Raw genomic sequence first — 55,073 nt, forward strand, 5'->3', positions numbered from 1 at the left:
CCGCTGTGGCCCACGCCGCCGAAGGGCAGGTTGGGGTTCACGTTGTGCAGCACCACCGTGTTGATGCACGCGCCCCCCGAGCGCGTCTCCCGCAAGAGCCGCTCCACGGTGGGCTCGTGCTGGCTGAACACGTAGAGCGCCAGCGGCTTGCCGCCCTCGCGCACCTGCGCCACCACGTCGTCGAGGGACTCGAAGCGCAGCACCGGCAGCACCGGTCCGAAAATCTCCTCGTCCATGATGGGGGCGTCCGGCGACACGTCCGCGAGAAGCGTGGGCGCGATGAAGCGCGAGTCCGCGTCCACGCCGCCGCCGGCCACCACCCGCGCCCCGGCCTCCACGGTACGGTCCAGCAGCCGGCGCACGCGCTGGAAGGCCGCGTCATCCACCATGCGGCACAGGTCCGTGTTCGCGCGGCGCGCCTCCTCGGTGCGCCCGTAGAAGCGCTCCAGGGCCGCCTTCATCGCCTCCAGCAGGGCCTCTTCCCTCGAGGCGTGAACCCACACGTGGTCCGGGGCCACGCACGTCTGGCCGCCGTTGAGGAACTTGCCCCACACCACGCGCTCGGCGACGGCCTCCACGTCCGCCGTCTCGTCGACGATGACGGGGGACTTGCCGCCCAGCTCCAGCGTCACGCTGGCCAGGTGCCTCGCCGCGGCCTCCATCACCCGCCGGCCCACGCGGGGCCCGCCCGTGTAGAAGAAGTGGTCGAAGGGCAGCCGCAGCAGCGCCTCGCCCACCTCCGGGCCGCCCTCCACCAGCGCCACCTCCTCCGGTGGAAAGACGTCCTTCAGCAGCTCCGCCATGAAGCGCGCCGTGTTCGGCGTCTTCTCGCTGGGCTTGCACAGGACGGTGTTGCCCGCGGCGACGGCGGCCACCAGCGGCGACATCAGCAGGTGGAAGGGGTAGTTCCACGGCGCCAGCACCAGCACCACGCCCCGGGGCTCGTACTGCACCAGGCTGGAGGTGCCCGTGAGCAGCAGGGGCGTGGAGGCCTTCCGCGGCTTCATCCACGTCTTGAGGTGCTTCTGGATGTAGGCCAGCTCCATCAGCACGGGGAGGACCTCGGTGGCCTCCACCTCGGCGCGCGGCTTGCGGAAGTCGGCGTAGAGCGCGTCCGCCAGGGCCTCGCGACGGGCGATGAGCTGCGTCTTGAGCGTCTCCAGCCGGGCCAGCCGCTCCTTCACGCCGCGGCGCGCCACGTCCCAGCGGCTCGCGTGGAGGCGGTCGAACGCCTCCTGCACGCCGTCTGGCATCCGCTCTTCTTCCAGCCTCACCACGCGCATCGACCGGCTCCTTCCGGAGGTGTCCCGCTTCGAGAACACCTCCTGCCCCGGCTTTTTGCCTACTCCATCATCCGGGTCGCGCGGGAGGCGATTTCCTGTAACTTCCCGCGGTACGGCGGGAAGAACACCGAAGCCATCGACTTCATCCACTGGACCATCACCGCCCGTTCGTGACTGAAGGTCTTGAAGCCGAAGTGGCCGTGGTAATTCCCCAGGCCGCTGGTGCCCACGCCGCCAAAGGGCAGGTTGGGGTTCGCGAGGTGGACCAGCACGTTGTTCACCACCGTCCCGCCGGACGTGGTGTTCTGGAGGATGTCCTCCACCGTGCGCTTGTCCTGGCTGAACACGTAGAGGGCCAACGGCTTCCCACCCGCGCGGATGTGCGCGTAGACCTCCTCGCGCGACTGGTAGGTCAGCACCGGCAGCACGGGGCCGAAAATCTCGCTCTCCATCACCGGGTTGTGAATGGTCACGCCCGAGAGCACGGTGGGCGCGATGTAGCGCGAGGGCCCGTCCGCCTCTCCGCCCACCTCCAGCTTCGCGCCCGCGGCTACCGAGCGGTCGACCAGGTCCTTCACCCGCTGCCACGCCACCGGGTCCACCAGCCGCGTGAAGTCAGGGCTCGCCTGCCGCTCCTGCTCCGAGCCGCCGTAGAAGCGGGTGATGGCCGCCTTCAGCGCGTCGACGAAGGCCCGCTCCCTGGACGCGTGCACGAACACGTGGTCCGGGGCCACGCACGTCTGGCCGCCGTTGATGAACTTGCCCCAGCACACGCGCTCCGCCGCGGCGTCGATGTCCGCCGTCTCGTCGATGATGACGGGGGACTTGCCGCCCAGCTCCAGCGTCACGCTGGCCAGGTGCTTCGCCGCGGCCTCCATCACCTTGCGGCCGATGCGCGTGTTGCCGGTGAAGAAGATGTGGTCGAAGGGCAGCTCCAGCAGCGCCTCCGCCGTCTCGGCGCCGCCCTCGAACAGTGCCACCTCGTTCTCCGGGAACACGTCCTTCATGAGCTGGGCGAGGAAGCGCGAGGTGTTCGGCGTCTTCTCGCTGGGCTTGACCATGACGGTGTTGCCCGCGGCGATGGCGGCCACCAGCGGCGACACCACCAGGTTGAAGGGGTAGTTCCACGGCGCCAGCAGCAGCACGTTGCCGCGCGCCTCGTAGCGCACGTAGCTGGACGAGCCCGCCAGCAGCATCGGCGTACCCACGCGCGTGGGCTTCATCCACGACTTGAGGTGGCGCACCGTGTGGTTCAGCTCCTCCAGCGTGGGGTGCAGCTCCGTCAGCTCCACCTCCACGGCGGGCTTGCGGAAGTCCGCATGGATGGCCTCCGCCAGCTCCGCGCGGCGGGCGATGATGGCCTCGCGCAGGCGCTTCAGCCGGGCGATTCGCTCGGCGGCGGTGGTGCGGGACATCGTCCAGCGGTGCGCGCGCTGGGCCTCGAACACCGCGCGGATGCGCTCGGTGTCGGCGGTGGGGGGCGACGCGACGGCGGTGGTGGCTTCGAGCATGGGACTCTCCTGGGGTGTGGCAGGACGCTCAGCGGGTTTCGAGCCCGCGGAGAAGGGTGGTGAGGGCGGCGGTCAGCTCGGTGGTGAAGTCCACGCGCAGCGGGGCCAGGTGGGGCACCTGCTCCAACACCTCGCGCGCCACGGGCGCCAGGTCCGCCAGGTGCCGCAGGCCCGTCACCAGGGCGTGCAGGTGGAGGAAGAAGCGAGGGCCGTCCCCTTCCTTCAGGAAGGGCAGCCGCTGCTCCACCAGGGTGCCGGCGCGGACCAGCGCCGCCAGCAGCCGCTCCTTGAAGGGGCGGAGCTGCTCGGCCGTGACGTTCTGCTCCAGCACCGTCTGGAGCAACGCCAACAGCCGCGTCAGGGCTTCCTCGCCCTCGAGCGACTCGGCCACGGTGCGCGCCAGCCGGGGCCCCGTCCAGTCGGGCTCGCCCTGCGCCAGCAGGCCCTCCAGGCGGCTGAACCAGGCGAAGAGCAGGTCCTCCAGCAACGCGAGGAACAGCGCCTCCTTGGTGGGGAAGTAGAGGAACACCGTCCCCTTCGCCAGCAGCGCCCGCCCGGCCACGTCCGCCATCTTCACCTCGGCATAGGACGTGGCCTGGTACAGCGCGAGCGCCTCATCCAGGATGAGCCGCCGCCGCGCCTCCTTGTCCTCGTCCTTGCGGGCCCGCTGGGGCAGGACCCGCTTCGCCTTCGCCGCCGGGTTGCTGACCATGACGCATCGGTAGGTGACCCGAGGTCAGTCGTCAAGTGACTCAAGGTCATTTGTTGAGTGGCTGGCTGGGTGGGGTGATGTGTGGTGGAGTGGGCTCATGCGTCCCATCGAGGCGGAGCTCCTGTCGGGCAGCGCGCTGTACCGGGAGGTGGTGCTGGAGAAGCTGCTCCACGCCCGCGAGTCGGTGTGGATGGCCACCGCCAACGTGAAGGCGATGTTCGTGGAGCACGGCGGCCGCTTCGTCCCGCTGGTGGAGGTGCTGGACGGGCTGGCCTCGCGCGGGGTGGCGCTGCGGCTGCTTCACGCGGAGCTGCCCAGCCGTCCCTTCCGCGCCGCGTTCGATGCGCGGGCGCGGCTGGTGGCCGGAGGCCTGGCGCTCAAGGTCTGCCCGCGCGTGCACTTCAAGGCGGTGGTGGTGGATGGGGCCTGGGCCTATCTGGGCAGCGCGAACCTCACCGGAGCGGGGCTGGGAGCGAAGGGCGAGTCGGCGCGCAACTTCGAGCTGGGCTTCGTCACCGAGGACTTCGACGTCATCGACCGGGTGACGGCGCTCTACGAGGCGGTGTGGAGCGGCGCGGAGTGCAGGGCGTGCAAGCTCCGCGCGGAATGCCCCGACCCCATCCTGCCGGCGGGCAGGCGAGCGCCGGAGCCACGGCGAAAGCGCGGCGACGCCACGCGCCTGGGCAAGGCCCGGCGGCTCCCGCGTGGCACGGGGAACGCCAGGCGGTAGGCGCCTCGTGGGGGTGGGGGAGGCCGCACGCACCGTGCGCTGAAATCAGCGCCCTTCCGCTGTAGCGTGCCGCCTTCGAACGCGCGCTTTTCGTCTCGCATCAGGAAGCCCCCGTGCGCCCGGCCACTCTCTCCGCGACCTCGCCTCCCGAGCTGGAGGCTCAACTCAAGCTGCGGCGCCGCAACTTCTTCCTGGTGGCGCTGGGGCTCGCGTTGTCGCTCGTCATGCAGCCGCTGACGCTCGGCCGCATCGTCACGGAGATGTACTGGGTCCACCTGGCCTGGTGCGCCGGCTTCGTCTTCCTGGGCGTGGCGGTGGGCGCGCGTTGGTTCTCCACCCGGAACATCGGCATCGCCTCCGCCGTCGTGAGCCTGGCCGGCCTCACGCTGGACATCCACTACACCGGCGGCATCCAGAGCCCCTTCTTCCCCTCGTTGTACGCGGTGCCGCTCATCATCTGCGTCTTCACGCCCGGGCACCGGCGGCCCACGCTGCTGGCCTGCGCGCTGACGCTGCTGTGCCTGCTGGTGACGTGCTGGGCGTCCGGCGCGTCGGTGCAGGTGGCGGTGTCGCAGGGGCTGTCCTTCGCGTTCGTGGCGTGGGTGTCCGTGTTCGGCTCGCAGACGTTCCGCCGGCTGCGGGACGCGGAGCGCGCCGCGGACCAGGAGCGGCTGGTGGCGCTGGAGCGGCTGGCGGAGAGCGAGCGGCTGCGCGCCCAGGCCGACCTCCACCGCGCGGAGATGGAGCGGCTGGCCCTGGTGGGGCAGCTCGCCGCGGGCGTGGCGCACCAGGTGAACAACCCGCTGTCCTACGTGAAGTCCAACCTGGGCTACCTCGACGAGGAGCTGCGCGAGCCGGCGCCGGACCTGGAGGACCTGCGGCGCGTGGTGGACGAGACGCAGCAGGGTGTGCTGCGCATCCAGCACATCGTCACCGAGCTGCGTCACTTCTCGCGCGCCAACGCGCAGGACGAGGAGGCCTGCGCGGTGGCGGAGGCCCTGGCGAAGGCGCGCTGGCTGGCGTCCGCGGAGCTGCGCGGGCTGAGCGAGGTGGTGGAGGAGGTGGCGCCGGACCTGCCGCGCGTGCGCATGGGCCTGGGGCGGCTGGTGGAGGTGCTGGTGAAGCTGCTCGTCAACGCGGCCCAGGCCGTGGACGCCGCGCAGCCGCGCCGCCCGGGCCGCATCGTCCTGCGCGCCCACGCGTCGGACACCGGTGTGCGGCTGGAGGTGGAGGACAACGGCCCGGACATCCCCGAGTCCGTGCTGCCGCGCCTCTTCGAGCCCTTCTTCACGTTCCCCCGCGCCAGGTCCGCGGGGCTGGCGCTGTCGGTGTGCCGCGACCAGGTGGAGAGCGCGGGCGGCACCTTGTCGGCGGAGAACCACCCCGACGGCGGCGTCCGCTTCGTGCTCGACCTGATGGCGGCCTCGCGGCCCGCGACCGCCTGACCCGGGCCGGCCCGCGTCCGCCGGGGCCGGTGTGCGGTCAGCCGGTGCGCCGCCGGAGGCCGGATGCGGCGGGCTCGTCGAAGAAGTCCCGGGGCGAGGCCTCGTCCACGAGGACGCCGTCGTCGATGAGCAGCACGTGGTCGGCCACCATCCGCGCCAGCGGGAGGTGCTGCGTGACGAGCACCACGGTGCGCTCGGCGCGAAGCAGCAGCAGCCGGCGCGCCAGCCAGCGGACCCCGTCCCCCGTCAGGCCCACCTCTGGCTCGTCCAGCAGCACCAGCGGCGCGCGGCCGGCGATGGCGACGGTGAGCAGCGCCAGCCGCCACAGGCCCTCGGGCAGCAGCGTCACGGGCCGCTCGCGCAGGCGGTCCAGCCGCGCGGCCGCCGCGGGGGCGCAGGCCCAGACGGACGCCAGCGTCTGGCGTGCCGCGGGGCCGAGCAGCTCACCCAGGCTGCGAGGCTCCGTGGGCCGCGACTGGGGCACCACCGCCTGGGCCGTCACGGGCAGGGAGAGCTGACCCCGCACCCAGAAGTCGGCGCCGTCTCCGCTCCGTCCGTTGACCAGGGCGCGCAGCAGGGTGCTCTTGCCGCCGCCGCCCGGACCCAGCACCACGCTGGCGCGCCGCCAGGGCAGGTCGAAGGACAGCTTCGCCAGCACCGCGCGTGGGCCATAGCCGGCGCTCAGGTTCCTGGCTTGAATCACGGCGCTGCACTCCTTTCGAGGCCTGGGGGACGGCGCTCAGAGGTCTGGTGCGAAAGCGTCCTGCTCGGGTGGGGGCGGGCCGGCGCTTGCTCCCAGGAGGCTCGACGCCAGCCGCTCCAGCGTCTCCCGCCACTCCGTGCGCTCCACGGCGGTGGGGTTCTCGATGCAGTCGTCGAGCACGTCGTCCACGCCCAGCAGCGGCCGCGCGAGCTCGGCGAGCCGCTCCACGCTCAGCGTGGCCTCCCGCTCCAGGCTCCGCAGGAGCGAGCCCAGCAGCGCCTGGTCATGCTCGCGCAGCTCGGGGCGGAGGTTCACCTGCGTCAGCAGCTCGGCGAACACCGCGACGTCCTGCCACAGCCGGCGGCCGGACTCGAAGGCGTGGCCGTCCTCTCCATTCAGCCACCCGAGCACCGCCGCCTGGAGCCGCCGCAGCTCCGTGCGGTCCTCGATGCGGAGGTCCTCGTAGATGTCCCGCCCCGTCAGCTCGGAGAAGCACACCGCCGCCCGGCGCAGCACGGGCAGCAGCCACGGCGCGGTGGGCTCCGCCCGCGTGAGCAGCCCACGTCGGAACAACACGTACGCCTGGCGGACCTTCAGCGAGCGCTCCAGTTCCTGGGTGAGCAGTCCCTCCAGTCGCGGGGCCAGGCCCTCGTGCTCGCACAGGGCGCGCTCCACCGCGGCCGCGCACTTGAACAGGCGGCGCCGCGCGCTCCCACACGTGGCGATGACGCTCCAGGGGGCCTCGGACACCGTCATCGCGCCCAGTCGCTCCAGCCGCTCGCCCAGGTCCAGCCGCGCGACGAAGGCCAGGTCCGCGATGCGCTGCCGCCCTGCGTCGGCATGGGTGGCGGCGTCCTGCTCCTCCGGCTCGTAGTGGGCGTGAACCGAGCCCAGCGCCCGGGCTCCCGCGAGGACGGCGCCGCGCAGCGCGGGCACGGGTTCCTGCAGCAGGCGCCGCGTCTCCAACTGCTCGCACCGGCGCAGGTCCACCTGCCTCGCCAGCTGGATGGCGTCCGTCAGCGCTGTCTGTAATTGACCGGGCGTCAAGGGAGGCAGCTCCGAGGCCACCGGGAAGGGCCGGTTGCGGTGGACGTCGTGTCTGAGATTTGTAGTGTCGCTGGATAATTATTGTCAAATCGGGTCGATGTGCCGCTTCGATGCCGCACGGCGGCTGGATGTCTGTCTGGAAACTGCCTGAGAACAGAAAGCCTGGGACTCCCGCGAGCGGCGAACCGCGGGCCCCGGCGTGTCAGGGGGTTGGAGGGCGCCGCCCGGCGCGCGACCTCGGGCTAGGCCCTCTACGGAAGGGTTGAGCGGCTGTGCAGTCTGGCTTGGATTGCGGGACCCGGCTTCTTCCAGGCGCCTGTCCCACGCTGGGACGGCGGGGCTACTCGGGCACCTCGGGCGTGGCGGCGACCGGCGCGGAGGCGCCGGCGGGTGCCGGGGCCGCCTCCGCCGTGGGCTCCTCACGGGGCGTGGGCGTCCCACTCCCCCGTTGCTGACGCTCCCGCCACGCGCTGGGGGACTCACCCACCAGCTTGCGGAAGAGGCTGCTGAAGTGCTGGAGCGAGGCGCAGCCCACCTCCACCGCCACCGCGGTGAGCTTCATGTTCGACTCGCGAAGCAGCGACTGCGCCATGCGCACCTGCACCGCGTTCAGCTCCGCCTGGAAGGACGTGCTGGCCTCCTTCAGGCGCCGCTGCAGCGTCCGCTCGGACATGCCCATCTCCCGGGCCACGTCCGACAGATTCACCTCTGGCAGTCGCGCCCGCATCACCTGGTGCAGCTCGCGCAGCAGCGGGGACTGCCCGGTGGCCTCGGCCACCAGCCCGTTGAGCTCCTCCAGCAGCGCCGCCGCCACGGCCTCCGGCTGCCCCAGCCACTGCAGGGCCTCGTCGGGCGCCGTGAAGGCGCGGCTGGGGTAGGCCCCGGACAGCAGCGTGTAGAATCCGCCCACCACCGCGCCCACCACGCCCTCGGGCCGCACCAGCGCCTGCTTCAGCACGGAGGTGCTGAAGACCTTCTCGCGGGGCTGCATGTATTTGACCAGGGCGGCAAAGGCCATGGGGTCGGCGGCCTCCAGCCGGCGTGCGTCCACCAGCGAGGCATGGGGCTTGGCGGGAGACAGCTCCACGTCCAGCACCTGGACGAGCCGGCGCACCTGGGCCTCACCGGGACGTCCCCAGAGGACGAAGCCGCACAGGTCCTCCGAGGCGTACCAGTGGAGGAAGCTCTCCCCGACTAGATAACGGCCGTGGGGGTCCCGGAGGTAATCTTCGACTCCGTCTGCGGATCGCACGGCTTGGCAGAATAGCGCTTCGCCACCCGGGCCACCCAGAACGGATTGATGGGAGAAAGCCCGGTTGTCAGTTCGGGCCGGACCATGGCCTTGCTGGCGAGCTCTTCGGTGAGGGCCGGCAGCTCGTACCAGGGCACCTGGGGCTTGAGGTGGTGGGCCTGGTGATAGCCCGCGTTGAAGAACCACCGGTTGTAGAAGGCGGAGTAGGACGTCGTCCCCAGGGCGTCCTTGTGCTCCGAGTCCGTCTCGAAGTGGGCCGCCAGGTTGAGCCAGTGGATGCAGACCTGCGTCGCCAGCAGCACCGCCCACCAGGCCAACCCCAGCGCGGGCTTCCACACGACGAGCGCCAGCAGCGTGCCGTCCACCACCAGGAAGTCCAGGGCGAGCTCCAGCCGCTGGTTCTTCTTCCGGGCCCACCGCCACACGTGGCCCAGCGTCTCGTAGGGCCACAGCCAGGGCGTCAGCGCCGAGCGCAGGCAGTAGTGCAGCACGCGCTCCCCCGGCCGGCGGCGCCCCCAGTCCCCCGGCCCGTCATCGAAGCGGTGATGGTTGAGGTGGTGGATGTAATAGCCCCGGTAGGGGAAGCCGCAGGCCATGCCCAGCGTCCGGGACACCACCCAGTGCATGAGCGGGGGCCGGGCGATGGAGACATGCATGTGGTTGTGGAGGACGGCGTAGTTCCAGAAGCAAATCGCCCAGCCCAGCAGGCACATCCCCAGCCGCCCCAACCCCGGCAGCGCGTCCCAGCTCAGGATGAAGGCCGGGAACCAGCCCCACCACAGCGCATGCACCGCGAGCTGTGGCAGGTCGGCGGAAGGGGGCGGGGGGCGGGCGGGGGTCATGAAGCTTTCAGTACGCCCCCCTCATCGTGGCTGCTTCACTCCACGCGCCAAGCGCTTGCGCCAGGGCGCAATCCGTCCGCCCCTCACCACCCTTCACGTCCCGGCCAGGGTCTCCACTGCCCCCGGGCCGGGTCACTTCGACTCGCTACGTCTCGAGCGCGTGCGCCACCTGTCCCAGCAGGCGCAGCCGCGGTGCGTCGAGCTTTCGCACCGTGCGCAGCAGCCGGCGGACCTCGGGGCGCTCGCGATACTCCGGCGGGTCCTCGGCCAGCGCGGGCGCGCCTTCGACGCCGGCGCCCGCCATGCCGAGCAGCACATCCGATGAGCAGTTGAGCACCAGGCACAGCTTGCGCAGCGTGCGGACGCTGGGGAGCATGTGGCCGCGCTCCAGGCGGCCATACACCTCGGTGGCGATGCCAACGCGCTCGGCCACGTCGGCCTGGGTCAGCTCCAGCCGTTGTCGCGCCGCGCGGACCGCGTTTCCAATGAGGGTTGCCAGTCGTTGTTCCATGGCGTGCGGGAAACCTGTCGAAAAGAGGGCTTCGTCCCCCCGCATCCAGGCGGAGAGGCACCGGGGAGAAGTGACGGCCGTTGGCTGCCTCGTGGAACACAGATTACGAGTGGGGTCTGACATTCCTGGGCTCCCGGGAGGGCCTGCTGGAGCGTCCGGAATCGAGCGCTTCAACCCCCCGTGTCGCATGTGTCGCGGGCGGCCGCCGGATGCGCGCGGAAGCCGAAAATTCGGCCTGCGCGGCGTTGTCAATGGTGGCTCGGGATGGCCCGGAAAAAGCCTTGCTGTTTCCGTGGTTTACGAAGTGAGGACGTCTGACGTAGGGTGAGCGCCCCGGTAGGTACCGGGAATCCGGTGCAAACCCCCGGTGACTCGGATCCGCAGGCCGCTCCGCGCGCCTGGCGGGGAGGCTGTTGAGGTCGTGAGCGACGAGCGTCCGGACGCGCTGCTCAAGAGCGCACTCGAGAAGATCGTCTACTTCGAGGCGCGTGCCCAGCAGCTCCACAGCGAGCTGGATTCGACGCGCGAGGAGATGGAGCACCTCAAGCGCGAGGTGGCGGAGGCGCACCAGCGCGAGCTGGACCTGCGCCGCGAGGTGGCCGAGCTGGAAGTCCGCGTGGGCCGCCTGCAGGCCGAGCGCGAGGAGCTCAACCGGCTCAACCAGGCCCTGCGCGCCGAGCGGAACCAGATGATGGACAAGCTGCTGGACGTGGGCCGCATCCGCGCCACCGCCCAGGAGCGCGACGACGAGGACGACGACCTGGGGCTGGACCTGGCCTCGTTCATCTCCCAATTGCGCAGCGAGGTCATCCTGCGCGGCGAGAACGGGCCGGTGGCGCGCGGGCTGGTGGTCCCCACGCGCGGCTCGTCGGTGGCGCTGCGGGATACGGCCAGCACCCTGGCGCCGGCGACGGTGAGCGAGCCGCCCGTGGCCGCGGCGCCCGAGGATGACAGCCTGTCGCCCGTGGCGCGCGAGGCGCAGCGGTTCCTCCATGCGGGGCGGCTGAGCGTGAGCCCGGCACAGCACGCGGAGCTGTCCTCGCACGCGGGCTTTGGTGGCACGTCGGACGAGACGCTCTTCGGGTTCTCCATCCGCGAGCTGTCCGCGCCGGACTGCGCGGCCCGCGTTCGCGCCGCGGAGCGGTTGAAGGCGCTGTCGCAGCCGGCCGCCGCGCCCGCGCTGGCGTCGGCGCTGCACGCGGAGACGGACCCCACGGCGCAGGTGGCGTTGCTCCAGGCGTTCGCGTCGCTGTGCCAGGAGGAGGGCGCCTCGGTGGTGTCGCCGCTGCTGGCGTCGCCGGTGCCGGAGGTGCGCATCGCGGCGCTCAAGGCGCTGCTGACGCTGGCGCCGAAGGACGCGGCGCCGCACCTGGCGCAGGCGATGAAGGACCCGGACCGCTCGGTGCGCCGTCGCGCGTCGCTGCTGGCGCTGGGCCTGGAAGGCGAGACGGCGCGGCGGCTGGGCGAAGAGGCCATCCACGACGCGGACCCCGAGGCGCGCGCGCTGGCCGCGCTGGCGCTCGGCGCGGGCAGTGGTGAGAACGCGCGCACGTTGCTGCTGGGGGCGCTGGGGGATCGGGAGCTGCGCGTGCGCAAGGCCGCCGCGCAGAGCCTGTCCCGCATCCTGGGGCAGGACGTGTCGGCGGTGGTGAACCTGGATGACACGCACCGGCGGCGGGAGATTCGCCGGCTGGCGACGCTGCCCGTGAAGCCCGTGCGGGCGCGGCTGGAGGAGCCTCGCCCGGTGGTGGCGCCCGCGGCGGTGGCCTCCGCGAGCGCGGTGGCCATGGCGCCGGTTCAGGTCCATGCGGTGGCCGAGCAGCCCGCGTATGCCGTCGCGGTCGTGGGCGGCGCGCAGCTGGGGGCCCCGCAGGCGCGTGTGGCCCCGGGCAGCGCGGCGCAGGGCGCTGGGGCCGTGCCGATGATGGGTGTGGCCCCGGGCAGCGCGGCGCAGGGCGCTGGGGCCGTGCCGATGGGTGTCGCCCCGAGCAGCATGGCGCAGGGCGCTGGGGCCGTGCCGAGGGGTGTCGCCCCGAGCAGCATGGTGCAGGGCGCTGGGGCCGTGCCGAGGGGTGTGCCCCAGGCGCGTTCGGCGCAGGGCGCTGGCGCCGGGCCGATGGGGACGCCGCAGGCGCGGATTTCTCCAGCGGCGTCGGCGCAGGGTGGGGCTACTGCCACTGGGGTCTCGCCCATGGCTCCCGGGGCCGTGCCACCAGGGGCACCTCAGGCGAAGGCGACTTCGGGCAGCGGTGCCCAGGGGGGGGCTTCGGCGCCATCCGTCGCGCACGGGGGAGCTGGCGCCCAGGGCGCCATGAATCCAGCCGCGGGTGTTCGTGGCGGTGCCGCGGCTGCCGGGTCGCCAAGGGCCGCCGGCGCTCATGCCGCGCCGGCCGCCGCGCCTCGGGCGGGAGTTCCCGGCACCCCGGCGTCCACTGGCACGCACACCGCGCCTGCCGCCGCGCCTCGGGCGGCGGCTCCCGGCACCCCGGTGTCCACAGGCGCGCACACCGCGCCTGCCGCGTCCGCGCAGCGTGCCCCGGCCGCCGGAACACCAGGTCCCACGCAGGCACCTCGCGCCCCCGCCACCCCGCCGCCCGCCCGTCTGTCCCCCGTCCAGGCCGCCCTGGTGGCGATGGGCGCCGTGGCCGGCCAGGCCGCGCCGGCTCCCGCCGCGCGCGCTCCGGTCGCCGAGCCCGCTCGCCCGGCGCCCGCGCGCCCCAGTGCCTCCCCCGTGGAAGCACTCTGCACCCAGATGTTGGCCGAGGTCCGCGCGGCGGTGCGTGGCCGCTCGCTCGTCGAGCTGGCGGTCGCGCTCTCGGCGCCTTCGGAGCTCGCCCAGGAGGCGCTCACCCTGTTATCCGCTCGGGGAGCGGTGATTCGAAGGGGGCACAAATACTTCGCCGCTTGAGGCAAGGTAGCCGTCCCGCACGTCTTTCGAAGGGTCGTCCATGGAAGCGCCGACGTACAGCTCCAAGCAGGTCGCCGAGATGCTCGGCGTGTCCCCGAAGCAGATTCCGGAGGAATCGCGGAAGGACGCCTACACGCCGGACGACATCTGGGAGCTGCGCACCACGCTCGACCGTTTCCCGGAGCGTCTGGGCCACCGTCGCCAGCTCTTCCTCAACTTCAAGGGCGGCACCGGCAAGACGTCGCTGTCCACGTCCTACGCCTGGCGCCTGGCGGAGCTGGGCTACGCGGTGCTCCTCATCGACCTCGACAGCCAGGGCCACGCCACCAAGTGCCTGGGCTACGAGGGCGAGGACTTCGAGAAGACGCTGCTGGACGTCCTGGTCCGCAAGACGCCCCTGGCCAAGGTCATCCAGAAGTCCTCGCTGCCCAACCTGGACTTCGTCCCGTCCAATCTGACGATGTCCACGGTGGACCTCGCGCTGATGCCCATGGCCGGCCGCGAGTTCAAGCTGCGCAACGCCCTCAAGGAAGTGGAGGCCCAGTACGACGTCGTCGTCTTCGACGCGCCGCCGTCCTTCGGCCTGCTCAACCTCAACGCGCTGATGGCGGCGAACGACCTGTTCGTCCCCGTGCTCGCGGACTTCCTGTCCTTCCACGGCCTCAAGCTGCTGTTCGAAACGGTGCAGAGCCTGGAGGAGGACCTGAACCACGTGCTCGACCACGTCTTCATCGTGGTCAACTCCTTCAACGCCACCTTCAAGCTGGCGAAGGAGGCCCTGGAGGCGCTCCAGACGCACTATCCGGAGTTCCTGCTGCCCACCATCATCCGGCAGTGCACCAAGTTCGCGCAGGCCTCCAGTGAGGGCCGGCCGGTGTTCGTCGCGGACCCCTCGTCCAAGGGGGCCAACGACATCCAGGCCATGATTGACAACATCCTGCCCCGGCTGGTGGCCGCGGCAGCCGCTGCCCAGACGAAGGGCACCCAGCAGGCCGGCTGAGAACCATGAAGAAAGCCTTCGAACAGAACGTGTCCCGAGCCAAGCCGCGCCTCCGCCTGGGCGCGCTGACCGGGCTCGTCGACCCCGTCGAGCCCACGCCTCCCGAGCCGGAGGCCGCCGAGGCCCCCGCGCCCGAGGCGACCGCCGAGGCTCCCGACCTCTCCTCCGAGGTGCGCGCCCGCATCGAGCGCGCCCGGGCCCCGCGTCCCACCGCCGCCCAGGCCATGGACGCCGCCCTGCGCACGCACGAGCCCGCCGCCGACGTGTCCGCCTACGACGCCCCCGTGCCGGACGAGGCGCCCGTCGACGAGGCGCCCGCGCAGGAGCCGGAGGCCTACGCCGCGGAGCCCGTCACGTTCGGCTCTCCGCCGCCAGACGTCGAGGCCCTGCTCGACGCCGCGCCGCCCGCGGAGCCCGTGACGTTCGCCGCGCCGCCCCAGGCGCTGCACTTCGACGGCCCGATGGCCGCCGTCAGTCCTCCTCCGGAGGCGCACCCCATGACGCAGGCCTCGGCTCCCGGCTCCTCCATGCCGTATGGCACCACCACCGTCGCGGAGCCGGTGGCCCGTGTCGAAGCGCCCCCCACCGAGGTGGAGGTCCAGCGGCCAGCCCCGCCGCGCGAGGACTCGCAGGACGCCGCGTCCCGCCGCGAGCGGCTGAAGGCCCGGCTCAAGGCGGTGCGGGAGAACCCGCGCCCGGAGCCGCTGCCCGCCACCGTGGCGGAGGCGGGCCAGCGCGCGGTGGAGCGCATCACCCACCTCCAGGCGGAGCTGGTGAAGGTGAAGGCGCTCAACCTCTCCCTCACGCAGGACCTCGAGGTGGCGCGCCGCCAGGCGGAGAAGGCCACCGAGGAGGCCCGGCTGCGCATGGACGAGGCGCGCCGCTTGTCCGCGGAGATGGAAGGCCGCGTGAAGCTGCTGGCCGACCTGGAGCGCGAGCTGGCCGCGCTGGAAGGCGAGCGCGACGAGGCGCTGCTGTCGCTCCAGGAGACGCGTCAGGCGCTCCAGGCCGCGGCCAAGGAGCGCGAGGCCCTGGAGGAAGAGGTCGCCCGCGGCAAGCAGTCCCTGGTGGACAGCCTCGCCGAGGAGGAGCGGCTCGCCGGCGAGCTGGAGTCCGCCAAGGACGAGTCCGCGTCCCTGCGCCGCGCGGTGGAGGCGCTCCAGGGCGAGCGCGACGTGCTGGCCCAGCAGGTGGCCTCGCTCACCGCCGAGCGCGCCGAGCTGCTGGAGGCGCGCAAGGCCCTGGAGTCGGTGCACCGGGCCCTGAGCCAGGCCACGGTGCGCTGAAGCCGCGCTAGTTCGCGTCCTTCGCCACGCCGCGGGTGCTGCTTCCTCCGCGCACCGCGGCGAAGGACGGACCGAGCGGCGGCGAGCGGAGCCCCGTGGTGGCCAGTCCGCTGAAGTCGCCGTCGGGCTTCTTCAGCGTCTGGAGGTGGGCGACGATGCGCGCCTTGCGGTCGTCCTTGCCCGGGTGGTTGGCGAAGAAGCCCCCTTCGTCCTGCGTCTTGGCGAGCAGGGCCAGGTAGTCCTCCGGCTTGTAACCCGCGGACAGCATCAGCTCGACGGCGACCCGGTCCGCCTCGAACTCCTGCTCCCGGGCGTTGCCCTTGTCGAGGAGCCCGATGGTCTTCTCGCTCAGGTAGCCGAGCAGGTCGGGCTTCTTGTCCAGGTCCAGCGTCCCGTCTCCCGCCATGCTCGCGTTCAGCATGGCCAACCAGTCGTCGGGGATGCCGGCCTCCCCGAGGGTGACGAGCTTGCACGTGCCGACCTTCACCTCGCCGTAGTGGCGGATGGCGTGCTTGAGCGTGATGTGGGCGATTTCATGTGCCAGCACGCCGGCCAGTTGCCCTTCGTTCTCCAGGCCCTGGAGCAGCTTCCGGGTGACGAAGACATAGCCACCGGGCGCGGACAGGGCGTTGAACTGGGACGTGTCCTCGAGCGCGCCGAAGGTCCACTCGAGCGTGGGGCGCGCGGACTGGGCCGCGAGGTTCTTTCCGACGGTGTTGAGGTAGCGGTGCAGCGCCTGGCCCTGGCCCTCCAGCATCAGCCCGCCGCCGCGCTGCACGAAGTGGATCGCCAGCGCACCTCCGAGGGCGTACTCCTCCTGGACGCTCGGGTTCGCATGCAGCTTCTCGCAGCGGTTCGCGTCCTGAACCGCGGCGACCGCCGTGTTGGCGGTCTCCACGAGGTTCTCGGGCCGCATGAGCTCCCGCGGGTTGAAGCTCCGGCAGGATGCGTTCAGCGCGCCCAGTCCCACCAGCGCGAGCACCTTCAGTCCCGTTCGCATCATCGGTTGCCACTCCGCTTCTTCGTCGCCGACTTCGTCGAGGTCGCAGCCACCTTGGCGCTGGCCCCCACCACGGGGAAGAGCCCGGCCGCGGCCACGTGCGCGGCGATGTCCTCGGTCGACACGCCCTTCGCCAGCGTCTCGAGCGCCTTGATGTCGTCGACGGCCTGGCCGTGGTCCCCGCCCTTGTCCTTGCCGTAGCGCTCGGCGCCCGGGCTGAGCGCCTTCACCGCGGCCCCGCTGGCGACGAACTTCTTCGGGTCCACCCGTTGTTGGCTTCCGCCGTCGGTCACCAGCTCCATGTTGGGTGGTGTGGTGGACAGGTTCGTCTGGAACACGAAGCCCTCCTTCCCGGTGGCCGTGGTCACCCGGTGCCATTGCTTGTGCTTCGCGTGCGCGCCGCCCCACGTCACCTGCTCGCCGGGCTGGAGCACCGCCACCGCGTTGTCCGAGCCGGACGGGCTCGCCAGCACGCGCGTGTTCTTCGCCTTCACGTACAGCGGCTCACCGACCTTCACGGCCGAGGCCACGGCCGGAATGCCCAACGTCAGCACGGCGGTGGCCCACGCGGCCCGTGTCTTCATCCCCATGTCTCCCCGGCTCCTTTCAGCACCGCTCACTTGTCCAGGTTCGCCACGCCGTCGAAGTCCGGCGGCGGGGCCTTCGCATACCGTTGGCAGCGCGCGAGCAGCGCCTGGGTGGGCCCGTCGTCCGGGTCCTCGGCGTAACGCGCCTCCAGCACCGCCGCTGCCTCGTCGAATCGCGCCTCGCGGTAGAGCGCCAGCGCCTCGTGGTAGCGCGCCACCGTCTCCCGCGTGCGCGCATCCACGCCGCCCTTGAGCGCGAGCAGCTCGTACACCGTGACGGCCTCCGTCTTGCCCGCCACGCGCACCCGGTCCAGCTCCCGCGCCTCGATGTACTCGCGCGCCAGCTCGTACGTGCGTGGCCCTATCATGATGACGGTGCCATACGCCTTGTTCGCGCCCTCCAGCCGCGCGGCCAGGTTCATCCCGTCTCCAATGGCCGTGTAGCTGAAGAGCTGCTCGCTGCCGAAGTTGCCCACGAAGTTCACCGCGCTGTTGAGGCCGATGCGCGTGTACATGTCCGGCAGGCCCTGGGCCCGGAACTCCTCGCGCAGCCGGTCCACCGCCGCCTTCGCCGCGAGCGCCCCCTTGCAGGCGCGCAGCGCATGGTCCGCCTGCCGCATCGGGGCACCGAAGAGGCACACCACGGCGTCGCCGATGTACTTGTCCAGGCACCCACCTTCCTTCAGCAGCGCCGCGCTCACCCGCGTCAGATACGTGTTGAGGAGGCGCACCAGGTTGCGCGGGTCGTCCTTGAAGCGCTCGCTGAAGGTGGAGAAGCCCCGGATGTCACTGAAGAAGGCGGTGATTTCGACATTCTCGCCGTCCAGCCGGGGCAGCTCGCGCTGGGCAATCATCTGCTCCACGAGCTTCGGCTCCATGAAGCGGCTGAAGGCCTGGCGGATGAACGCCGCCTCCTTGTTGGCCACCAGGTGGTTGAAGGCCACCGCGCTCACGCTGGCCAGCACGCCCGCCAGCGCGGGCAGGGCGGTGAGTACGTAGGTGTTCGTCATCCCCAGGAGGGGACCCGTCACCCAGCTCATGCCCACGTAGAGCCCCAGGGGCCACGCAATCTCCAGCGGCGTCCAGCGGGTCGTCATCAACAGCACCGCCGACACCAGCGCCACCCCGAAGACGAGCGCCAGGCTCACCGGAAGCGGTGCCCGGGTGATGAAGCGGCCATCCCCCAGCAGCGTGTCCAGCACCGCTGCCTGCTTCACCACGCCCGGCTCATGCGCGGAGAAGGACGTGGCCTTGACGTCGTTGAGCCCCACCGCGTTGCCACCGATGATGACCACCTTGCCCCGGAACACGTCCGGCGGCAGCCCCGTGGGCTGGCCCTGTCTCCGGTGCACCCAGGCGTCGAGGACGGTGATGAGCGAGACGCTCGTGAAGCGGTCGTGTAGCTGCCCGCCAAAGTCGATGCCCGCGCCGCCGTCCGCGTCCACGGCGTAGGTGCGTGAGCCCAGGCGCAGGGTCCGCTCGGAGAGCTCGACGGCGCTGGCGCCCAGCAGGCTCGCGGCCACGCGCACCGGCAGCGTGGCGAAGGCGTTGGGCCCGTCCGAGTACACGAAGCGCGTGCGGCGCATGAACCCGTCGGCGTCCGCTTCCGGGTCCACCAGCCCGAAGCCATCCACCGCGTCCACCAGCACGGGGATGGGCGGGACCGGGTGGCTGGGCAGCCGTTCCCCCGAGGACGTCTCATAGTGGAGCGTGGGCAGCGCCCGGCCCGTCACGCGCACGGGGAACGCCACCGCGCGGGCCACCTGCGCGGGCGTGACGGACGGCAGGGTCGCCTCCAGGAACGTCTCCGCGCCCGCCTCCTCCGGGAAGGTCTCCTCGCCCGCCGCGGGGGCGTCCACCGCCACGACGGGGACCTGGGGCGCCTGGGGTGGCGACGCCGCCTGGAAGTCGGCCTGGGGGAGCGGCGCCGCGTCCGCGTGGGTGGATACGCCCAGGAAGAAGGGCGTGGACGTGTCCCGGAGCACCTGGGCGAAGGCCAGGTCCATGGACTCGTCGGAGCCGCGCTCGTCCATCACCGCGTCGAACACGATGGCCCGCGCGCCCTCGGCCTCGAGCTGCTCCACCACGCGCGCCCAGAGGTTCCGGCTGTAGGGCCAGCTTCCGAAGTTGAGGGCGTACTGTGGGTTGGCGCGGATGCGCTCCAGGCTCGGCTGGTCGATGGTGACCAGCACCACCTGCGTGGACGCCTCACGCCGCTCGGTGAAGCGGGTGACGGCGGCGTCGTACGCGGAGCGCTCGGCCTCCTCCAGCAAGCCGCCCAGCTGCGCGTCGAACCGCTGCCACGCCGCGGCCAGCGTCGTGGCCAGCACCGCCACGCCGAGCATCAACCGCCAGTGGTCCCGCCACCGTGAACGGACCGTCTTCCAGCGCTCGCCTGCCACAGCCCCCTCTTGCGAAGCGTGCTGGAGGGCACACTACCCCAGTGGCCGGAGGCTGGGCAGTCACCTGTCGCGCGTGGGGCCTCGCCGCGGGGGCCCGGCGGCCGTGATGCCTCGCCCCGCCGCGAAGCAGCAGCCGTCCGGGCGAGCCTCTGGCATCTCCTGCGTCGCCCATGCGGAAGCACATGCGGGGTTTGCCGGGCGTCTCCCCCATCCGGACCTTTGCCTTCGGTTCGACCCGCTCATTCGCAAGTCCACACGCAGCAAAGGAGTCAGACGTGGCACTGGATATCTTCCAAGAAAAAGGCGTTCCGCTCGACCGACAGGTCTTTACCTGGAAGGACCTGGTCCGGCGTCCCTACAGCAAGCTGGACGATGACGCCTTCACCCGGGTGTGCGTCATCTACATGAACGGCATCATGTCGGACGCGCTGCGGACGAAGCACGCCTTTGCCCGCATCAACCGCGACCTCCGGGAGCCGCTGGCGCTGATTCGCCGCGTGGAGCAGTACGAGCAGACGCTCATCAACTGGCTCAACCCTCCGGACCAGACACCGCTGGAGACGACCCTGGGCTTCGAGCAGGTCGCCATCGAGGTGACGGCCAGCGTGGCCATGCGTGAGCCAGACCCCTACCTGGCCCAGACGTACCGGTTCGGTCTGCTCGAGGACTTCGACCACCTCTACCGCTACTCCGCGCTGTACGACCGGCTGGAGGGGCTGGACCCCAACAACATCACCCAGTCCTACACGGACATCATTCCGGGCCGGCCCACCTCGGTGGAGCATCGCTATCCGCTGGATGACCTGCGCCGTCCCTACGACAAGGCCTCCGCCCACCCGCTGACGAAGCTCCACGCGATGAGCATCACCGCGTCGGAGAACCAGACGCACGACTACTACATGACCGTCGGTCCCTTCTTCACCGACCCGGTCGCCCGCCAGCTCTACGCGGAGATTGCGTCCATCGAGGAGCAGCACACCTCCATGTACGAGTCGCTGCTCGACCCGGGCGAGTCGCTGCTGGAGAAGTGGCTGCTGCACGAGGCCTGTGAGGTCTACAACTTCTACTCGTGCGTGGCCTTCGAGAAGAACCCACGCATCAAGGAAATCTGGCAGCGCTTCCTGGACTACGAGCTGGGGCAGCTCCACTACGTGAAGGAAATCTTCCAGCGCGTGGAGAAGCGTGACGCGGCCGAGGTGCTCCCGGCCACGCTGCCGGAGCCCATCGGCTTCAAGGAGCACCGCGACTTCGTCCGCAAGACGCTGAACCAGGAGGAGGACCTCATGTCCAACGGACCGGACTATGTGCGCAGCGCGGAGCTGCCGCGCGACCACCGCTCGTTCGTCTGGCGCGACCAGCTCAACTCCGATGGCTCACCGTCCGAGACGGTGGCCGCTGGCTACAAATGGATTCCGGGCACCGAGCTCGCCGCGCGCACCCCGCGCATGGGCTCGACGTTCGAGGGAAAGAAGGTTCACTGACATGAAGACGACCACCAGCGACATGGGACGCAACCGGACGGGCGTGGCGACTTCGCCCATTGACAGCGCGGACATCACCGAGGAGGCGCAGAAGCGCCAGCCCAGCCACCTGGGAGACGGCTCGCTCATCCTCAAGGTGCGGCAAATCTACGCGCAGGAATCCGAGGGCATCGGGAGCGTGCCGCCCCCCGCCAGTCTCAAGGGCGTGGCGAAGACGGCCATGGACGCCATCAAGGGCGCCAAGCCCACGGTCTTCATCGACAAGCTCGGTGCGCGGCTGGCCTTCGAGCGCACCGGCACCCGGCTCTACGAGGGCGCGCTCGCGAAGCTCGAGGTCTACGGCAGCTGGGAGGGAGGCCCCACGCGTGAGGGCCTGGAGAAAATCTACAACGACGAGCTGTCCCACTTCCTCATGCTCACCGACGCCATGAAGACGCTGGGCGCCGACCCCACGGCGATGACCCCCAGCGCGGACGTGACGTATGTGATTTCCCAGGGGATTCCCTCCCTCATGGCGGACCCGAGGGCCAACCTGCGCCAGTCGCTGGAAGGGCTGCTGGTGGCGGAGCTGACGGACAACGCCTCCTGGGAGATGCTCATCGACCTGGCGCGCAGCCTGGGGCACGACACGCTCGCGGACCGCTTCCAGCTCGCGCTGGACTCGGAGGTGCAGCACCTCCAGTGGGTGCGCGGCTGGCTGTCCGCGGGTGTCAGCGTGGAGGCGCGCAGGGGGGACATGGGCGAGGAGCGCGCGGGCGCGCAGCCGCCGGCGTAGCGCTCAGAACGCCGAGCCCGGCTCCTGGAGGAAGTCGGACTCCTCCGGGGTCGTCGGGCGCCCCAGCGTCACGTTGCGATGGGGGAAGCGGCGGAAGCGCTGGATGACGTCCCGGTGCTGCCGGGCGTAGTCCAGCGCTTCGCGGCTGTCCGCGTGGTACAGCGCGAGCACCTCGAACAGTGCCACCGAGAGCCGCTGGTCATTGACGGACTCGCTGTGCTCGAAGGGCAGGTACATGAACCACCGCCACAGCGGCGGCAGGGTCATGTCCAGGCCCCGGGCCAGCGCGTGCCGGGCCACCTCGCGTGCTCGCGCGTCCGAGGCGAAGGCCCGGGGCGTGCCGCGGAAGAGGTTGCGTGGGAACTGGTCCAGCAGCAGGAGCAGGGCCACGCAGCTGCGGGCCTCGTCCCGCCAGTCGTCCAGCTCACCCGCGGCGGCGCGCTCGACAGCGGGGAGGAAGCGTCGCCTGCATTCGTCATCGAAGGCTTCGTTCCGCGCGAACCAGCGCTCGCGCGGCTGACCGAACCAGAAGCCGAGGATTTCCTCTGCGCTCGCCATGAGACGCCTCTCCGTCAATGAGGGGAAGCCACCTTGTACCCCAGCGCCAGCCGGGGTGGCGGCCAGCGGCCTCCGGTACCACCTTCCACCCGACACTGGCGGTGCTGCCGCCACGGGAGGACGCGGATGGACTGGACGGTGGAACCGACGACGCGGACGATGCCTGGCCCGGTGCGGCGTACGGCCCTCAACCCCACGTTGCGCAAGGAGTCCGCGGTGGCGCTGGGCATCTTCGGCGCCCTCACCTTTGGCGCCGCGGCGCTGGGCGCCCGGGTCAGCTCGGCGGACTCGCGTTGGTACCGGCGTCTGCGCAAGCCCGCCTTCCAGCCGCCCGCGAAGGCCTTCGGTCCGGTCTGGACGGTGCTGTATGGCCTCATCGCCCTCTCCGGCTGGCGCGTGTGGACGGCGCCCGCCGGGCCCGCGCGCTCCAAGGCCCTGGCCTGGTGGGGCGTGCAGCTGGGCTTCAACGCCGCCTGGTCCTGGCTCTTCTTCGGCAGACACCAGCCGCGACGGGCGCTGGCGGACAACGTGGCGCTGCTGGGCAGCGTGACGGCCTACGTCGCCGCCACCCGGGACGTGGACCGCCCCGCGGCCTGGATGGTGGCGCCGTACCTGGGCTGGGTGGGCTTCGCGAACGTGCTCAACGCCGAAATCGTCCGGCTCAACCCGTGAGCCCACCCGCAGGCTAGTTGCGCAGCTTCGAGGGCTTGGGCGGGTTCATCGCCAGCACGGTGGCGAAGTAGCGCGCCTGGCTCTCGGTGGTGCAGCGCACCTCCTGGATGCGCCCGCCCACCTTCACGCGGACGAGCCAGCCTTCGTTGTCACGGGTCCAAGCAGGCGTGTCGGTCGTCATGGTCACCCTCCGTGGGAATCCATCCTCCGCCCACCGGTAGAGCAGCCGCCATGCCAGCGCCGGAAGCGTGCGAATCCAGGCGCTTCCCCCGGCCTGCTGGCCAATGGAAGACAGCCACCCCTGTCATTTTTGCGGAAGCCTGGGTGGCGGAGTTTCAGTGGATGAGCTGTTCCGGTGTCTCCGCCGGAGGCTGCGCGGGAGCGCCGGCCATCAACGGCAGGGCGACGTGGAAGGTGGAGCCGTGGCCGGGCTCGCTCTCCACCCAGATGCGGCCTCCATGGCGCTCGACGATGTCCCGGCTGATGTAGAGCCCCAGGCCCAGCCCGCCGAAGGAGCGGGCGGAGACGTTGCGCGCCCGGAAGTAACGGTCGAAGAGCAGCTTCTGCTGGTCCGGCGGGATGCCGATGCCTTCGTCGGAGACGGACAGCAGCGCGAGCCCGCCGTGTTGGCGCAGGCTCACGCGGACGGTGCCCCCGTTCGGGCTGTACTTGAAGGCGTTCTCCACCAGGTTGGAGAAGACCTGCTCCATCCGGAAGGGGTCCACGTTCACCTGCACGGGATGCTCGGGCGCCTCGAAGTGCACCGTGTGGTCGCCGCGCTGGGGCTCCAGGCTCCGGAGGACGTGCGCCACCAGGCCTTCCAGCCGGGTGGCCTCCGGGTGCAGCGCGAGCCGTCCCGCCTCGATGCGCGAGGCATCCAGCAGGTCATTGATGAGGCTGGTGATGCGCAAGAGGTGCATGCGCGTGTGGCGCAGGGTGGAGGGGTCCACGCGCTCGCCGCGCTCCAGCCGGCGCTCCAGGGTGGCCAGCCGGAGGCTCAGGGGGGTGAGGGGCGTCTTCAGCTCGTGCGAGGCGATGGAGAGGAAGTCGTCGCGCACGCGGATGGCCTCCTGGGCCTCGCGGTACAGGCGCTCGCGCTCGCTCTCGGCGCGGCGCCGCTCGGAGATGTCCTCGACGATGCCAATGCCGCCCTCGACCTGGCCGGCGCTGTTGAAGCAGGGCACGAAGCGCATGTGGGCGGGCGTCTTCTTGCCAGAGGTGATGGCGCGGTACTCCCCTTCGTAGTCGCAGGTGTGGCCCGCCAGCGTCTCGCGGACGCAGTGGAGGATGTTCTCGTCCCGCAGCGACAGCAGGTTGAGGCCGACGAGCACGCGCTTGGGCGAGCCGATGATGCGCACGAACAGCTCGTTGCAGGCGATGATGATGGCGCTCCGGTCGAAGTAGAAGATGCCCAGGGGCGCGTGCTCCACGACGGTGCGGAAGAGCGCGTCGCCGCCCACGCTCTCCGTCTCGTGCCGGGGCAGTGCGCGCTCCACGGGTTCGTCCACGATGTCGATGACCTCGTGCAAGCGGCGGAAGTTGAGGGCGATGCGCTCATCGGGGCCCTGGCCGGAGGCGCCCACCGTCAGCTCCACCAGGACCTCCGCGCCGTCCTTCCGGCACGCGAGCACGCGGGTGGCCCGTCCGCCCAGCGCGGCCCGGCGGGAGAGCAGGTGGCGCAGCAGGCTCTTTCCCCCGTGCTCCCGCAGCCGCTTGGGAAAGAGCCACGCCGCGGGCTGACCCAGGAGCTCCTCGCGCTTCCAGCCCAGCAGTCGTTCCGCGGCGGCGTTGAGGAAGCAGACGTTCTCACGTGCGTCGCAGGCCACGAACGGGTCCACGGCGGCATCCAGCCACGCACTGAGCTCGTCTATGGCAGCACCGGCCATACTCTCCTCGAAAGGCGCGCTGGCTCATGGGGCCGGCGTCCTGGAATGGGGCCTTGAAACACCTCGACGCGATATGTGGAGGGTGTGTCCCTTTCCTTACAAGTAGGCATTGGAGGCACAGCCCGCGCCTCCCACGCTCATGGGGCCTGGGTGCACGCCAGGCAGGATGGGCGGCCGAGCGGGCATGCGCCCGGCAACCGATGCTTGAGCAGCCGGCCTCGTTGCCCTGGCTTGGGGGCGCCGGTATGGCTATCGCCGCTTGGGCCGCTGTCCTCGTGACGTTGCCTTCCGGGCGCCAGACTTCGCGCGCGGCGTGGCTTGCTTGCGCGGAGACCTCGGCTTCGCGGCCCCGCCGCGTGAGCGCGGCGGCTCGGGGGACTTCAACGCGAGGACCTCCAGCCGCTCGCGCAGGGCACGCGTCTCCTCCTTGAGCCGGTCCACCTCTTCGCGCAGCGACGTCAGCTCCTTCGCCTGGGGCTCGCCCTCGCGCAGGAAGCGCACCGTTTCACGGGCCGCGCGCCGGGCGACGGCGTCCAGCAAGGGCGTCTGCTCCAGGGCGGGGATGAGCCGGCGGTCACCCAGGGTGCGCGCCGCCTCGAAGACGCCCATCCGGACGCGGAAGAGGGGGTCCCGGAGCAGCTCGGTGAGCAGGTCCACCGCCTCGCGCTTGCGGCCGGCGACCTCCGCCAGCTTCGCCACCGCGAGCGTGGCGGCGCGGCGAAGGGGCGCCGCGTGGCCGTAGGCCGTGCGCGCGAGGACGACGGAGAAGGCGGCCGGGTCCTGGGATTCAGCGAGGCCGTCCACGGCGCCCACGGCGATGACGTCCTGGTACGAGGGGCGGGTGGCCACGGCTTCCAGCACGGCCAGCGCGTCCGGCGCGCGCACCTTGCCGTAGCTGCGGGCGGCCTCCGCCTCCACGAAGTAGCTGGCGTCGCCGCCTTCCACCAGCGCGCGCAGGCGCGACGTCACCTCCGCGTCCCGGCGGAACTCTCCCAGCGCGGCCACCACCGCTCGGCGCACGCGGGGGTGCTCGGTGGCGAGCGCGGCGAGCAGGCGCGCGCGGGCCTCCGGCGTGCGGATGCGGCCCAGGGACTTCGCGCACGCGGCGCGCGTCCCCCAGAAGAGCCGCGTGTCCTCGAGCGCCGTCCCCAGGGCCTCCACGGCGCGGTAGCCGCCGTCCTTGCCCAGCGCGGTGGCGGCCTCGGTGCGTGCGCGCATCTCGGGGGCGGCGCGCAGCTCCTCCCTCCACAGGCCGGCGGACTTGTCCACCGTCAGGGTCCCGAGCACGTCGCGGCGGGGGTCCACGCGCACCTGCGTGGGGGCGGTGGGGCAGGGCAGGTGGAAGGCGTGTTCCGCGTCCGTCACCTCCAGCCGGTGGAGGGTGTCGCGGCCGTCCACGGTGAGCGCCACGTCCAGCGGGAGGCGGAAGAGCGGCACGCCGCTCTCCGTGGACTGCGTCTGGCGCACGTGGACGCGGAGCCGTGCCTCCTCGGCGTCGTAGCGGACCTCGACCTTGAGCTCCGGGTGCCCGGGAGCGAAGACGTACTGGTCGAAGAAGGCATCCAGGTTGTGGCCGGTGGCCTCCTCGAAGGCGCGGGCCAGGTCCACCGTCTCCACGGAGCCGTGGCGGTGGCGCGCGACATAGTGCCGCAGGCCCTTGAAGAAGAGGTCGTCGCCGAGCCGCCGGCGCAGCTCGTGGAGGACGAGCCCGCCCTTCTCGTAGAGGTGCCGGTCGAAGACATCCATGGGCGCGTGGAAGCGGCGCGCGACGATGGGGCGGGCGTAGCGCTCGTGCACCTCGCCCAGGTAGGCCTCCAGGTCCACGAGCCGGTGCTGGTCGGCCTCGTCCCGCCCGTCGGCGCGCTCCTTCCAGAGCATCTCGAACCAGGTGGCGAAGCCCTCGTTGAGCCAGCCGTGCGGCCAGTCGCGGCAGGTGAGCAGGTCACCGAACCACTGGTGGGCCAGCTCGTGGGAGATGAGCGGCTCGGCGTTGTAGTCCGGCTGGGCGCGCGCGTCGTGGAGGACGGTGTCGGTGAGGCTGGTGGCGGAGGTGTTCTCCATGCCGCCGAGGATGAAGTCGGTGACGAAGACCTGCGCGTAGCTGCTCCAGGGGTAGGGCTCGCCGGTGACCTCCTGGAAGACGCGCACCATCTCCGGCGTGCGGCGCACGCAGCGCAGGGCGTCCTCCTTGCGGCCCTTGGGAAAGAGGTAGCGCAGCGGCACGGTGCCGGCGGTGTCGGTGGCCTCCTCGAACTCGCCCACCACCAGCGTGACGAGGTACGGCGCGTGCGGCTGCGCCATCCGGTAGTGCTGGGTGCGGCGTCCGTCGTGGAACCGGTCGCTCTCCAGGGTGCCGTTGGACAGGGACGTCATCGCCTCGGGGAAGGTGGCGATGACCTCGGTGGTGGCCTTCTGCGCGGGCGTGTCCAGGCAGGGGAACCAGGCGCGCGCGTCGATGTCCTGGCCCTGCGTCCACGCCTGGCGCGGGCGGTGGGGATAGGCGGCGTCGGGGGCCCAGAAGTAGAGGCCGCGGCGGGGCCGCGCCGTGTAGCGGATGGCCACCTCGCAGGCGTGTCCGGCGGCCAGTGGTGAGGGCAGCTCCACGCGGACGTGGGCGCCGGAGTTGGAGAAGCGCGCGGCGCGTCCGTCGACGTGGACGTCGGACACGTCGAGGTCCACGGCATCGAAGGTGATGGTGTGGACGGACCGGACGGCGGAGACCCGCGTGGTGCAGAGGCCGGTGATGCGCTGCGAGTCGAAGTCGAGGTCCACCTCGATGCGGACGTGCTCGGCGCGGACCGGGCGCTCGGCGGCGTAGTGCTCGGTGGCGCCCGGGAGGGAAAAGGGATGGGGGCCGGAAGGAATCGACTCGGAGGCGTGACGGTGGCAGCAGCGCATGGACACCCGGGACTCTTCCGCAAGCCCGTGCCACCGTCGAGAAGGAGTGCACCTGGGGGCCAATGAGCGTCATGTATCGACGAAGTCATAAAGACGACGGCCGATAGGCAGCCCGCTCCGCTGGGGTGCGTGTGACATGTTTCTGGCCGCACGCGGGGCGTCGTGGACCGGGTAGGCTCTGACCACCGTGCAGTGGGTCCTCTTCTTCTCCGACAGGAACGTGCGTCAGCAGCTCTTCACCCGGGTGGACTCGACGCGGGGGTTGCTCCTGGTGACGGGCGTCCGGCATGGCGCGGCCATGCGGCCTCCAGAGTCACGCGAGCCCTTCGCCACGCTGGAGCGGCTCCACGGCGACGTGCTGTCGCAGGTGCTGGTGGCCGACGAAGGCACCACCGAGGGCATGTGGAGGGACCCGCTGGGAGACCTGGGGGACCGGCTCCACCCGGACAACCGGGATGACGCCTACGCGGCGGCCACGGGCTACCTGCTGCTGCGGGACGGCCGCCCCTGCGCGGTGGTGCGCAAGCACGGGACACCGCTGGAGGACCTCTGGTTCCTGCAAGAAGCGCTGAGCAGGCTCACCTCGCGCGTGCCTCCGCCAGACCCGGCCCAGCGCCCCGGGCGTCGCCGCGCGGAGCCCGCGCCCCGCTCGCCGCCGAGGCCCGCCAGCAGCGGCCCGAGCGCCCGCGCCACGGGCACGCGCGCTTCGCCCTCGTGGGATGACGAGGCCACGCCGCCCCGGGGCACGCGGGTGCCTCCGCCCGAGCCCCCGAAAAAGGACCCCTGGACGGTGCTGGGCATCGCCCCGGGCACACCCCCGGACGAGGCCCGCCGGACCTTCCGGGCGCTCATCGCGCAGTACCACCCGGACAAGGTGGCGCACCTGGCCCCCGAGTTCCACGCGCTCGCCGAGCTCCGCACGCGCGAAATCCTGGACGCGTGGGCAGAGGTGGAGCACGCGCTCTCCGGAGGGCGCTGAGCACGCCTGGTCGTCACGGGCCCGCGCGCCGAGGCCCGCCTCCGCGCACGGCTACGGCGACAGCACGGGGCCGCCCAGGCCCGGTGGCGGGGTGATGAGGGGCCGGGCGCCATCCAGCGCGAAGCGCGCGATGATGGGCATGTGGTCGGACAGTCCGTGGAAGCGGCTCCGGGGGTCGCCGAAGGGCGCCGTCTCCTGCGTGTCGAGCCAGCGCACCCCGGCCCCGGAGAACACGTGGTCCAGGTGCATGCGCATGTGCATGAAGCCAGCGGTGGGGAAGCCGCGCGACAGGTTCGGGTCAATCTGGCCCACGGCGGCCTGGGCACAGGTGAGGTGGCCGTCCGTGGTGAGGTAGCGGAACACCGGTGACGCGGGCGGCGAGTTGAAGTCGCCGCACACGATGTAGGGCTCGTCACCGCTGAGCGTCTGCATGAACTCCGTCAGCTTGCGCGCCTCGTGGAGTTGATTGATGCCGCAGCCCATCTTGTCTCGCGTGGCCCAGAACTCGCGGGCGAAGGGCGTGGGCAGGCTGAGGTGGGTGTTGAAGATGTGGAAGGGGTGCCTGTCCTCGCGCCGCAGCAGGCGCATGTGCGCGCAGATGCGGCTCTGCTTCCGGTCCTTGAGCCGCTGGACGTGGTGGTGGGTGATGGCCTGGGGCGCGTCCACATTGTGGGTGGCCACCTCGAGCCTGCGCGTGTTCACCAGCACGGCGAGCCCGGTGGTGTAGAGCGACAGCTCACCCAGCTTGTAGCGGTGGGCGCGGAAGTAGAACGCCTCGTAGGGCATCTCGCGTCCGAGCATGTCGAACGTCTCCACCATCCGCCCCATGAAGGCGGTGAGCTGGGTCTCGCCCGGCGTCTTGGGCCGGTCGGCGATGTTGCTGCGCAGCGAGGACGTCTCCACCTCCTGCAGGCAGACGACATCCGGCAGCGGGTCCAGCGACGCCAGTGCCGCGGCGACCCGTCGCTTGGGGCCCACCGTGCTCGCCAGGCCACGGAGCATGTGGCCGAAGTAGCGGACGTTGTAGGTGACGATTCGCAGCGGGGATGGACTCATGGGCAGTGCGACGGCCCCCTCCAATGGGCTTGGGAGGAAACTACTAACCGCCAGCCGCACCGGCCTGCGGCTGCGTCAGGCGCCCGACACTCCAGGGGCCTGGCTGCCCGGCCGCCATGAAGGAAGGTGAGCAAGAGAGGGCCCGGTCCCCTTCCGGATGTGGTCTCATCCGCCGCGCAACCGTCTTTCTCCTGGAGAAGAGAGGCAATGCACAGACGCGGAACGAATTGGGGCTTGATGACCGCCATTGCGGTGGCGCTCACGGGATGCGGCGAGGACGACACATACGTCTACGATGTAACCCTGGATGCGGCGAACCTGGGCGACGTCCCGACCGAGTGCTCCGAGTTCGTCGTGCCGGTCCAGGGGCCCGCGGTCGGCCTCGAGGCGCAGCAGCGCTGGGTATTTCGAAAAGGGGAGATGGACTCGATGTCCCTCGAGCTTCCCGACATCGACTTCCAGACGCCGAACAACGCCTACGTCATCAATGGTGATGATGCACCGGATGTCCTCATGGGCTCGGAGGGCGTGGAGGGCGGCTACTACTTCCTGCACATCCACACGCAGCTGGCCCCTGAGCACGTGTTGTCCCCCCTGGGGAACGAGCACGCGTTCCGCATCGCCATCGACACCAGGAAGCTGGGCGGCGACATCCGAGGCACCCTCTGGGTGCGCAACGAGCATGTCGAGCGCGACACCATCCGGGGGACGGTGGTGGCCACCGGGTGCGCGTCGGCCATCCGCTTCACGGGCCGCCGGGTGCAGGAGTAGCCCGCTTCATCCGCACCACGGTGTCCAGCAGGTGCTCCAGCGCCGCCTGGGGCTCGGTGCACAGGCCGGAGTGCACAGGCCCTGTCTGGATGATGGTGCTGCGCGGCGCCACCACCCAGTGCCAGCGCTCCTTCTGCGACAGGCGGCCAATGGGCCCCGAGCCCTTCCCGCCCTCGCACACGCGGCGGAAGCTCTCCAGGTGGCCGCGCACCGTCTCCACGTCCACGTCGGGCCACAGGGCCTTCAGGCGCGCCGCGTCCGGCTCCACGCGCACACCCAGGAAGCGCTGGGTGGCGCAGAAGAGCACGACGCCCGCGTTGATGAACTCCTCGCGCTCCACCCGCGGCACCACGCGGATGATGGCGTAATCAAACGAGCTGGGCGCGGGCACGGTCCGCCTCCTCGATGAACGCGGGCACCGCTTCCAGCCGGCGCATCAGCCAGGTGACATAGGCCGCGCGGTGGGCCTCGGCGGTGGGGAAGGGGGACTCCGTGCTCGTGAGCCACGCTTCTGGAATCGCGCCCACGATGCGCTCCACCACCTCCCGGGTGAAACGCGCGCCCAGCTGCCCGCCGGCCTCTGTCAGCGCCGTGGCCCACGGCAGCAGCACGTGGTCCTTGATGGGCGCGAAGCGGCTCTGGCTGCGCGCCTCCCAGTCATCCCACGCGTGGTGGAAGTACAGCGATGCCCCGTGGTCGATGAGCCACAGGTTCCGGTGCCAGGTCAGCATGTTGGGGTTGCGTGGCGTGCGGTCCACGTTGGTGATGTAGGCGTCGAAGGCGACGATGCCGGATGCCACCGCCGCCTCGGGCGCCGGGTCCGCCACCGGGTCGAACGTCACCGACGCCGGCAGGTAGTCCAGGGCCAGGTTGAGGCCCGCGCTGGCCTTGAGCAGCTCGCGAATCTCGGAGTCCGGCTCGTTGCGCCCCAGGGCCGGGTCCAACTCCACCAGTACGAGCTCTGGTACTCGCAGTCCCAGCTCCCGCGCCAGCTCCCCGGCGATGAGCTCGGCGATGAGCGCCTTGGCGCCCTGGCCCGCGCCCCGGAACTTCACGACATAGAGGCCCGCGTCGTCCGCCTCGATGATGGCGGGCAGCGAGCCCCCCTCTCGCAGGGGCGTCACGTAGCGCGTGGCGGTGACCGTCCTTGGCATCCTGTGCTCCCGTCCTCTCTCGGCCCGCCCACCGGGCGCCCGCCGCGAGCCGGCATGTAGCACGACGCAGGGGGCCAGGATGTCGCAACCGCGGCTTCTGGGGGCTCACTGGAAACTTTGTCCGACACGATGCGACAATTGTTTATCGGCGCTTTTTTCTGCCCCCCACGGAGCACCCCCACCATGGAAATCTCTCGCAAGCCGAAGTCGCCCGTGTCGCAGTCCTCCCGCCCTGCTGACACGGCCAAGCCGGCCGCCGCGGCCAAGCCCGTGGAGAAGGCGCCCGCCCAGACGGCGAAGGATGGCTTCGACTCGGCCCCCGCCGGTGGCGCGCGGGGCTCCAACTTCGTGGACCGTCCCAAGGGCAACTTCGTGGACCGCCCCACGGGTCTGCCCCCGGGCACCCCGTCGGCGCTGCCGGCCACGGCCTTCACCTTCGGCTCCGGCCACGTCGCCGTCCGGCCCTTCGCGGAGAGCGCGGCCCGCGCGCCCGTCACGCTGACGGCGTCCGCCACGCCCAACGCGAAGGTGAACGACCTCCAGACGACGACGTCCACCGTGTCCTTCGACCAGGACGTGAAGCTGGACTCGCTGAAGCTGAACCTGGACCTGGCGCACACCTACAAGGGTGACCTGGTCGTCAAGCTGACCAGCCCCTCCGGCAAGACGGAGACCCTCCACAACCGCACGGGCGGCAGCGCGGACAACATCCAGGGCAGCTTCGACCTGAGCGCCTTCAAGGGCGAGTCCACCAAGGGCACCTGGACGCTCTCCGTCGAGGACAAGGCGCGCCGCGACACGGGCACGCTGAAGAGCTGGAGCCTGGACGCCACCGGGCAGACGACGGGCACGGGCCCCGTCGAGGAGCCGAAGCCGCCGCTCTCCGGCCCTCCGGTCATCGCCGTCTTCGACGGCGGCGTGGACTTCAAGCACTCCGACCTGGACGACGCGATGTGGGTCAACCCGGGCGAAGTCGCGGGTGACGGCATCGACAACGACGGCAACGGCGTCAAGGACGACATCTACGGCTACAACGTCGGCTACAACAGCGGCGACGTGCTGCGCGGCAGCGGCACGGACCACGGCACGCACGTGGCCGGCATCATCGCCGCCGAGGACAACGGCGAGGGCAACACCGGCGTCGCCGCGGGCAAGGCGAAGATCATGAGCCTGGGCGGCCTGTACAACGGCGCCGACCTGCTCACGAACTTCGAGCGCGGCGTCGACTACATGGTGAAGATGAAGACCGAGCACGGCGTGAACATCCGCGCCGTCAACGCCAGCTTCGGCAACGAGTACCGCAACCCGGCCGACGTGGAGCGCTGGACGGCCGCGGTGCAGAAGCTGGCCGACGCGGACATCCTCCTCGTCGCGGCCACGGCGAACGGCTACGGCAGCAACCTGAACAACGTGGCGGACATGCCGGCCAACATCGACCTGCCCAACGTCATCACCGTGGCGTCGATGGACAAGAACAACGACAAGCTCGCGGACTTCTCGTCCTACGGCGACAAGGTGGTGGAGCTGGCCGCGGTGGGTGAGGACGTGCTGAGCACCGTCCCGGGCGGCGGCTGGGAGGAGATGAGCGGCACCTCCATGGCCACCCCGACGGTGGCGGGCGCCGCGGCGCTGATGTTCGCCGCCAACCCGAACCTGACGGCCGCGCAGGTGCGTGACCTGCTGGTGAAGACGGTGGAGGTGGACCCCGACCTCAAGGGCAAGGTGAGCACCAGCGGCAAGCTGGACATCGAGGCCGCCGTCGCCGCCGCCAAGGCCACGCTCGAGGACGACACCACGGTCGCCGGTCGCTGAGCCGGTCCTGACCTGAAGTGTCCAGAAGCTCCCGGTGCCCACGCGCCGGGAGCTTTTTCGTGTCCGATTTGATTGCGCACAATTTATTTGTGCCCTACTTACCTCCCATGTCGCTGGATGATTCGCTCCGCCTGGACCGTCAAATCTGCTTCCCGCTCTACGCGGCGGCCCGGGCGATGACGCAGGCGTATGCGCCGCTGCTGTCGCGGCTGGGCCTGACGTACCCGCAGTACCTGGTGTTGCTGGTGCTGTGGGAGACGGATGGGGAGACGGTGAAGGGGATGGGGGAGCGGCTGTACCTGGACTCGGGGACGCTCACGCCGCTCCTGAAGCGGATGGAGTCCCAGGGCCTGGTCCGGCGGGAGCGGAGCGCGGAGGACGCGCGCTCGGTGCACATCTACCTGACGTCCGAAGGGCGAGCCCTGCGTCGCAAGGCCTCGTCCATTCCCGAGGCGATGGCCTGCAAGCTGGGGCTGACGCTGGAGGAGGCGACCCGCCTGCGCCGCGACGTCATGCGGCTTTTCGAAGTGCTGTCGCAGTCCCACGTTGATTCCTCGAAGTAGCGCTCAAGGAGAACGCCATGGCTCCCATCGCCATCACCCCGCTGTACAGCACCACCGCCACCACCCACGGAGGCCGCAACGGTCGCGTGAAGTCCGAGGACGGCGTCCTGGACCTGCCCCTGGCCATGCCCAAGGAACTCGGGGGCGCCGGCGGCGCCGTCACCAACCCCGAGCAGCTCTTCGCGGCGGGCTACTCCGCCTGCTTCGAGAGCGCGCTGCGGATGGTGGCTCGCGCGCAGGGAAAGAACCTGGGCAACGACGCGGGCGTGCGCGCCACCGTCACCATCGGCAAGACGCCGGATGGCGGCTTCGGGCTCGCGGTGGAGCTCCAGGGCATCCTCCCGGGCCTCCCGAACGACGAGGCCCAGAAGCTCATGGAGGCGGCCCACCAGGCGTGCCCGTACTCGAAGGCCACGCGCGGCAACATCGAGGTGAAGGTCTCCGTCGCCGGCTAATAACCATGACGGGTATGGCCACCTGCGGGGCCCGCGGCATCCCTGCGAGCCCCAGGTGGCGGGCATGGCCCTACGGCGTGACGCCCGGTATCCACACGCCCCAGTCCGTCAGCTGCGTGCCACCGCCGTCCGGTGTGACGCGATCGAGCAGCGGCTGGAAGCGGGCCTCATGGGCCAGCCCGTTCAGCGCGTCCTCCCAGGGGTCGGCGGCGTAGGCCTGGACGCGGACGTTGTTCGCCTGGGGCTGCGCCGTCTCGAACTGGAGCGCCGGAATCCGGTGCGCGCCCACCGTCACCGTCTGGCGCTTCGCTGGGGCGGCGCCCTCGAGGGAGGGCGGCCATTGGCGCGCGTCCAGGGACTCCCAGATGCGCGCGAGCACCGCCTCCTCCAGCGGCATGGCTTCCGCCTGGGCGAAGTCCGGGCACGCCGCGCCCGGCGTGGGGGGCGTCACCTGCTGGCGCAGGATGAAGCCCCGCTCGGCGGCCTGGCAGGTGCGCAGCACCGACGTCGTGCCCTCCGATTCCATCCGCATGTCGAACCAGGTGCCCGGCCCCCAGGGGCGGGTGAGCGTGGGCGGCACGCCGGAGCCACCCTCCTGGCCCTGGCGCGCTTCCACCAGGGTGAGCTGTGAGCCGCCGCCCATGCCGAAGCCCGACAGCGTGGTGCTCGCGTCGAGCAGTCCGTTGGTGAGGTACAGCGGGCCCGGCTTCACCGCGTAGAGGCGGTTCTCCAGAGGGCCGTCCACCATCCGCTGGTCGTGGAGGTAGCGCGTCGCCTCCCAGTGGCGGCCCGCGGCGGTGAGCTGCTCGGTGCTCTGCGTGCCCTTGCGCTCGACGTCCAGCGCGCGCGACTCATCTGCCCGCATGGGCACCACCAGCGGCCGCGCCAGCATCGGCTGCCGCGACGGCGCGCCGCCATCTTCGGTGAAGGAGAGGCTCACCCAGACCCAGGGCAGCTCCACCGCCACGACCTCCAGCGCCACCAATCCGGCCACCGCGGATGCGGGCACGGTGCCCGGCTGCTGCCGACCCATGGGCTTGCGGTTGGCGGAGAATGCGTACGCCACCCGGTCGCCCACGCGCGCCCGCAGCCAGGGGGAGTCGCCGCGCCGCGTTGGCGTCTCCGCCTCTGCCTGTGCTCTCGTCTCCGTCACGGGCTCCTGGGGGGAAACATCCGGCGGCGTGGCCGTGTCGTCCGGGGGCACGGTGTGGGGCTCCACGCTCTTGCAACCCGAGCCGAGGGCCAGGGCCGCGCACAGCAGTGCGGAGCGGGACAGGGCGGAGGCGACGGGCTTTCGCATGCGGGCAACCTCGACAGTGGGGGCATTGCATCACCCCTGCCGGAGCTTGATACACCGGGGCCCTGGCCATCCCCAACTTCCCGGAGTTCCGCGTCCCATGACCACGAACCTGCCCATCCGCCGCGTCGTCCTCTACAAGCATGGTGTCGGCTACTTCGAGCGCCGGGGGAAGGTGCGGGGCAACGACACGCTCCACCTGGACTTCAAGGCGCGCGACATGAACGACGTGCTGAAGTCGCTGACGGTGCTGGATTTGTCGGGCGGCTCGGTGTCGGCGGTGAGCTACGACTCCACCAAGCCGCTGGAGCAGCTCCTGGCGGAGGCCACCATCCGCATCCCCGAGGACGGCAGCCTCACGGCGCTGCTGGGGCAAATCAAGGGCGCGCGCGTGCGCGTGCGGGTGGGCGGCGCGCAGGTGGAGGGCTCCATCATCGGCCTGGACTCGCTGGCGGTGGCTGCGGGCGAGACGAGCGTGATGCGCCCGTTCCTGTCGCTGCTGGTGGGCGCCTCGCTGCGCACCTTCGACATCCTGGACGTCTCCGAGCTGGAGTTCCTGGACGAGGCGGTGCGTAAGGATTTGGAGTTCTACCTGGCCACGGTGCTGTCCTCATACAAGAAGGACTCCAAGCGGATGGCCATCCTCACCTCGGGCCAGGGCGAGCGCGAGCTGTTCGTCAGCTACGTGGTGGAGTCGCCGGTGTGGAAGACGAGCTACCGCATCCTCCTGGACGAGGGCGAGCCGCCGCTGCTCCAGGGCTGGGCGCTGGTGGACAACACGGGGGACGAGGACTGGGTGGACGTGGGGCTGTCGCTCATCGCCGGCCTGCCCGTGTCCTTCGTGCATGACCTCTACAACCCTCGCTACATGAAGCGGCCGGTGGTGGAGGTGAAGACGGAGGCCGCCGCCGCGCCGGTGATTCCGGAGGAGAGCTTCGGGGGCGGCGAGGACCTCGAGAAGGTGCTGGACATGGCCGCCGCGCCGATGATGTCCGCGATGCCCGCCGCGCCCGCCACGGCCGCGCCGCGCCGTGGCCGGATGGAGAAGCGGATGCCGATGCCAGTGGCGGTGGCCGGGCCCGGTGGCGGAGGGCCGAAGCTGCGCGAGGCGATGGAGCAGCGCGCGGTGACGACGCTCACCAAGGAGGTCGGCGACCTCTTCGAGTACGAGGTGGATCGGCCGGTGACGGTGCACCGCAACCAGAGCGCGCTGGTGCCCATCCTCCACAAGCCCTTCGAGGGCCGGCGGGTGCTCCTCTACAACCGGGCCACGCGCGAGAAGAACCCCATGGCGTGCATCGAGCTGAAGAACACCACGGGCCTGACGCTGGAGGGCGGCCCGGTGACGGTGTCGGAGGACGAGCGCTACGTGGGCGAGGCGATGCTGGACACGATGAAGCCTGGAGACCGGCGCTTCGTGCCCTACGCGGTGGAGCTGGGCTGCGTGGTGTCCATCGAGGACCGCGTGGAGGACGGGCCGGTGGTCCGGGTGGTGGTGAACGCCGGCATGTTGATGGCGGAGTACTTCCACCTGCGGCGCACGACGTACCTGGCGCGCAACAAGGCGCAGCGGGCGCAGGTGCTGTACGTGGAGCACCCGCGCAACGGCTGGGAGCTGGCGAAGGACGCGCCGGAGCCCGCGGAGACGACGGAGGGCTTCTGGCGCTTCAAGCGGGAGCTGGCCGCGGGGGCGCAGGACACGCTGACCGTCACCGAGCGCACGCGCGGGCAGCGGCAGTACCTGGTCTCCAGCATGGGGCTGGATGAGGTCTCCTACTTCGTGTCGCAGCGCTTCATCGACGAGAAGATGGCGGCGCTGCTGAAGGAGGTCGTCGCGCAGCGTGAGCACGTGGACGCGCTGGCGAAGGAGGAGCAGCGGCTGCTGGAGGAGCGCAACCAGCTCTTCCGGGACCAGGAGCGCATCCGCTCCAACATCGAATCGCTGAAGAGCGGCGCGTCGCAGCGCGAGCTGGCCGAGCGCTTCGTCGCCAAGCTCAACGAGCAGGAGGACCGGCTGGAGGCCATCGCCAGCGAGCTCGAGAAGCTGGCCAAGCAGCGGCAGGAGGCGCAGAAGGCGCTGAACCGCCGCATCCAGGGGCTCAGCTACACCGCGGACCTGTAGTAGAGGCAAGCCGCCCGGGGTGCCCGGGCGGCCGCGCTACCCGGAGACGATGCGCCAGCGCAGCGTCCCGTCCTTGTCCGGCTCCATGACCTCCACGCGCGGGTTCTTCGCGCTGGAGCACTCCAGGTACGCCTTGAAGCCGCCCGCCATCTCATGGACGGTGACGGGCGTCAGGTAGGTGAACTGGCGCAGCAGCAACATGCCGGTGCCGTTCTCCTCCTGGTGCAGCAGCTCGCCCTGGTCGCAGTAGGAGCGCCACATGCGCCGCGCCATCCCCAGCACCATGGCGGGCGTGGTGAAGCGCAGCACCATCTTGAAGATGGAGTGGATGTCCCGCAGGGTGACTTCGTAGCCCACCGTCTGGGCCCCCTCCGGCTTGCCGTCGAAGTGCCGGTCCACCACGTGCTGGATGATGCCGAAGTACGTCTCCACCGGCACCCAGCCCACCGCCAGCGTCGTGCGCGGGTCCGCGTGCGGCTGCAGCTCGGGACTCAGCGACTCCACGGCCGTGCGCGCGGTGTCCTCGCCGAAGCGCTCGTGGACGTAGGCCAGCAGGTTCTGGACGGTGAAGCCCTTGTAATGCACTCCGGACAATGAGGCTGTCACGCTTGCGATACCCCCCGCTCCAGCCTGTGAGCCGGTCTTGGCTCACAGGAGGGTTGCGGCAAAGCCGTATGCTAGAGCACTCCGCGACACGGCGGAAATACAAGCCTGCGCCAATTCCCAGCCGAGCCGATCAACGCTGGAATGCCCGGAACACCTCGACACCCGCGACCACCGTCAGCCGCACCTGGGCGCCGAGGAGCTCGGAGGCGGGCGCGTCCACGGGGTCCACCGACAGCGCCACGAAGTCCGCGTCCATGCCGGGCTGGAGCCGCCCGCGCCGCCCTTCAGCGAAGGACGCGTGCGCCGCGCCCACGGTGAAGCCCTCCAGCGCCTCCTGCCCGCTCAGCCGCTGCTCTCCGTACCAGCCCCCCTCCGGCAGGCCGCGCGCGTCCTGGCGCGTGCGCGCCGCGTACAGGCCGGCCAGCACGTCCGGGCGCTCCACCGGGAAGTCGCTGCCCAGCGCCAGCACCGCGCCGGACGCCTTCAGCCGCTGCCAGGCATAGGCCCCGCGGATGCGCTCCGGCCCCACGCGCGTCTCGGCCCACGGCATGTCGCTGGTGGCGTGCGTGGGCTGCACGCTGGCGATGAAGCCGCTCGTGCCCAGCCGGTCGATGTCCTCCAGGCGCATGATTTGCGCGTGCTCCACGCGGTGCCGGCCGGACTGCTGCGTGCCGGTGGCCTTGGCGGCGCGCGTGAGCACGTCCAGCACCACCGTGTTGGCCCGGTCGCCAATGGCGTGCGTGCACACCTGGAAGCCCCGCGCCATGAAGGCGCGCACGCGCGCCTCGTACTCCTCGGGCGTCAGCAAGAGCAGGCCGCGGTGGCCGGGCTCGTCGCTGTAGTCCTGGTGCAGCGCCGCGCCGCGGCTGCCCAGCGCGCCGTCCAGGGTGAGCTTCACCGCGCGCATCGTGAGCATCTTCCCCTCATAGGGGCCGTCCTTCAGGTACGTCTCCCGGTCACCCGTCTGCCCATCCGCCATGGCGTAGACGCGCAGCGGCAGCTTGCCTTCCTTGTCCAGTCGCTGGAGCAGGCGGAAGGTGCGCAGGTCCATGCCCGCGTCATGCACGCCCGTGAGTCCCACCTGCGCGCTGTGGTTGAGCGCCGCCGTCAACTGCGCCGCGTGCTGCGCGTCCGTGGCCGGTGGCAGCACCGCCTCAATCAGCGTCATGGCGTTGTCCACCAGGATGCCGGTGGGCTCGCCGCCTTCCCCCCGGAGGATGCGGCCTCCGGTCGGGTCCTTCGTGTCGCGGGTGATGCCCGCGCGCCGCAGCGCCTCACCGTTGACCCACAGCGCGTGCCCGTCCACGCGGCTCAGGGCCACCGGCCGCGTGGGGAAGCGCGCATCCAGGTCCGCGCGCGACGGGAAGGTCTTCTCCGGCCAGTCGTTCTGGTCCCAGCCCCGGCCCAGCAGCCAGTCGCCCCGGAACGCCGACGACGGCGCGGAGGCGAGCCGCTCCAGCGCCTCGGCCTTCGTGTCCACGCCCTGGAGGTCCACCGTCACCAGTCCCTGGCCCAGCCCCGCCAGGTGGCCGTGCGCGTCGGTGAGGCCGGGCACCACCGTGGCGCTGCCCAGCTCCACCACGCGCGCGTCCTTGCCCGCGGCGGCGAGCACCTCGTCCTTCGTGCCGGTGGCCAGCACCTTGCCGTCCTTCACCGCGAGCGCCTGCACCTGGGGCTTCGCCGGGTCCAGCGTCCGGATGCGCTGGGCCACGTAGACCGTCGTGGTGGCGGTGGGCTCCGGAACGGGGACCGGGCCGTCATCCACGGGCGGCACGCGCCGGGCGCAGCCCGCCAGGCTTGTCAGAAGGAGTACCGCCCCGAGCAATCCACCACCGAGTCGTCGCAGCGTCATGTCTGGCACCTGTCTGGGAGCCCGCGCCAATCCCTGGCGCGGGCCGGCGCGACACTCTGGCGCACCCGGAAGAGGAGGCCAAGCCTTGGCGGCCCCACCTCACGTGACTGTCACGGAGGTGGGGCGCGCCCACGACGCTACGCGCGAGGCACTACAGGTTGGTGGGGCAGGGCAGCGTGCGCGGCGAGCAGCCCGTGGACTCCACCTCGTACTTCAGCTCGTACTTGCCGCCGTGGCCCTCCAGCACCGTGGTGAAGGTGCCCGTCTGGCCACGCAGCGTGGTCCAGCCAATCTGCTCCTCCAGGTCGAAGATGTGCTCGCTCCGGTCCCAGAGCGCCACCAGCTTGCCGCCCGCGCCCACCGTGTTCGTCGTGAAGTACAGCGGCGGCGGATAGGAATTCAGCGGGCTCCACTCCACCAGCTTGTCCGGCGTCATGTAATCGTCGTTCCAGATGACCTCGGACTGATGGTCGCCGGTGACTTCCGCCTCCAGCCACGCCTCGTCTTTGCCATCCATGTCCGACACGGTGATGCAGCGCAGGGACAGCAGGTTCGCCTTCCAGAACAGCGTGTAGTAGGGCCAGTTCGGATCCGGCTCGCCGCCGCCACCGCCGCCCTCACAGATCGGGTCGTTGCACTGGGCGGGCGGCGCCAGGCTGGCTTCCTTCAACTGCTTCTCCATGGCGATGATGTCCACGGGCTTCGCATCCACCGTGTCCACCGCCGCCGCTGCCGTCTGCTCGGGCGCCTCGGCCTGCTCCATCGGCGCCATCTCCTCCACGCCGCAACCCGAGAGCACGAGCATCGTGCCCATCGTCAAACCCAGCGCCTGTCGCTTCATCTTGCCATTCCGCATCTGCGCTACCCTCTGGTGTTTGGCCCCAACGGCCTGGATACGCAGCGACGCGCGATGTCTGGCAATTCACGGATGCAAAAATTGCCAGGGCTTTCCTGGGTGAGCTTTGACCTGCTCAGGGATGGTTGGGATGGAGTCGGTGCCGCAGCGAGGTGCGCTGGTTCGTATAGCGCGGGTTCTGGAACAGCTTGATGAGCGCCATGCCCGCCACGAAGCCGCCGATATGGGCCCAGAAGGCGACGCCGCCCGTCGCCTCCGCGCTCACGGTGTTGAGCTGGGGCAGCCCGCTGAAGAGCTGCACGCCGAACCACCACAGCAGCACCGCCCAGGCGGGCACGGGGAAGACGCGGATGAAGATGACGATGATGAACAGCATGTTCACCCGCACCCGTGGATAGAGCAGCAGGTAGGCGCCCATGACACCGGAGATGGCGCCGGACGCGCCCACGGTGGGGACGGGCGAGCCCGGGTCCACCAGCAGGTGCGCCGCCGCCGCGGCCAGTCCGCACAGCAGGTAGAACACCACGAAGCGCAGGCGGCCCATGCTGTCCTCGACGTTGTTGCCGAAGACCCAGAAGAAGAGGCAGTTGCCCAGCAGGTGTCCCCAGCCGCCGTGCAGGAACATGGATGTGATGGGCGTGAGTAGATTGATGGACTCGTTGTCCACCACACACGCCAGCCCGTCCCCCAGGGGGACGAACGCGCCGAGCGCCGCCTTGCCCGTCAGCTCACCGGGCACCATGCCCAGGTTGCAGACGCTCGCCGCCAGTCGGTAGGCGTCCAGGCCCGCGCCCTGGATGAAGACCCACACGAAGCCGATGGTGCCGAGCAGCAGGTAGGTGACAACAGGAGTCCGGAGGGTGGGGTTGTCGTCGCTGATGGGAATCATGTCGGAGCCCCATCATGTGCATCCCCTCCGGAGGACGTCGGGGGACCGCGTCCGGATGTGTAGCGCCCGACGCATGGGCGGGCTCGTACGGACGGAGCGGGTGGGATGCTTGCGTACGACAACCATCCCCTGGGGGGCTTGGCGGCGGGAAGAGGGTTGAGGGATGGTTGGTCGCCTCACACTCCCGTGGAGTCTTGAGAAATGAACCTGTCGATGCTGTCGCGCGGCGCCGCCGCGCTCCTCGTGGTCGCCGCGCTGTCCCTCACCACTGCTGGCTGCGCTGGCCGCCGCCGCGAGGCCTTCCTGCTGGAGAAGGCCCGCAACCACGTCTACCGCAAGCCGGTGGCGGAGGTGTACCCGCAGGCCCTCGCCCTGCTGAAGGAGAAGGGCTACTCCTTCAAGGCGGGCCAGAGCGGCTACGAGGCCACCACCGAGTGGCTGATGCAGGGCGCGCCATCGTCGCTGGGCACCACCCAGGTGCGCTACCTGGTGCGCGGCATCGAGAAGGGCCCGGGCCAGTGCTCGGTGGAGTTCACCCGCCAGCTCGTCACGGAGTCCGCGGGCGCCGCCAACACCTCCGGCCGCGCGCGTGAAGTCACCGAGCCCGCGGTGCGCGCCGACGGCGGCAACATCACCCGCGACGAGCAGTTGGAGTGGGAGCTGGTCCAGCGCGTCGACGCCGAGTCCGCTGCCGCCCTGCAGGCCGAGGCCGCGAAGATTCAGTAGCCTCAGTCTCGCAGTGGCAGCTCGACGGTGAACCCGTCGAAGGCCACGTCCACCGGCCCCTGGTACTCCTCGCGCGCCTGTGCGAGGAGCTTCGAGGGGTCGGTGTCGTGCCGGCTGGAGAGGTGGGTGAGCACCAGCCGCCGTGCGCCCGCCTCCCGCGCCACGCGCGCCGCCTCCCGCGCGGTGGAGTGCCGGGTCTCCATGGCCCGCTCCTGTTCGTCATCGGAGAAGGTGGACTCGTGGACCAGCAGGTCCGCGTCCTTCGCGGCCCGCACCACCGACGGGCACGGGCGCGTGTCCCCGGAGATGACCAGCCGGCGCCCGGGGCGCGGCGCGCCGAGCACCTCCTCCGGCTTCACCGTCCGCCCGTCCTCCAGCGTCACCGGCTCGCCCTTCTGGAGCTTGCCGAAGCTGGGGCCCTCCGGCACGCCCAGCGCGCGCGCCATGTTCAGGTTGAAGCGCCCGGGCCGGTCGTCCTCCACCAGCGCGTAGCCCAGCGCGTTGATGCGGTGGTCCACGCCCACCGCGTGGACCGCGTAGCCGTTGCGCGGCACCACGTCACCGTCCTTCAGTTCGTGGATTTCCACCGGGAAGGACATGGACTCCACGCCCAGGTGCACGGCCTGGTGGAGCAGGCGCTTCGCGGAGGGCGGACCGTACAGGCGGATGGGCTCGGAGCGCCCCATCATCCCCAGCGTGCGCAAAAAGCCGATGATTCCCAGGTAGTGGTCCGCGTGGAAGTGCGTGAAGAACACCGCGTCCACGGTGAAGCCGGTGCCGTAGCGCACCATCTGTCGCTGGCTGCCCTCACCGCAGTCGAAGAGCAGCAGGTCCGCGTGCGCCTTCACCGCCAGTCCGGACAGGTTCCGGTGCAGCGTGGGCTGCGCGGCGGAAGTTCCGAGGAACGTGAGTCTGAGGAGGGACATGCCGGCACTTCCCACGCTTGGAGGACCTCCCGCGCCCATGAACACCGGGCGCGAGGCCGCCATTTAGCAGGGTTGGACGCCCCCGTGCTTCCCTGACTGACGCTGGCTGCGTTATGTGGCCGCCCCCCGACATCGGACATCGCCATGCCTGAATCCCTGACCTTCGCGCCGACCTCGGACCCCCGCCGCGTGCGCGCGCCTGACGGCCGCGTCCTCACCGTTCCGGACGGCTGGGCCTTGCTGCCCCCGGGAGACGCCGGGCTCACCCGCCGCGTGAAGGCGGCGGGCCCGTCGTGGACGGTGGTGGAGAAGGTGGGCCGCAAGCTGTTCTCGCGCGGGGTGTGGGCGCCCGAGGCGCACATCGTCCAGGCCCGGGCCGCCCTCGAGGCCGAGCGCGCCACGCCGGCCTACGAGAAGAAGCTGGCCGCCGGCCGCGAGCGCCGCGCCCGCGAGCAGGCAGCCTACGAGGTCGACTTCGCCAACGCCGTGCTGCGCTTCCTCGCCTTCTCTCCGGCGTGGCTGCCTCACGCCAAGCGCCTCGCCGTGCTCGTCTCCGTCCATGCCACGCCCGTGGGCAGCGGCACGGTGGCGCGTACCGAGCGCATCCCCTTGGAGCGCCGGGCCGAGGCGGCCGTCATCGCCTGGATGCGACATCAGACCACGGGCTATGACGACATGCGCATCGCCCGTGTGAAGGGCGCACGGCGCGAGGTGCGCCGCGAGCTCGCGGACATCTCCCGCGCCGTGCTCGACCTGCATCGCCGAGACACGCCCCATGCGCCCGCCGCGTGCCCGCTGTGCACCGCGCTGGCCCGCACCTGAGCGGGTGCCTCCGCGGCACGCTCCACGCGTCCGCTGTGCACCGCGCTGGCCCGCACCTGAGCGGGTGCCTCCGCGACATGCCCCAAACGCCCGCCGCGTGCCCGCTGTGCACCGCGCTGGCCCGCACCTGAGCGGGTGCCTCCGCGACATGCCCCAAACGCCCGCCGCGTGCCCGCTGTGCACCGCGCTGGCCCGCACGTGAGCGGGTGAGTCATCGCCGCCCGGGCGCGGAGCGCGTGCGGCGGGGCGATTTCTGACCCGGCGTTCAGAAACCTTGCGCCATAATTGACCAGCGGGTTAGGAATCCGGCCGTCATGGCACGTCCCGCGGATCCCCATGCTCGCAGCGCCCTGGTCGCAGCCGCCCGGGCGGAGTTCGTTCGCCGAGGGCTGAAGGGGGCGCGCATCGAGGACATCACCGCCGCGTGCGGGCTGTCCAAGGGCGCCTTCTACCTGCACTTCCCCTCGAAGGAGGCGCTGTTCGGGGAAGTGGTGGGAGACTTCCAGACGGGCCTGGACGCGCTGAACGAGCAGCGCATGGTCAGCATCGAGCGCTTCTTCCAGGAGCAGGGTGTCCCCGGGGCGAAGGACCGGTTCGAGCACAGCGAGCGCTACCAGCAGTTCCTCCAGCTCGAGACGGCGCACGACCTGGAGGCGCTGGAGTGGGTGTGGCAGTTCCGGGACGTGTCCCTGGTGCTCACCCACGGCAGCCAGGGCACGGAGTTCGAGTCCCTGCTGTGGCGCGTGACGGACGCGCAGGTGGAGCGCATCGCCCGGGACTTCCAGCGGCTGCAGGAGGCCGGCGCGGCGGACCCGTCGATGAGTCCCCACATCTTCGCCTCCATCATCGTTGGTTCCTTCCTGCTGCTCTCCACGCAGATGGCGCGGCTCGAGGAGAAGCCGGACCTGATGGCGTGGGCGCACACGCTCCAGCGCTTGTGCCAGGAGGGCACGTTGCCAGCGCAGCATCTCTCCGCGGCTCCGCCAGCGCCTGCCACGCGTGAGCCTCGCACCGTGTCGAAGAACGCCACGCGCCGGACTCGCGCCGTCGCGAAGACTCGCCGCACCCCGAGGAAACGCTCGTGAAACCGACCTGGAAGCCGTCCGTCGTCCGCGTGCTCGCCGCGACCTGTGTGGCCACCGCCGCGCTGTCGCTGACCGCCTGCGAGAAGGCGGATGCCTCGGCGTCACCGCCTGCTCCCGCCGCGGCGCAGGCGGCGCCGCCCGTGGTGAAGGTCGTCTCCGCGCGCACCGTGCAGGCCGCGCCGACCGAATCGGTGACGGGCACCCTGTTTCCCGCCCAGGGGCTGATGGTGGGCTTCGAGGTGGGGGGGCGGCTCGCGGCTGTAAGGGTGACGAAGGGGCAGGCGGTGAAGAAGGGCGACGTGCTGGCGCAGCTCGACCCGGAGATTGCCGACGCGCAGGTGGCCCAGGCCGAGGCGGCCGTGGCCGCGGCGGAGGCCGCCCACACCATGGCCGCCGACGTGGCCGCGCGGAACCAGACGCTCCAGCAGCAGGGCGGGGTGAGCGACCTGCAGCACCGCACCTCCGCCGCCCAGGCCGCGCAGGCCCAGGCGCAGTGGATGGCCGCCAAGGCGCAGCTCGCCCAGGCGCGCGCGTCCCGGCGCCGGCACGACCTGCGGGCACCCTTCGACGGCACCCTCATCGACGTGCCGGAGCAGACGGGCGCGACGGTGGCGCCGGGCACGCCGCTGTTCAAGCTGGAGCGCCTGGACACGCTGACATTGAAGACGACCGTCTCGGAGTCGCTGCGCTCGCAGCTCGTGCCCGGCACGAAGGTGCGCGTCGAGTCGGTGGGCGCGCCGGTGTCCACGGAGGAGGCGGTGGTGCGCACCATCCTCCCGTCCGCGGACCCGGCCACGCGCCGCGTCCCGGTGGAGCTGGCCGTCCCCAACGCGGATGGCCGCTTCGTGGCGCACACGCTGGCGCGCGCGGTCCTCTCCCTGGGGGAGGCTCGTGACGCGCAGGTGCTCCCGGGCTCCGCGGTGTCGGCCCTCGATGGGGACCACGTCTGGGTGGTGACGTCCGGTCAGGTGCGCCGCGTGGATGTGCAGGTGCTGGAGCGGCGTGAGCCCGACGAGGTGGTGGTGCTGGCCGCCTCGCCGCTCGACACCGTCGTCGACCACCCCACACCGGGTCTGTCGCAGGGAACCCGCGTCACCGTGAAGTAGGGAGCTCCTCCAATGCTTCTCAGCGACGTCTCCATCCGCAGGCCGGTCTTCACCGCCATGCTGTCGCTGTGCCTCGTCGTGCTGGGCCTCATGGGCCTGGGCAGGCTGGGCACCGACCTGTACCCGGACGTGTCCTTCCCGGTGGTGGTCATCAACACCGTCTACAAGGGCGCGGGGCCGGGCGAAATCGAAACGCAGGTCGTCAAGCCCATCGAGGACGCCGTCGCCGGCATCAGCGGCGTGGACAACATCCACTCCTTCAGCCGCGAGAACGTGGGCATCGTGGTGGTGCAGTTCAAGCTGACCGCCCCCCTGGACCGGGCAGTGCAGGACGTGCGCGACAAGGTCGCCGGCATCGCCAGCCGCCTGCCCCAGGACGCGGATGCGCCCGTCATCGGCCGCGTGGACCTGGGCGCCACGCCCATCCTCACCTATGCCGTCTCCGCGGACCTGCCCTCGCAGGAGCTTCGCCGGCTCATCGATGACCGCATCAAGCCGGCGCTCGCGCAGCTGGAAGGCGCCGCCGAGGTGCGCGTCACCGGCGGCGACACGCGCGAGGTGCAGATCGACATCGACCTGGACAGGGCCCGCGCGGCGGGCGTGTCCCCGCTGGGCATCGCCCAGCGCGTGGCGTCCGAGAACCTGGACCTGCCCGCGGGCCGGCTGCAGCTGGGTGCCTCCGAGATGACGGTGCGCTCGCTGGGCCAGTTCCAGAACGTGGATGAGCTTCGCCGCCTGCCCGTGGCCCGGAGCGCCACGGGCGCCCAGGTGCGCCTGGAGGAAATCGCCTCCGTGACGGACGGCGTGGCCGAGCGGCGCACCCTGGCGCGCCTCAACGGTCAGGACGCCATCATCCTGGAAATCGTCAAGCAGCCGGGCTCCAACACCGTGTCCGTGAGCGAGGCCGTGCAGCAGGTGATGGCGCAGATGGGGACGGTGGTGGGGCATGGCTTCCAGGCCACGCTGCTCATCGATCAGTCGGACCTCATCCGGGAGAACGCGCACGAGGTCTGGGTGGCGCTCGTCTTCGGCGGGGCCATGGCGGTGCTCATCATCCTCGTCTTCCTGCTGGACGTGCGCGGCACCTTCATCTCCTCGCTGGCGCTGCCCACCTCCGTCATCGGCACCTTCTTCGTGATGTACGTGCTGGACTACACGCTCAACCAGATGACGCTGCTGGGCCTGTCGCTGGCCATTGGTCTGCTCATCGACGACGCGGTGGTGGTGCGTGAGGCCATCACCCACCGGCTGGAGAAGGGCGAGGACCCGGTGAGCGCCGCGTCCAACGGTACCAAGGACGTGGGCCTGGCGGTGCTCGCCACCACGCTGTCGCTGGTGGCGGTGTTCGTGCCGGTGGCCTTCATGCCCGGCATCGTCGGCCAGTTCTTCCGGCAGTTCGGCATCACCATCTCCGTGGCGGTGCTCATCTCGCTGTTCATCTCCTTCACGCTGGACCCCATGATGTCGGCGCGACTGGCGAAGCGGCGCGTGCCGGGTGAGGCCCGCAAGGAGAACGCGGTGGCCGCGGCGCTGCGCCGCTTCCTGGACGGCACCGAGCGCGTCTACGAGTCCATCCTCCGCTGGGTGCTGGCGCACAAGTGGACGACGATGGGGCTCACCGTGCTGCTGCTGGCGGTGTCCTTCGGGGGCGCCAGCCGGCTGGGCGTGGAGTTCATGCCCGCGGAGGACCGCTCGCAGTTCTTCGTGGACCTGACGCTGCCGGACTCGGCCAGCCTCCGGGAGACGGAGGCCCGCACCGCCGAGGCCGAGGCGCTGCTGCGCCAGATTCCGGAGGTGACGGACATCTACTCCATCGTCGGCAAGGACGGCGACGTGAACAAGTCGCGCATGCGCGTGCTGACGGTGGGCAAGGACGCGCGCGCCAAGGGCATCCCGGTGCTGAAGGAGGAGGCGCGCGCGCTGCTGGAGCCGGGGCTGGTGGGGACGCGGGTGAACCTCAGCGACCCGCCCATCCTGGAGGGCCTGGGCGACTACTACCCCATCATGGTGCGCATCACCGGGCCGGACCTGACGCGCGTCAACGCGGAGGCCGAGCGCGTCGCGGGCATCCTCCGTGACCTGCCGGGCACCGCGGACGTGCGGGTGGAGTCCAATCCCCCCAAGCCGGAGCTGCAGGTGCTCATCGACCGGGCGCGCGCCAGCGACGTGGACCTGAACGCCGGCGCCCTGGCCACGCAGCTGCGGCTGGCCATTGGCGGTGACGTGGTGGCGAAGCTGCGCGAGGGCACCACCGAGACGGACATCCGCGTGCGCCTGTCGGAGAAGGACCGCGCCACGCCCGAGCGCGTGCGCCAGCTGGAGGTCTACACGCCCAGCGGCCTGCGCCCGCTCACGGACCTGGCCCGGGTGGAGCGGAAGAACGGCCCCAGCCTCATCGAGCATGAGAACCGCGAGCGACAGATTGCCGTGTACTCGCAGCTGGGGCGCGGCGCGGCGCTGGGTGACATCGCCCGGGAGCTGAAGGCGCGCGTGGCGGCCCAGCCGCTGCCGCCGGGATATGCCCTGGTCTACGACGGGCAGATGAAGGAGATGGACGCGCAGAACGAAGCCTTTGGCGCGGCGTTCGGCCTGGCCTTCGTCTTCATCTACATGGTGCTCGCCAGCCAGTTCGAGTCGTACAAGCACCCGCTCACCATCATGGTGTCGCTGCCGCTGGCCCTGGTGGGCGCGCTGCTGGGCCTGGTGGTGACGGGCTTCCACCTGTCCATGGGCGCCATGATTGGCGTCATCCTGCTGATGGGCCTGGTGACGAAGAACGCGATTCTGCTCATCGACGGCGCGCTGCAGAACCTGCGCGAGGGAGACACGGTGGACCAGGCGCTGCTGAAGGCAGGGCCGCGCCGGCTGCGGCCCATCCTGATGACGAGCGCGGCCATGGCCATCGCCATGGTGCCCACGGCGGTGGGGACGGGCACGGGCTCGGAGTTCCGCGCGCCCATGGCCATCTCCGTGATTGGCGGCGTCATCACCTCCACCTTCCTCACGCTGCTGGTGGTGCCGGTGGTGTTCGCGGGCATGGAGCGCCTGGGCTTCAAGCGCCGTCCCCAGGACGAAGGCGCCTCGGCCGCGCCGCTGCCAGAGGCAGAGCACGGCCGGGCGGCCTGAGGCGCGTGCGCCCGGGGCGGTGTGTGCGGGGCCCGGGGCGCCGCTTCAGCGTCCGGCGTACAGCGGCGTCATCGTGTCCACGATGGTCGCCATCAGCCGCTGCCCGTCCGGCGTGTCCGGGCACAGGCCGCCCCAGACGAGCGTGAGGCGCTCGGCCACGGGGCGGAAGTACATGCGCCCGCGCATGCGGACCGGCTCGTAGCTCTCCCGGCCTCCCGCGAGGTAGTCCTCCTCCGGGACGCCGAACACGGCGTAGTACGTGAGGTCCGGCGCCTGCGCGTCCTGCACCCGGTGCAGGCCACTGGGGATGACGCAGCCCACGTCCGCCACGTGCCACGGGCCCTCGCGGCCCTGCCGCACGTCCAGCACCTCGAAGCACATCTTCGACGCGGGACAGCCCAGCTCTCCGGCCGTGAGGAAGTTGTAGTCCAGCCGCGGAATCTCCAGCATCTCGTCCAGGTCCGGCCGGCCGTCGCGCGTGAAGCCCCACGGGCTGCCATCGCGCTTGTACGAGCGCACGCCATAGGCGCCGTAGAAGACGTTGTACCAGGGGCTGTGCGGGTTGAAGTAGTCCGAGCACCCGGCCCCGTTCGAGAAGTCGCCAATGGTGAAGGCCACCAGCAAATCCATCAGCCGCTTGGTGTCGAAGGCCATGAAGGGCTCGTGCGCCACCGCGCCAATCGAACCCCGGATGGCGGGCACGGGCGTGGTGATGCCCGTCTCCTCCAGGAAGTTCTTCTTCCCCGGTAGCGGCGTGGCCTTCATGGCCAGGATGGCCAGCTCTCGTTGCAGACCCATGGAATTCCTACCCCCTCGCCGCACATCCTAGCGGAGGCAGGGTACACTGCTGAACATGCCGGAGAAGCTCGTCTTCGAGCACACCTTGGAGGGGCTGTTCCTGCGAGGGCTGGGCGCTCGCGTCACCCCCGTGCTCCGGGAGCGGTTGCGTGAGGTGGGCTTGGACCTCGAACGCAAGCTTCAGCCGGCCTACAGCTTCGAGACGTGGTGCTCCGCGGTGCGCGTGGCCGCGCGTGAGCTGCACCCGGACGTGCCGGACGAGGTGGGCTATGCGCTGCTCGGCGAGCGCATGGTGGACGGGTACCGGGAGACGGCGCTGGGCCGCGCCGCCTTCGGGGTGATTCAGTTGCTGGGGCCTCGCCGCTGCGTGAGCCGCGCCCGGCAGATGTTCCGCTCCGGGAACAACTACACGGAGACGCGGATGGACGACGTGTCCCCCAACGAGGTGGACCTGTGGATGAACGAAGCGGGAGACATCCGCTACTTCACCCAGGGCGCGCTGCGGGCGGGCCTGCGCGCCGTCGGAGCGACCCACGCGGAGGTGACGGTCCGCGCCTTCACCGACGAGGATGTCATCTATCGGCTGACCTGGCGCAACGGGCGTGAAGCCTGACGGCGACGCCCGCCTGGATGCGGTGCCCCGTGCCTTCCCTGGCGCCTGACGCCACCTGCCTTCGCGGATGCGCGCACCTGGAGCGCGCGTCCACGCCGTGGCGCCTCAAGCCACGCGGCACGCTCTGCCTTCGCGGATGCACGAGCACCTGAGCATGCGCCTACGCCGTGGCGCCTCAAGCCACGCGGCACGCTCTGCCCTCGCCGATACGCGCGCACCTGGAACGTGCGCGTCCGCGCCGTGGCCCTCAAGGCCACCCGTCACTGCCGCTGATGCGCGTGGGTCAGCGCGCCGCGTGCTCCACGGCGCCATCCGGAGAGGCGCCGAGGAAGTAGCGTGAGCGCGCCTTGGCGAGCTGAGCGTGTGCCTCCTCCAGCGACACGCAGTCCAAGGTGATGTCGTTGTCCGCCGCCGCCGCGGAGGCCACGCGCGCCGTCTGCAGCCGGGCGATGGTGGAGTCCGAGACATGCGCGCACATCACGCAGCCCATCTGCCGGCCGTAGGCCACCACCTCGCCGAAGAGGGCCGCGGACTCCGGCTCCAGCGTCCTGAGCCCACGCATGTCGGCGAGCACCAGGTGGCGTCCTCCCCCATAGGAATCCGTCTCGAGACGGTACCGGTTCGCGAAGTCCCGCATCTCGTTCGGCCTGACGAACCCACTCAACCGCACGGTGACGGTACGGCGATTCTTGTCATTGCTGACTTCGAACATGCGTGCGCCCTCCTCGCGAGGACAAAGATTAACATAAAAACAAACGGGGTTCCATGCGGCCCCCCAGGGCAGGTTCAGGGCCGGATGGGGGCACGTGCGTGTCTGGTTTGTCTGACGCCGGTGGAAGATTCCCCCACGCTGGCACCAGCATGTGCTGACAGCGCAATCCTGCGCTGCCACATGAAACCCCATGGGAGGGTTCAGGCGCGCTGGCTGCTCTCGCCCGTGACGACGGCCGAGCCGATGAGGTGCGCCAGCCTGAGCGCCTCGGGGACGTGGCCCCGGTCCGTCACCAGGGCCAGCGCCTGGGCCACCCAGGCGGGCTCGGCGCCCTGGACCTGGAAGGTGAAGCCTCCCAGCTGGTGGACGGGGCCCGCGCGCTTCAGCTTCGCCCAGCGGGCCCCCGCCCGGGGCAGGCGCCGCAGCGCGCGCTCGACGGCGTCCAGGTCCGGTGGCCGTCGCATCACCGCCACGCAGGGGCGCTTCAACCGCTGGGCCAGCAGGGGCAGGTCCACGACGTTGAAGCCGCCAAAGGCAATGCCATCCAGCAGCACCAGGTGGAGCTGCGGCAGGAACTTGCCGCCCTCCAGCAGCCGGCACACCTCCTGGGTGGCATTCCAGCCATCCCGGCGCACGCGTCCCCAGACGAGCCCTTCGAAGCGCGTGCCTCCGCACACGACGCCGGCCAGGGGCACGGCGGCGCCAGGGCGGCGCGCGAAAGGGCCGTCATCGAAGCCAATGACTCGGGGAAAGCGGGGCAGGCGCATGGTGTGTGTCAAAGAGAAAGCCCGGACCCGCCAGTGCGCGAGACCGGGCTTTCGTGGCTTCGCCGGACCGCCGTTCAGGTCGCGCGAACGTTCTGCGCCTGCAGACCCTTGGGGCCGCGGCCTACGTCGAACTCCACCTTCTGGCCTTCCTGCAGGGTGCGGAAGCCATCCATGTTGATGGCGCTGTGATGGACGAACACGTCCTCACCGCCGCCGTCCTGCACGATGAACCCAAAGCCCTTCGCATCGTTGAACCACTTGACGGTACCGGTTGCCATGAATCGCGTTCTCTCGTTCCAAAGCGGCTGGGGCCGCGGATATCGCCCTCTCAGAAACTGAAGGGCTTTGCTGCGGCCTCTAGTCTGCCCGGGGCGGGCCGCCAAGTGGAAGCCCCCCTGGTTGCTTGCTGCTTGGGAAACATCAGGTGGACAGGGTTCCTACCCCCGGTGCCCGGGCAGGCAAGGGGCGTATCGCCATGCGTCACGGTCCGCGTGCCTACCGTAGTGGCGACTTCACGACGGGATGACCGGAAGGAGCGCCATATGGCTGAACCGCAGACCCAGAGTCCGTCCACCCCCCGACTCGTTCCACCGCCGGCCCCCGTGGAGGGGCGCGTGCGGCGAGGCATCCACCGCGCCATGGACCGGAGCGCCGCCGCGGGAATCATGTCCCGCCCGCTCCTGGGACGCCTGCCCTTGCGGCGGTGGGTGCCCCAGGACCTGCACTCCCTCATGGACTACAAGGGTGGGACGGCCTCGGTGGTGGCGGGTGTGCTGTCGGGAGACCCCGTGGCAAAGTCCGCCGGCGTGGCCCTGGGGGCCACCATCCTGGGTGTGTCATTGCTGACCGACTATCGCCTGAGCCTGACAAAGCTCATTCCCATCGAAGCGCACGAAATCGCGGACCATGCGTTTGGCGCGGCCTCCATCCTCGCGCCCTTCGTCCTGGGGTATGCGAAGCGCCATCCGGTGGCGGCTGCAATCCATGTGGTGGTGGGCGTGTCCACCATCCTCGCCTCGCTGGTGACGGACTACCGGTGCCAGACGGGCATGCACCTGGGCGGTGAGCTGGCGACGGACCCGGGGGCGATTGGCGCGTGAGCACCCCCGTTCCTCCAGCGCGCGGCAGTACCGTGCGCGGCGCGCTGGAGGCGGCGCTGGCGTCCGCCCCGGAGAGCGGCCTGACGTCTAAGGACCTCTCCGCCCTGGTGGGCATCTCCGAGAAGGACGTCGCGGGGCACCTGGAGCACCTGGAGAAGTCCCTCAAGGCCCAGGGCGCCCGACTGGAGGTGTTGCCCGCCACCTGCCTGGCGTGCGGCTTCACCTTCAAGGAACGCAGGCGCTTCACGCGGCCCGGAGCGTGCCCGGAGTGCCGCTCCACGCGCATCGACCCGCCTGCCTTTCGCGTCATCCGTTGAAAGACAGAGGGGGCGTCACCGGCGAACGCGCTGCCGCGGTGTCGGCGATGCTTCACCATTTGGTTGACAGTCGACCGGTGATGGTCAAAGTTCAACCAACTGGATGAATATCGGGCGTGAGGGGCTTGGGCCTCGGCGCGCCCGGGGAGAGACGCGGACATGAGCTCGACGCAGGACATGCAGGGCGCGCCGGTCGCCAAGGCCACGATGATGATTCGACGTCCCGCGGCGGAGGTCTTCGCGGCGTTCGTGGACCCCGCCATCACCACGAAGTTCTGGTTCAGCCGGGGGAGCGAGCCCCTGCGGCCCGGCGGCACGGCGCAGTGGTTCTGGGACTGGTACGGCGTGTCGGCGAACGTGAAGGTGCTGGACTTCGAGCCTGGGGCGCGGCTGCGCATCGAGTGGGGTGACACGGGGGAGATGACCACCGCGGAGTGGACCTTCACCGCGCTGTCGCCGGAGCGCACCTATGTCCGCGTCGTCGAGTCTGGCTTTCGAGGGGATGACAAAGCTGTCGTCGCGCGCGCGCTGGGTAGCACGGAGGGCTTCAACCTGGTGCTGGCGGGGGCCAAGGCCTGGCTCGAGCATGGCATCCAGCTCGCGCTCGTTCCGGACCACTTCCCCGAGGATGCGCGTCACCTGGGCTGAGCACGCCCCTTGTACCGACTCCCCCCACAGAGGCTTCCATGAAACGTGATTCCCACGGCTGGTTGCTGTCAGCCGACACGGTCCGAATCGAGCGGCTGCTGCCCGGGCCCATCGAGCGGGTCTGGACCTATCTCACCGAACCGGAGAAGCGCCGGCTGTGGCTCGCGGGCGGGCCCACCGAGACGAAGGTGGGCGGCAAGGTGGCCCTGGAGTTCCGACACGCCGAGCTGTCGGAGGAGGCCGGCGCGCCGCCGCCGCGACACGAGGACATGGCGCGGGCGCATGTCAACGAGGGCCGCGTGACGGCGTGCGAGCCCCCCCACCTGTTTGCCTATACGTGGGCCGAGAATCACGGCGACCCGTCGGAGGTCCGCTTCGAGCTGACCGAGCGTGAAGACGGTGTCCTGCTGACCGTCACCCACGTGC

General features: G+C 70.8%; 52 protein-coding genes (2 of these 52 only partly in view). 24 read left to right on the forward strand and 28 right to left on the reverse strand.

Annotation, left to right across the window (positions count from 1 at the left end; all coding sequences use genetic code 11):
* The 3 genes in view from VZL07_RS17480 to VZL07_RS17490 are tightly spaced (at most 59 nt apart) and all read right to left on the reverse strand, a layout consistent with a single transcriptional unit that may run on beyond the window.
* A protein-coding gene (locus tag VZL07_RS17480) for an aldehyde dehydrogenase family protein (RefSeq protein WP_426756690.1) crosses the window boundary here: on the reverse strand, positions 1–1,283 show its 5' portion. It extends 157 nt beyond the left edge of the window; 1,283 of the gene's 1,440 nt are visible here — the first part of the coding sequence; its start codon is at positions 1,281–1,283; its stop codon lies beyond the left edge, outside the window.
* Between the two features lie 59 nt (positions 1,284–1,342).
* Positions 1,343–2,794, reverse strand: a complete 1,452-nt coding sequence (locus VZL07_RS17485) for an aldehyde dehydrogenase family protein (protein ID WP_426756691.1) — start codon at positions 2,792–2,794, stop codon at positions 1,343–1,345.
* Positions 2,795–2,822: 28 nt separating this feature from the next.
* A complete protein-coding gene (locus VZL07_RS17490) occupies positions 2,823–3,506 on the reverse strand; it encodes a TetR family transcriptional regulator (protein WP_426756693.1) in 684 nt (227 codons plus the stop codon).
* 97 nt (positions 3,507–3,603) lie between these two features.
* Here VZL07_RS17490 and VZL07_RS17495 point away from each other — a divergent pair, with 97 nt between their 5' ends.
* Together VZL07_RS17495 and VZL07_RS17500 are read left to right on the forward strand one after the other, a co-directional pair.
* Positions 3,604–4,236: a phospholipase D-like domain-containing protein gene (locus VZL07_RS17495; protein ID WP_426756694.1), complete on the forward strand. Its 633-nt coding sequence runs from the start codon at positions 3,604–3,606 to the stop codon at positions 4,234–4,236.
* A gap of 113 nt (positions 4,237–4,349) precedes the next feature.
* Positions 4,350–5,681 (forward strand): sensor histidine kinase, encoded by a 1,332-nt coding sequence (locus VZL07_RS17500; RefSeq protein WP_426756695.1) that lies wholly within the window; start codon positions 4,350–4,352, stop codon positions 5,679–5,681.
* Between the two features lie 37 nt (positions 5,682–5,718).
* On the opposite strand, the gene VZL07_RS17505 is transcribed toward VZL07_RS17500, so the two are convergent.
* From VZL07_RS17505 to VZL07_RS17525, 5 genes are all read right to left on the reverse strand, one after another.
* A complete protein-coding gene (locus VZL07_RS17505; protein ID WP_426756696.1) occupies positions 5,719–6,384 on the reverse strand; it encodes an ATP-binding cassette domain-containing protein in 666 nt (221 codons plus the stop codon).
* Between the two features lie 36 nt (positions 6,385–6,420).
* Positions 6,421–7,431, reverse strand: a complete 1,011-nt coding sequence (locus VZL07_RS17510; protein WP_426756697.1) for a hypothetical protein — start codon at positions 7,429–7,431, stop codon at positions 6,421–6,423.
* A gap of 340 nt (positions 7,432–7,771) precedes the next feature.
* On the reverse strand, positions 7,772–8,545 hold the full coding sequence (locus VZL07_RS17515; RefSeq protein WP_426757308.1) for a helix-turn-helix transcriptional regulator: 774 nt from the start codon (positions 8,543–8,545) through the stop codon (positions 7,772–7,774).
* An 80-nt stretch (positions 8,546–8,625) separates the two neighbouring features.
* Positions 8,626–9,525 carry a fatty acid desaturase family protein gene (locus VZL07_RS17520; protein ID WP_426756698.1) on the reverse strand — a complete coding sequence of 300 codons (900 nt, stop codon included), beginning with the start codon at positions 9,523–9,525 and terminating at the stop codon, positions 8,626–8,628.
* 145 nt (positions 9,526–9,670) lie between these two features.
* Positions 9,671–10,036 carry a helix-turn-helix transcriptional regulator gene (locus VZL07_RS17525; protein WP_426756699.1) on the reverse strand — a complete coding sequence of 122 codons (366 nt, stop codon included), beginning with the start codon at positions 10,034–10,036 and terminating at the stop codon, positions 9,671–9,673.
* A 421-nt stretch (positions 10,037–10,457) separates the two neighbouring features.
* On the opposite strand from VZL07_RS17525, the gene VZL07_RS17530 reads away from it, so the two are divergent.
* From VZL07_RS17530 to VZL07_RS17540, 3 genes are read left to right on the forward strand one after another with little or no spacing between them, the layout of a single operon-like run.
* Positions 10,458–12,944, forward strand: coding sequence for a HEAT repeat domain-containing protein (locus VZL07_RS17530; protein WP_426756700.1), 2,487 nt, complete (start codon positions 10,458–10,460; stop codon positions 12,942–12,944).
* Between the two features lie 40 nt (positions 12,945–12,984).
* Positions 12,985–13,944 (forward strand): ParA family protein, encoded by a 960-nt coding sequence (locus tag VZL07_RS17535; RefSeq protein WP_426756701.1) that lies wholly within the window; start codon positions 12,985–12,987, stop codon positions 13,942–13,944.
* A 5-nt stretch (positions 13,945–13,949) separates the two neighbouring features.
* A complete protein-coding gene (locus tag VZL07_RS17540; protein ID WP_426756702.1) occupies positions 13,950–15,230 on the forward strand; it encodes an extensin-like protein in 1,281 nt (426 codons plus the stop codon).
* Between the two features lie 7 nt (positions 15,231–15,237).
* Here the strand turns inward: VZL07_RS17540 and VZL07_RS17545 are convergent, their stop codons facing one another.
* Genes VZL07_RS17545 through VZL07_RS17555 form a run of 3 tightly spaced genes read right to left on the reverse strand, consistent with a single transcriptional unit; the run spans position 15,238 to position 19,219 of the window.
* The gene (locus VZL07_RS17545) at positions 15,238–16,233 is read right to left on the reverse strand and encodes a M48 family metalloprotease (protein ID WP_426756703.1); all 996 of its coding nucleotides are present in this window, start codon (positions 16,231–16,233) and stop codon (positions 15,238–15,240) included.
* Entirely contained in the window at positions 16,230–16,820 is a 591-nt protein-coding gene (locus VZL07_RS17550) for an SH3 domain-containing protein (RefSeq protein WP_426756704.1), read from the reverse strand. Before VZL07_RS17550 ends, VZL07_RS17545 begins: the two co-directional genes overlap by 4 nt.
* A gap of 26 nt (positions 16,821–16,846) precedes the next feature.
* Positions 16,847–19,219, reverse strand: coding sequence for a CHASE2 domain-containing protein (locus VZL07_RS17555; RefSeq protein ID WP_426756705.1), 2,373 nt, complete (start codon positions 19,217–19,219; stop codon positions 16,847–16,849).
* 275 nt (positions 19,220–19,494) lie between these two features.
* Between VZL07_RS17555 and VZL07_RS17560 the strand changes: the two genes are divergently transcribed.
* Positions 19,495–20,700, forward strand: a complete 1,206-nt coding sequence (locus VZL07_RS17560; protein ID WP_426756706.1) for a hypothetical protein — start codon at positions 19,495–19,497, stop codon at positions 20,698–20,700.
* A gap of 1 nt (position 20,701) precedes the next feature.
* Positions 20,702–21,475: a ferritin-like domain-containing protein gene (locus tag VZL07_RS17565; protein WP_426756707.1), complete on the forward strand. Its 774-nt coding sequence runs from the start codon at positions 20,702–20,704 to the stop codon at positions 21,473–21,475.
* A gap of 3 nt (positions 21,476–21,478) precedes the next feature.
* Here VZL07_RS17565 and VZL07_RS17570 read toward each other — a convergent pair whose 3' ends face one another.
* On the reverse strand, positions 21,479–22,033 hold the full coding sequence (locus VZL07_RS17570; protein WP_426756708.1) for a DUF924 family protein: 555 nt from the start codon (positions 22,031–22,033) through the stop codon (positions 21,479–21,481).
* A 126-nt stretch (positions 22,034–22,159) separates the two neighbouring features.
* On the opposite strand from VZL07_RS17570, the gene VZL07_RS17575 reads away from it, so the two are divergent.
* Positions 22,160–22,705 carry a TspO/MBR family protein gene (locus VZL07_RS17575; protein ID WP_426756709.1) on the forward strand — a complete coding sequence of 182 codons (546 nt, stop codon included), beginning with the start codon at positions 22,160–22,162 and terminating at the stop codon, positions 22,703–22,705.
* A 13-nt stretch (positions 22,706–22,718) separates the two neighbouring features.
* Here the strand turns inward: VZL07_RS17575 and VZL07_RS17580 are convergent, their stop codons facing one another.
* The 3 genes from VZL07_RS17580 to VZL07_RS17590 form a co-directional block, all read right to left on the reverse strand.
* Positions 22,719–22,886 carry a hypothetical protein gene (locus tag VZL07_RS17580; RefSeq protein ID WP_162295036.1) on the reverse strand — a complete coding sequence of 56 codons (168 nt, stop codon included), beginning with the start codon at positions 22,884–22,886 and terminating at the stop codon, positions 22,719–22,721.
* 154 nt (positions 22,887–23,040) lie between these two features.
* Positions 23,041–24,591 (reverse strand): PAS domain-containing sensor histidine kinase, encoded by a 1,551-nt coding sequence (locus VZL07_RS17585; RefSeq protein ID WP_426756710.1) that lies wholly within the window; start codon positions 24,589–24,591, stop codon positions 23,041–23,043.
* A 249-nt stretch (positions 24,592–24,840) separates the two neighbouring features.
* Positions 24,841–27,489 carry a M1 family aminopeptidase gene (locus VZL07_RS17590; protein ID WP_426756711.1) on the reverse strand — a complete coding sequence of 883 codons (2,649 nt, stop codon included), beginning with the start codon at positions 27,487–27,489 and terminating at the stop codon, positions 24,841–24,843.
* A gap of 187 nt (positions 27,490–27,676) precedes the next feature.
* On the opposite strand from VZL07_RS17590, the gene VZL07_RS17595 reads away from it, so the two are divergent.
* Positions 27,677–28,468 (forward strand): J domain-containing protein, encoded by a 792-nt coding sequence (locus tag VZL07_RS17595; RefSeq protein ID WP_426756712.1) that lies wholly within the window; start codon positions 27,677–27,679, stop codon positions 28,466–28,468.
* 51 nt (positions 28,469–28,519) lie between these two features.
* On the opposite strand, the gene VZL07_RS17600 is transcribed toward VZL07_RS17595, so the two are convergent.
* The gene (locus VZL07_RS17600) at positions 28,520–29,524 is read right to left on the reverse strand and encodes an endonuclease/exonuclease/phosphatase family protein (RefSeq protein WP_426756713.1); all 1,005 of its coding nucleotides are present in this window, start codon (positions 29,522–29,524) and stop codon (positions 28,520–28,522) included.
* Between the two features lie 237 nt (positions 29,525–29,761).
* On the opposite strand from VZL07_RS17600, the gene VZL07_RS17605 reads away from it, so the two are divergent.
* Positions 29,762–30,295, forward strand: a complete 534-nt coding sequence (locus VZL07_RS17605) for a hypothetical protein (protein ID WP_426757309.1) — start codon at positions 29,762–29,764, stop codon at positions 30,293–30,295.
* On the opposite strand, the gene VZL07_RS17610 is transcribed toward VZL07_RS17605, so the two are convergent.
* Entirely contained in the window at positions 30,270–30,686 is a 417-nt protein-coding gene (locus VZL07_RS17610; RefSeq protein ID WP_426756714.1) for a DUF3037 domain-containing protein, read from the reverse strand. The genes VZL07_RS17605 and VZL07_RS17610 overlap by 26 nt on opposite strands.
* The gene (locus VZL07_RS17615; protein ID WP_426756715.1) at positions 30,664–31,449 is read right to left on the reverse strand and encodes a HipA family kinase; all 786 of its coding nucleotides are present in this window, start codon (positions 31,447–31,449) and stop codon (positions 30,664–30,666) included. Before VZL07_RS17615 ends, VZL07_RS17610 begins: the two co-directional genes overlap by 23 nt.
* Before the next feature lie 183 nt (positions 31,450–31,632).
* Here VZL07_RS17615 and VZL07_RS17620 point away from each other — a divergent pair, with 183 nt between their 5' ends.
* The 3 genes from VZL07_RS17620 to VZL07_RS17630 all read left to right on the forward strand — a co-directional run bounded on the left by VZL07_RS17620 (position 31,633) and on the right by VZL07_RS17630 (position 34,279).
* On the forward strand, positions 31,633–33,261 hold the full coding sequence (locus VZL07_RS17620) for a S8 family serine peptidase (RefSeq protein ID WP_426756716.1): 1,629 nt from the start codon (positions 31,633–31,635) through the stop codon (positions 33,259–33,261).
* Positions 33,262–33,368: 107 nt separating this feature from the next.
* Positions 33,369–33,824 (forward strand): MarR family winged helix-turn-helix transcriptional regulator, encoded by a 456-nt coding sequence (locus VZL07_RS17625; RefSeq protein ID WP_426756717.1) that lies wholly within the window; start codon positions 33,369–33,371, stop codon positions 33,822–33,824.
* A 17-nt stretch (positions 33,825–33,841) separates the two neighbouring features.
* Positions 33,842–34,279, forward strand: coding sequence for an organic hydroperoxide resistance protein (locus VZL07_RS17630; RefSeq protein WP_426756718.1), 438 nt, complete (start codon positions 33,842–33,844; stop codon positions 34,277–34,279).
* Between the two features lie 70 nt (positions 34,280–34,349).
* Here the strand turns inward: VZL07_RS17630 and VZL07_RS17635 are convergent, their stop codons facing one another.
* Positions 34,350–35,579, reverse strand: coding sequence for a DUF6068 family protein (locus VZL07_RS17635; protein WP_426756719.1), 1,230 nt, complete (start codon positions 35,577–35,579; stop codon positions 34,350–34,352).
* Between the two features lie 97 nt (positions 35,580–35,676).
* Between VZL07_RS17635 and VZL07_RS17640 the strand changes: the two genes are divergently transcribed.
* A complete protein-coding gene (locus VZL07_RS17640) occupies positions 35,677–37,698 on the forward strand; it encodes a hypothetical protein (protein WP_426756720.1) in 2,022 nt (673 codons plus the stop codon).
* 36 nt (positions 37,699–37,734) lie between these two features.
* Here VZL07_RS17640 and VZL07_RS17645 read toward each other — a convergent pair whose 3' ends face one another.
* The 4 genes from VZL07_RS17645 to VZL07_RS17660 all read right to left on the reverse strand — a co-directional run bounded on the left by VZL07_RS17645 (position 37,735) and on the right by VZL07_RS17660 (position 41,901).
* The gene (locus tag VZL07_RS17645; RefSeq protein ID WP_426757310.1) at positions 37,735–38,283 is read right to left on the reverse strand and encodes a hypothetical protein; all 549 of its coding nucleotides are present in this window, start codon (positions 38,281–38,283) and stop codon (positions 37,735–37,737) included.
* Positions 38,284–38,434: 151 nt separating this feature from the next.
* Positions 38,435–40,156, reverse strand: coding sequence for an amidohydrolase (locus VZL07_RS17650; RefSeq protein ID WP_426756721.1), 1,722 nt, complete (start codon positions 40,154–40,156; stop codon positions 38,435–38,437).
* Positions 40,157–40,307: 151 nt separating this feature from the next.
* Positions 40,308–40,997 carry a hypothetical protein gene (locus VZL07_RS17655; RefSeq protein ID WP_426756722.1) on the reverse strand — a complete coding sequence of 230 codons (690 nt, stop codon included), beginning with the start codon at positions 40,995–40,997 and terminating at the stop codon, positions 40,308–40,310.
* 130 nt (positions 40,998–41,127) lie between these two features.
* Positions 41,128–41,901, reverse strand: coding sequence for a rhomboid family intramembrane serine protease (locus tag VZL07_RS17660; protein WP_426756723.1), 774 nt, complete (start codon positions 41,899–41,901; stop codon positions 41,128–41,130).
* Positions 41,902–42,102: 201 nt separating this feature from the next.
* Here VZL07_RS17660 and VZL07_RS17665 point away from each other — a divergent pair, with 201 nt between their 5' ends.
* A complete protein-coding gene (locus VZL07_RS17665; protein WP_426756724.1) occupies positions 42,103–42,627 on the forward strand; it encodes a hypothetical protein in 525 nt (174 codons plus the stop codon).
* A gap of 2 nt (positions 42,628–42,629) precedes the next feature.
* On the opposite strand, the gene rnz is transcribed toward VZL07_RS17665, so the two are convergent.
* On the reverse strand, positions 42,630–43,553 hold the full coding sequence (gene rnz / locus VZL07_RS17670; protein ID WP_426756725.1) for a ribonuclease Z: 924 nt from the start codon (positions 43,551–43,553) through the stop codon (positions 42,630–42,632).
* A gap of 144 nt (positions 43,554–43,697) precedes the next feature.
* On the opposite strand from rnz, the gene VZL07_RS17675 reads away from it, so the two are divergent.
* The 4 genes from VZL07_RS17675 (at position 43,698) to VZL07_RS17690 (ending at position 49,692) form a co-directional block, all read left to right on the forward strand.
* Complete coding sequence (locus VZL07_RS17675; RefSeq protein ID WP_426756726.1) at positions 43,698–44,375, forward strand: DUF2293 domain-containing protein; 678 nt, start codon at positions 43,698–43,700, stop codon at positions 44,373–44,375.
* Positions 44,376–44,689: 314 nt separating this feature from the next.
* Positions 44,690–45,460, forward strand: coding sequence for a helix-turn-helix domain-containing protein (locus VZL07_RS17680; RefSeq protein WP_426756727.1), 771 nt, complete (start codon positions 44,690–44,692; stop codon positions 45,458–45,460).
* Positions 45,457–46,566, forward strand: a complete 1,110-nt coding sequence (locus tag VZL07_RS17685; protein ID WP_426756728.1) for an efflux RND transporter periplasmic adaptor subunit — start codon at positions 45,457–45,459, stop codon at positions 46,564–46,566. The genes VZL07_RS17680 and VZL07_RS17685 overlap by 4 nt, the downstream gene beginning before the upstream one ends.
* Before the next feature lie 12 nt (positions 46,567–46,578).
* Positions 46,579–49,692, forward strand: coding sequence for an efflux RND transporter permease subunit (locus tag VZL07_RS17690; RefSeq protein WP_426756729.1), 3,114 nt, complete (start codon positions 46,579–46,581; stop codon positions 49,690–49,692).
* A 45-nt stretch (positions 49,693–49,737) separates the two neighbouring features.
* Here VZL07_RS17690 and VZL07_RS17695 read toward each other — a convergent pair whose 3' ends face one another.
* Positions 49,738–50,490: a hypothetical protein gene (locus VZL07_RS17695; RefSeq protein WP_426756730.1), complete on the reverse strand. Its 753-nt coding sequence runs from the start codon at positions 50,488–50,490 to the stop codon at positions 49,738–49,740.
* A gap of 55 nt (positions 50,491–50,545) precedes the next feature.
* Between VZL07_RS17695 and VZL07_RS17700 the strand changes: the two genes are divergently transcribed.
* On the forward strand, positions 50,546–51,103 hold the full coding sequence (locus tag VZL07_RS17700) for a DUF2378 family protein (RefSeq protein ID WP_426756731.1): 558 nt from the start codon (positions 50,546–50,548) through the stop codon (positions 51,101–51,103).
* Positions 51,104–51,386: 283 nt separating this feature from the next.
* Here the strand turns inward: VZL07_RS17700 and VZL07_RS17705 are convergent, their stop codons facing one another.
* The 3 genes from VZL07_RS17705 to VZL07_RS17715 all read right to left on the reverse strand — a co-directional run bounded on the left by VZL07_RS17705 (position 51,387) and on the right by VZL07_RS17715 (position 52,860).
* Positions 51,387–51,815 (reverse strand): hypothetical protein, encoded by a 429-nt coding sequence (locus VZL07_RS17705; RefSeq protein WP_426756732.1) that lies wholly within the window; start codon positions 51,813–51,815, stop codon positions 51,387–51,389.
* A 200-nt stretch (positions 51,816–52,015) separates the two neighbouring features.
* Complete coding sequence (locus VZL07_RS17710; RefSeq protein ID WP_426756733.1) at positions 52,016–52,582, reverse strand: DUF99 family protein; 567 nt, start codon at positions 52,580–52,582, stop codon at positions 52,016–52,018.
* Positions 52,583–52,656: 74 nt separating this feature from the next.
* Complete coding sequence (locus VZL07_RS17715) at positions 52,657–52,860, reverse strand: cold-shock protein (RefSeq protein WP_426756734.1); 204 nt, start codon at positions 52,858–52,860, stop codon at positions 52,657–52,659.
* Positions 52,861–53,124: 264 nt separating this feature from the next.
* Between VZL07_RS17715 and VZL07_RS17720 the strand changes: the two genes are divergently transcribed.
* From VZL07_RS17720 to VZL07_RS17735, 4 genes are all read left to right on the forward strand, one after another.
* Positions 53,125–53,682: an SPW repeat domain-containing protein gene (locus VZL07_RS17720; protein ID WP_426756735.1), complete on the forward strand. Its 558-nt coding sequence runs from the start codon at positions 53,125–53,127 to the stop codon at positions 53,680–53,682.
* Positions 53,679–53,999, forward strand: a complete 321-nt coding sequence (locus VZL07_RS17725; RefSeq protein ID WP_426756736.1) for a transcriptional regulator — start codon at positions 53,679–53,681, stop codon at positions 53,997–53,999. The genes VZL07_RS17720 and VZL07_RS17725 overlap by 4 nt, the downstream gene beginning before the upstream one ends.
* Before the next feature lie 159 nt (positions 54,000–54,158).
* Complete coding sequence (locus tag VZL07_RS17730) at positions 54,159–54,647, forward strand: SRPBCC family protein (RefSeq protein WP_426756737.1); 489 nt, start codon at positions 54,159–54,161, stop codon at positions 54,645–54,647.
* Positions 54,648–54,685: 38 nt separating this feature from the next.
* A protein-coding gene (locus VZL07_RS17735; protein ID WP_426756738.1) for an SRPBCC family protein crosses the window boundary here: on the forward strand, positions 54,686–55,073 show its 5' portion. Its footprint extends 158 nt past the window's final position; only the first 388 of its 546 coding nucleotides appear in the window; the start codon lies at positions 54,686–54,688; the stop codon falls past the right edge of the window.

Source organism: Pseudomyxococcus flavus, assembly GCF_050038885.1.
Classification (GTDB): Bacteria; Myxococcota; Myxococcia; order Myxococcales; family Myxococcaceae; genus Myxococcus; species Myxococcus flavus.

Excerpts from the sequence above, each read along its gene's own strand:
- VZL07_RS17485 (WP_426756691.1), bottom strand. The coding sequence starts at position 2,794 with ATGCTCGAAGCCACCACCGCCGTCGCGTCGCCCCCCACCGCCGACACC.
- VZL07_RS17490 (WP_426756693.1), bottom strand. The coding sequence starts at position 3,506 with ATGGTCAGCAACCCGGCGGCGAAGGCGAAGCGGGTCCTGCCCCAGCGG.
- VZL07_RS17495 (WP_426756694.1), top strand. The coding sequence starts at position 3,604 with ATGCGTCCCATCGAGGCGGAGCTCCTGTCGGGCAGCGCGCTGTACCGG.
- VZL07_RS17520 (WP_426756698.1), bottom strand. The coding sequence starts at position 9,525 with ATGACCCCCGCCCGCCCCCCGCCCCCTTCCGCCGACCTGCCACAGCTC.
- VZL07_RS17525 (WP_426756699.1), bottom strand. The coding sequence starts at position 10,036 with ATGGAACAACGACTGGCAACCCTCATTGGAAACGCGGTCCGCGCGGCG.
- VZL07_RS17535 (WP_426756701.1), top strand. The coding sequence starts at position 12,985 with ATGGAAGCGCCGACGTACAGCTCCAAGCAGGTCGCCGAGATGCTCGGC.
- VZL07_RS17540 (WP_426756702.1), top strand. The coding sequence starts at position 13,950 with ATGAAGAAAGCCTTCGAACAGAACGTGTCCCGAGCCAAGCCGCGCCTC.
- VZL07_RS17545 (WP_426756703.1), bottom strand. The coding sequence starts at position 16,233 with ATGATGCGAACGGGACTGAAGGTGCTCGCGCTGGTGGGACTGGGCGCG.
- VZL07_RS17550 (WP_426756704.1), bottom strand. The coding sequence starts at position 16,820 with ATGGGGATGAAGACACGGGCCGCGTGGGCCACCGCCGTGCTGACGTTG.
- VZL07_RS17565 (WP_426756707.1), top strand. The coding sequence starts at position 20,702 with ATGAAGACGACCACCAGCGACATGGGACGCAACCGGACGGGCGTGGCG.
- VZL07_RS17570 (WP_426756708.1), bottom strand. The coding sequence starts at position 22,033 with ATGGCGAGCGCAGAGGAAATCCTCGGCTTCTGGTTCGGTCAGCCGCGC.
- VZL07_RS17575 (WP_426756709.1), top strand. The coding sequence starts at position 22,160 with ATGGACTGGACGGTGGAACCGACGACGCGGACGATGCCTGGCCCGGTG.
- VZL07_RS17580 (WP_162295036.1), bottom strand. The coding sequence starts at position 22,886 with ATGACGACCGACACGCCTGCTTGGACCCGTGACAACGAAGGCTGGCTC.
- VZL07_RS17585 (WP_426756710.1), bottom strand. The coding sequence starts at position 24,591 with ATGGCCGGTGCTGCCATAGACGAGCTCAGTGCGTGGCTGGATGCCGCC.
- VZL07_RS17590 (WP_426756711.1), bottom strand. The coding sequence starts at position 27,489 with ATGCGCTGCTGCCACCGTCACGCCTCCGAGTCGATTCCTTCCGGCCCC.
- VZL07_RS17600 (WP_426756713.1), bottom strand. The coding sequence starts at position 29,524 with ATGAGTCCATCCCCGCTGCGAATCGTCACCTACAACGTCCGCTACTTC.
- VZL07_RS17605 (WP_426757309.1), top strand. The coding sequence starts at position 29,762 with ATGACCGCCATTGCGGTGGCGCTCACGGGATGCGGCGAGGACGACACA.
- VZL07_RS17615 (WP_426756715.1), bottom strand. The coding sequence starts at position 31,449 with ATGCCAAGGACGGTCACCGCCACGCGCTACGTGACGCCCCTGCGAGAG.
- VZL07_RS17620 (WP_426756716.1), top strand. The coding sequence starts at position 31,633 with ATGGAAATCTCTCGCAAGCCGAAGTCGCCCGTGTCGCAGTCCTCCCGC.
- VZL07_RS17625 (WP_426756717.1), top strand. The coding sequence starts at position 33,369 with ATGTCGCTGGATGATTCGCTCCGCCTGGACCGTCAAATCTGCTTCCCG.
- VZL07_RS17630 (WP_426756718.1), top strand. The coding sequence starts at position 33,842 with ATGGCTCCCATCGCCATCACCCCGCTGTACAGCACCACCGCCACCACC.
- VZL07_RS17635 (WP_426756719.1), bottom strand. The coding sequence starts at position 35,579 with ATGCGAAAGCCCGTCGCCTCCGCCCTGTCCCGCTCCGCACTGCTGTGC.
- VZL07_RS17640 (WP_426756720.1), top strand. The coding sequence starts at position 35,677 with ATGACCACGAACCTGCCCATCCGCCGCGTCGTCCTCTACAAGCATGGT.
- VZL07_RS17650 (WP_426756721.1), bottom strand. The coding sequence starts at position 40,156 with ATGACGCTGCGACGACTCGGTGGTGGATTGCTCGGGGCGGTACTCCTT.
- VZL07_RS17655 (WP_426756722.1), bottom strand. The coding sequence starts at position 40,997 with ATGAAGCGACAGGCGCTGGGTTTGACGATGGGCACGATGCTCGTGCTC.
- VZL07_RS17660 (WP_426756723.1), bottom strand. The coding sequence starts at position 41,901 with ATGATTCCCATCAGCGACGACAACCCCACCCTCCGGACTCCTGTTGTC.
- VZL07_RS17665 (WP_426756724.1), top strand. The coding sequence starts at position 42,103 with ATGAACCTGTCGATGCTGTCGCGCGGCGCCGCCGCGCTCCTCGTGGTC.
- rnz (WP_426756725.1), bottom strand. The coding sequence starts at position 43,553 with ATGTCCCTCCTCAGACTCACGTTCCTCGGAACTTCCGCCGCGCAGCCC.
- VZL07_RS17675 (WP_426756726.1), top strand. The coding sequence starts at position 43,698 with ATGCCTGAATCCCTGACCTTCGCGCCGACCTCGGACCCCCGCCGCGTG.
- VZL07_RS17680 (WP_426756727.1), top strand. The coding sequence starts at position 44,690 with ATGGCACGTCCCGCGGATCCCCATGCTCGCAGCGCCCTGGTCGCAGCC.
- VZL07_RS17690 (WP_426756729.1), top strand. The coding sequence starts at position 46,579 with ATGCTTCTCAGCGACGTCTCCATCCGCAGGCCGGTCTTCACCGCCATG.
- VZL07_RS17695 (WP_426756730.1), bottom strand. The coding sequence starts at position 50,490 with ATGGGTCTGCAACGAGAGCTGGCCATCCTGGCCATGAAGGCCACGCCG.
- VZL07_RS17700 (WP_426756731.1), top strand. The coding sequence starts at position 50,546 with ATGCCGGAGAAGCTCGTCTTCGAGCACACCTTGGAGGGGCTGTTCCTG.
- VZL07_RS17705 (WP_426756732.1), bottom strand. The coding sequence starts at position 51,815 with ATGTTCGAAGTCAGCAATGACAAGAATCGCCGTACCGTCACCGTGCGG.
- VZL07_RS17710 (WP_426756733.1), bottom strand. The coding sequence starts at position 52,582 with ATGCGCCTGCCCCGCTTTCCCCGAGTCATTGGCTTCGATGACGGCCCT.
- VZL07_RS17715 (WP_426756734.1), bottom strand. The coding sequence starts at position 52,860 with ATGGCAACCGGTACCGTCAAGTGGTTCAACGATGCGAAGGGCTTTGGG.
- VZL07_RS17720 (WP_426756735.1), top strand. The coding sequence starts at position 53,125 with ATGGCTGAACCGCAGACCCAGAGTCCGTCCACCCCCCGACTCGTTCCA.
- VZL07_RS17730 (WP_426756737.1), top strand. The coding sequence starts at position 54,159 with ATGAGCTCGACGCAGGACATGCAGGGCGCGCCGGTCGCCAAGGCCACG.